This is a genomic window from Chondromyces apiculatus DSM 436 (assembly GCF_000601485.1).
In the GTDB taxonomy this organism is placed as follows: Bacteria; Myxococcota_A; Polyangia; order Polyangiales; family Polyangiaceae; genus Chondromyces; species Chondromyces apiculatus.
Genome location: NZ_ASRX01000079.1, coordinates 1 through 57,671, shown reverse-complemented (window position 1 = coordinate 57,671; position 57,671 = coordinate 1). Strand labels below are relative to the sequence as shown.

The following is a 57,671-nucleotide window of genomic DNA, read 5'->3' as shown; positions in this document are numbered from 1 at the left end:
CACCTCCGCGTCATCGAACAGCTTCCGTGACCACCAGGCGAGGCGCGCGTCGCTCTGCGCGGGGGTGAGCTTGCCGAGCGAGGCGTCCACCAGCGTCGGCACCGTGATCCGCGCCGTGTCGACCAGGCCGAGGAGGGTGTTGCGGACTCCCATGGCGCTACTGCTTGAACCTCTCGCTACAGCGTTCGAGACAGGCCTCTTCCTTGCACTCCGCCGCGCACTCCTGCCAGTTGCTGGGGTCCCAGTTGGGCGCGCCGGCCTCGTCGGAGGGGCGTGGCTTGCTCGACAGGCCCACGCACTCGCTCGCGGGGCTGCAGATCTGGCCGTCCTGGCAGTCGGTGTCGTAGCGGCACCGGACGCAGCGCAGGTCGAAGCAGATCGGGGCCGCCTCGTTCGCTGCGCAGTCGCTGTCGCTCCGGCACACGGGGAACCGGTGCCCTCCGTCACACCCCCCCAGCACGGCGCCCATCCCTGCTGCGCCGAGCACCGCGAGCACCGCCCACACCCCGCCCCACCCGCACGCAAATCGCCAGAGACCTCGCCGGTCGGACCGGCGCCGCGCGTGGTTCACTGCTGCTGCATCACCCGCACCCATCGAGCGGGCGCAGCATACCTCATCCTGTCCCGAGGACGGTCACCACCAGCCGCCGGACGTGCGCCGCCCGCCGGTGCTCCCACAGATAGAGCGCCTGCCAGCGCCCCAGCCCCAGCCGACCCCCCACGATCGGGATCACCTCGCTCGAACGGGTGATGGCGCTACGCAGGTGTCCCGGCATGTCGTCGGGCCCCTCCTCGTCGTGCTCGTAGCCCGACCCCTCGGGCGCGAGCCGGGTCATCCAGCGCTGCAGATCGCGCAGCACCGCCGGATCGGCGTTCTCCTGGATCACCAGGCTCGCGGAGGTGTGCTGCAGAAATACCGTGCAGAGCCCGGTTTTCTTTCCGGCTTCCGCCACGATGCCCGCCACCTCGGCGGTGATGTCGACGAATCCTTGACCGGAGGTGCGGACCTCCAGGGTGCGCTGAAAGACCGTGGAGATGGCGCCCTGTTCGGCTTTGTCGGTGGACGGCACAGCGGAAGCCTAGTGCGGGACTACCTCGCCCCCAAGCGCCTCCACCGCATCCTGCGGAGCGATGTGCGCGACGTTCACGATCAGCCCCGAGCTTGCCCAGTGCGCGAACCAGCCCTGCACCCGCTCCCCGAGCTGCGCCGTCTCCTCCTCGCTCAGCCCGGCCGCGCACAGCTCGCAGGCCGGCAGTAGCGGGACACCGCGCGCGAGCGCGTCGAGCAGCGTGAGCGCGAGGGGGTCGACCTCCATCCAGCGCATGGTGAGATCCCGCCGGAACAGGAGCAGGCACACCGCCTTCAGCGTCACCTCCGGCAGCGCGCTCCCGGCGCGCGCCGCGTCGCGGATCTCGTGCACCGGGTAGGCCAGGCGGAAGCGCCGCAGCAGGGGGTGGAGCACGACGCGCGCCGTGCCCCAGTCTTCCTCGGTCATGACGGCGAGCCGCGCCGGATCGAGCGGCGGCGGCTCGGCGCCGTCGAGCACGTCGATGAACGCATGCTCGTACCGGACCAGCTCGCGGCAGAGCGCCTCCTGCCCCTCGGGGAAGCCGGCGTGGCCCTCCGCGAAGGTGACGATGTCGTCGCCGAGGTCGCGCAGGGTGAAGCTCGCGGGCGGGTGCGCCTGCAGGTAGGCCCTGCAGAACGCCTCGAACGCCGCCGCCCCCAGCAGCGCCCGCAGGCCCGGGTAGTCCTCCTCCAGGGAGCCCAGGTGACGCATCCAGAACTGCCGCCGGTACAGGTCCACCTGCTCGGCGGGCGTGAGCCTGTCGTTCCCCTTCACGTGCTCGGCGCAGCGTGCGGCGAGCCCTGGATCCTCGGCGACAGGCGCCTCTCTCCGGAACGCCTCGCCGAGCATCTCCTGCAGCGCCTCAAGCGGCCCGGGCACGCTCGACCTCGTCGCGGATGGCGCGCGCCTTGTCGGCCTCGGCGAGCAGCGCCTCGAAGGAGGGGATGTCCTCGTCCCACTCGATGAGCGTCGACACCGGCCCGAGGCGCGCGCAGGCCCGGCGGTACAGCTCCCAGACCGGTTCGATCACCGGATCGCTGTGGGTGTCGATGATGTACTTGCCGTAGTTGGTGTGCCCGGCCAGGTGGATCTGGACCACCCTGTGCGCCGGGATGGCGTCCACGTACGTGGCCCCGTCGAAGCCGTGGTTGTAGCCCGAGACGTAGATGTTGTTCACGTCGAGCAGGAGCCCGCAGTCCGCCTCCTCCACCACCCCGGAGAGGAACTCCCACTCCGTCATGGTGCTGGCGGTGTACGTGAGGTAGCTCGACACGTTCTCCAGGAGCAGCGGCACCTCCAGGGTGTCCTGCACCATGCGCGCCCTGCCGGCGACGTGCCGCAGCGCCTCTTCGGTGTAGGGCAGCGGCAGCAGATCGTGCAGGTCGACGCCGTGCGCGCGGGTCCAGCACAGGTGGTCGCTGACCCAGGGCGTTCTGGTGCGCCGCACCAGCTCCTTCAGCCTGCGCAGGTAGTCTCTGTCGAGCGGTTCGCTGCCGCCGATGCACAGCGAGACGCCGTGCTGGATCAGCCGGTAGTCGAGGCCGAGGACCCGGTCGAGGGTCACCATGGGGCGCCCGCCCGGGACCATGTAGTTCTCGCTGATGATCTCGAACCAGTCCACGGCTGGCCGGTTCGTGAGGATGTGCTCGTGGTGCTTGCGGCGCAGTCCCACGCCCACCCCGAGATCGGGGAGGCCCAGCCGCGGCTTCTCGGAGGGAGACATCACGCCGGCCGGAGGAACGGGCCCACCCCGAGGGATGGGGTGGGCCCCTTCGTTCACTTCGCGCCGCTGCAGGAGGCCTTCTCGCCCTCGGCAGCCGGCTCGGCGCCCTCCTTCTTGCCGCCGCAGGAGCCGGCCTTGCAGCCAGACTTCTCGCCGCCTTCCTTGGTGCCGCTGCAGGATGCCTTCTCTGCGCCCTCAGCCGCCGGTGCTTCCGGCGCGGGGGCCGCGGCGTCCGCAGGCGGCGTCGCACCGCCACACCCGGCGAGACCCGCCATCAGACCCGAGATCGCCGTGAACGCCAACGTCTTGCCCATCTTCGTCGCCATCGATACCTCCAAGCAGTGCACTCGTCGCGGAACCACGCGGCCCCCACGGTCGCTCTTGCAGCTTCACGCGGGGCGACCCGAGCCCGTCCCCCCCCGGTGAGGGTTTGGCCGGCATCAGGTGCGCCTGATTCAACCATCAGGAACCGCTTGCTGGCTACCCTGTCGACGTACCTGAGTTCACCGAAGGGAGCAGCCGCACACCCTACGCGCCGCCTCCAGGATGGTTTCACGACAATCGTCGCTGCGGCGCTCGTCGGGGTGCTACCAGGGTGCAGCGCGCCCTCCGCGGGGGGGGCGGACGCGCGGGACCCCCTCGCTTTCAGCGACGGTGCGGACGCTCCTCTCGCCCAGATCGCCGCCGAGATCGAAGCGCTGAACGGCCCTCTCTCCCCGGAAAGCCGGGCGACCTTCCGCGACGTCCTCGCCGACACCCTGGCCAAGGACGCGTACCTCTGCCGCCCCTCGGCGCGTACCGTGCTCCTCGGCGACGCGCCCGAAGGCGAGCGGCACATCGCCGGCGTCATGCCGCACTACGGCATGTTCATGGGCCCGATGAGCTACCTCATCCGCCGCCGCGGCCGCGCCTGGGAAGTGGAGGCCCGCATCGCGGTGACGCTGCCGCGTGACGCCGCCCGCATCGAGCTGCCCGACTGCGGCCTCGCCGAGGAGCCCGGAGGCCGCGCCGAGATCCTCGTCTGCCGCGGCACGCCCTACGCACAGTCGGGGACCACCGAAGCCTGCCCTGGCTCCGGCGAGTTCGCCGCCCGCGCCACTCCCGCTGCCGTCGACGCCTTGCTCGCGCGGTGGTCACGCGAGGCGGAGCAGTACTGGAACCGCGACGCCAGAGCCTTCGGCCTGCCCGTCACCTACGACTTCGCGTTCGTCCTCGCCGACGACGCTCGCGCCCGCGGCTTGCGGGTCGACCTCGACGTCCCGCTCTCGCCCACCTGCGGCCGCACGCCCTACTTCTCCGCCATGCGCAGCGGCTGGTCCCTGCCCGTGGTCGCCCACGAGGTGGGCCACGTCCTCGGCTTGCTCGACGAGTACGAGGCGCTCTCGGGCATCGTCCCCCTCTATCCCAAGACGCCGTTCCCTGGCGCCCACATCAGCCGTATGGGCCTGTCCATGCGCGAGCGCACCCTCGTGCTCCCCCTGCACCACTACCTCGTCCTCCGACGCTACTTCTGCGGCGACCCCGCGACCGTGGACCCCTATGCGCATGCGCTCCGCTGAACGCCTCGGCCCCGCGCTCCTCGCCCTCGCGGCGGCGCTCTCCGGCTGCCAGTGCGGCCCCGAGCCTGGCCCGGCCAGCGACGCCGGGACCGACGCCGGCAGCGCCTCCGATGCAGGGGGCGACGGGAGCGACAGCAACGAACTCGCCGACGCGGCCCTCGTCGAGGAGCCCCTCCCGCCCCCGCCTCCTCCACCCGAGCGCCGCTGTCCCCCCGAGATGGTGCGCGTCGCCCGCAGCTTCTGCGTGGATCGCTACGAGGCGACCCTGGTCGACGTGGACACCGGCGCGGCCCTCTCGCCGTACTACCCACCCTCGCGGCGCCACGCGACCTCCATCGAGAAGCTCTGGCAGACCCAGCGCCTGGAGATGGGCAACGAGGAGGCCCAGGCGATGCCCCTGCCGCCGCTCCCCGCGCACCAGCGCCAGCGCGAGGTCGAGCCGCGCGCCGTCTCCCGCGGCAACGTGGTCCCCCAGGGCTACACGAGCGGCGAGAAGGCTGCCCTCGCCTGCAAGAACGCCGGCAAGCGCCTCTGCGCCATCGAGGAGTGGCGCACCGCCTGCATGGGTGAGCAGGCGCAGCAGTTCCCCTACGGCCCCAAGTTCCAGGGCGGCAAGTGCAACGTCTTCCGCGAGACCCACCCCGCCCTGGTGTTGCACGACGACATGACCCGCGGCCACAGCGACCCCCGCCTGAACCAGGTCCGCCACAAGGGACGCCCCCTGCTCCGCCGCACGGGCGAGACCTCCACCTGCATGAGCACCTGGGAGGGCGACGCCGTGGCCGACATGGTCGGCAACCTCGACGAGTGGGTCGCCGACGACGAGGGCACCTTCGTCGGCGGCTTCTACGCCCGCTCCACGCGCGACGGCTGCATGTCCGCGGTCACCGCCCACACCTTCGACTACTTCGACTACTCCACGGGGATCCGCTGCTGCATGGACCTGCCGGGTGCGGAGGGAAGCGCCCCTCCAGGAGGGTCAGCGCCTGGCACCTGGAGCCCCCTCCCGCCGCCGGGACCTCCGCCGGGATCGTCGCCCGGAGGCACCTCCTCGCCCGTCCTCCCCGGCCCGGGAGGCCCCGGGACCTCGGGCCCGCTCTCTCCCGCTGGCCAGCCGCCCGCTGGAAAGTAGGCCCTCGCGGTAGGGTCCCACGAGGACATCGCGGCCGCCCAACCTGACCGCTCACCCAGGTCCACCAGCCCTCGGTATCCTGGTGACCTGCGTGCGCCCCGGCGACCTGCGCGCGCCCGCCTGGAGCCTCGACATGCGATCTCGTGCCCTCCTCCCCTTGACCCTCGCCTTGCTCTCCGGCGCACCTCACGTCCACGCCGCGCCCCGAGCCAGCGCCGTGTCCGGAGCCAGCGCCGTGTCCGGAGCCAGCGCCGTGTCCGGAGCCAGCGCCGCACCCGCGCGCCTCGCTGCGGCCCTCGCGGCGATCCCGCACCACGCGCCTGTCCGCGGTGGCCTCCCGCTCGCGTTTACCGAGCGCGCCCACGTCGCGTCCCGCCTCACGGCCCGCGGCGGTCTCCTCCCACCTGCCACCCGCGCGCCTGCCACCCGCGCGCCTGCCACCCGCGCGCCTGCCGCCGTGCGCCTCCACGCCCCTCCGACGCCCGCCGATCTCGACGCCCTGCGCGCCGCCGGTGCGCACGTGCACCTGCGCGCCGACGGCTCCCCGCGCGGCCACGGCGACGTGGTCCTCGCCCAGCTCCCCTTCGACGCGATCTCCCGCGTCGCCGCCCTCCCTGCTGTCAGGGAAGTGCGCCTCGACGGCACGCCCGTCCCCGCGCCGCCGCCGCTCGACGTCACGGCCGCCGAGATCCAGGCCGTGGACGCCTGGCGCCCCCGCCCCGAGACGGGCGGCATCACCGGCGAAGGCGTGCTCGTCTGCAACGTCGACACGGGCATCGACGTCTTTCACCCCCTCTTCTTCCGCGCGGACGGCGGCTACCTCGACTGGATCGACATCGACGGCGACGGCCGCTTCACCCCCGGCGTCGACGGCGTCGACCGCGACAGCGATGGCAACCCCGAGATCCTCCGCACCCTGAACAGCCTCGTCACCATGTACTATGACGACGAGCCGATGTTCGGCTCCGACGACCCGGTCTACACCCCGGGCGTCGACTGGCTCTTCGCCGATCTCGACGACAGCGGCGCCCGCGAGTTCGGCCCCGAGGGCGGCTTCACTGAGAACGATCCCAGCTACGGCGAGCCCCTCTACGTCATCGACGACGTGAACCGGAGCGGCGCCCTCGATCCTGGCGAGCGACTCGTGGCGCTGGGTACCTCCAAGATCCGCGCCGTCCTGCTCGACGGCGAGCGCTACGGCCGCGGCGAGAACCTTATCGACGCCCCTCGTACAGGCGAGAGCATCGACCACGGCACCTCCTCCTCCGGCGTCATCGTCGGCGGCGCGATCGGCCTCACCCGCTTCACCGGCATCGCCCCTGACGCCGAGATCATCATGGCCCAGCGCGGCGGCGACGTCGGCGAGATGATGCTCGCCGACGCCTGCATCGAGGAGGGGGCCCGCGTCGTCCTCCACGAGTACGCCTGGTGGATCGGCGAATGGCTCGACGGCTCCGGCGCCTTCGAGAAGCTCGTCGACGCCACCGCGGCGCAGAACGTCGCCCACATCAACCCTGCCGGCAACCTCTCCGGCGGCGACAAGCTCAGCAAACGCCCGCTCCCCCGCGGCGGCTCGGTCACCGCCGCCATCGACGTCTCCGCCGACAACCCCTACGGTCCCTTCAACTACCTCTACACCTCCTGGCTCTGGCGCGAGGCGGCGACCACCTTGAGCTTCACCCTCACCGACCCCACCGGCACCCAGCGGGTGTTCGCCCTCCAGGACGGCGACGACTTCATCTACGAAGACTGGGGCACCGACACCGGCCTCCTCGTGTACGCCGCGCGTGAGGATTCGGAGCGTGGCACCGCCCGCCTCGATCTCTACCTCGTGCCGAGCGGCCCCCTCTCGCCCACGCTCGCCGCGGGCACCTGGCAGGTCGAGGTCACCCACCCTGGCACCGCGGACGGCACCTCCCTCGACCTCATCGGCTTCCTCACCGACGAGCGCTCCGGCTGGGGCCGCGGCATCCACTTCCCCGACCACGTCAGCGAAGATCACCTCATTGGCTACCCTGGCACCGCCGATCACGGCCTCGTCATCGCCGCCTACACGGGCCAGGGCCACTGGGGCGAAGAGCCAGGTGTCCGCGCCTCCTACTCCGGCCGCGGCCACCGCATCGATGGCGAGAAGATCCTCTGGATCAGCGCCCCCGACGACCCCGTCACCAGCGGCTACCGTGAGGGCGAAGAGGCCCGCTACCTCGTCTTCGGCGGCACCTCGGCCGCGAGCCCGCACGTTGCCGGCGCGGCGGCGCTGCTCCTCGCCGCCGATCCCACCCGCACGGGCCTCGACGTGCGCGACGCCATCCGCGCCGGCGCCCTCGTCGACGACATCGTCGGCGAGGTCCCCAGCGACGACTACGGCCACGGCAAGCTGCGCATCTACCGGAGCCTCTTCGGCACGAACCCCAGCGGCGGATACGCTCCCACGCTCTCGCCCATCGCCCGCACCCTCCCTCCCGGCGTCGCGACCACCATCCCCATCGAGGCCTCCGATCCCGACGACCCCCTGGAGACCCTCACCTTCGACGTCGACCGTGACTACGACGGCACCTGGGAGACCGCGCTCCCCGGGCCCGAGCTCCCCATCGACGCCGCCGAGATCGGCCAGCAGACCTTCAAGATCCGCGTGCGCGACAGGGCTGGTCACACCGCCGTCGCCCTCGTGCGCCTCGACATCGCCCCCCTCGACCCGTCCACCTCCGCGCTGGTCGCGGGCGGCGGCTGGGGCTGCGCTCAGAGCAGCGGCGGACGTGACGCCGCATGGCTGCTCGCCGCGCTGGGCGCCTCGTCCACCCTCCTCCGCCGCCGCTTCCGACGCCGCAGTCCGAGCGCCTAGCCTGCCGTCGCGCGGTCCGGCGACGGCACAGGTCCGCTCTGCCAGCGACCGCGGAGGGCGCGCACCTCGGGCGAGCGCACGCTCTCGCGCACGGTGACGCCGAGCGGCTGCACCCCGAGGAAGAACCCCAGGCACAGGAGCGCGCCGATCTTGCTGACGGTCCCGAACACCGGCGGCCACAGCGCGACCGCCGTGCATGCGGCGCACACCACCACCGTGGCCAGCGCGAACGCCGCGCAGCGCAGCATCCGCGAGCGCGCCCAGGCCTGGGGATCGAGGGTCGACAGGAGCCGCGGCGCGGAAGGCTCCTCGCCCCCGAGCCACACCGTCGCCCCCTCGCGGATCTGTGCCTCCACGGTCCGCGAGTAACCCCGCGCCTTCCGCGCGTGCGGGTAGGCCTCGGCGAAGCGCTCCTCCGACGGGCATGCCGCGGCAGCCGCCTGCTCCTCTGCCGACAGCCACACCTGCCCGTCGATGGCTGGCGCCACCGTGACTTCCCGACCGCCGTCCTCCAGCGCCACGGCCCCGCCGTAGATCTCTCCGCCGTAGGACTTGTCGTGGAACACGATCTCCTCGCGCCCGCCCCCCTCGGCGCCCGCGCGTCCCACCTGCTCCACCCGGTGACCTGCGAGCGCCCCCGAGCGCCCTTTGCCGCGCACCACCCGCCCCCGGCGAAAAGGCCCGAGCGCCCGTGTCTTCCGCGCGATCGCGCCGAGATCCTTCAGCGCGGCCGCCGCCACGAGCAGGGTGTTCACCCACAGGATCGCCAGCGCGATCCACCCCATGATCTCCCGGGTCAGCATCCGCTCAGGCGCTCACCGCCTCGGCCTCGGCGCGCCGCACTGCGCGCGGCGCGAGTTCCGCGCGGACCACCGCCTGCTCGGAGGCCGCCACGTCCCGCTTCTCGGGCCGGTTCCACCGCAAGAGGAACGTCTTCAGCAGGTAGAGCACCATGCTGCGCTCATCGAGTGACCCATCGATCCGCGGCACCACCTCGCGCCGGTGCGCCTCGGCCAGCGTCGACCAGTGCATCCCCGCTCGGTTGTGGTGGATGGTGTGGTAGCCGTTGTTGCACATGATCCAGTTGAACGCGCGCCCCACGAAGTTGCGCGAGTGGTTCCACTCGCTCGTCGTGTCGCACCCGTCGTGCTGGATCAGGTTGATGCGCAGGATCCCCCGCGCCCCCCAGAGCTGAGGGATGACGATGAAGAACAGCGTCGTCCACACGTCGACCAGCATCAGCGCCCCGGTCAGCCCAAACGCGACCACCGACTCCATCTGGTACTGACGGCGGAACTCCCCGCGCCCGAACAGGCTCCCCCACCGCTTCACCCCGTCGAAGGTGTTCGGCCCCGCCACGTTGGGGAAGTGCAGCAGGTTGAGCAGGTGCCACCGGAAGCTCACGTGCTCCGGCGCTGCCCAGTCGGGCTGACCATCGTCGTCGAAGTGGTGGTGCACCAGGTTGTGCGATGGGATGTTCGCCGACGCCGGATAGAGCGCCCCGAAGCTCAGCACGCACCGCCAGAGCATGTTGAGGCGCCGGCTGTGGAAGATGCCCTGGTGCAGGTGGTTGTGGATCACCACCGTGTTGAGGAAGCTGAAGTAGCAGGCCGCCCCCAGGAACAGCACGTTCCGGCACCGCTCCTCCACGAACATCGCCGCGAGCAGCCCCAGGTAGACCCCGACGATGCCCACCTGACGCCACTCCGCCGGGTGCTTCACCAGCCAGGTCTCGCGGTGGGTCTTCCCGGCAGTGGTCGGGCGTTCGCCCTCTCGCGCGGAGTTTGTCGAAGGCATACGGGCCGTGGTCGCCACGCCCGCTGGTTAACACCAGTCCGCCCGCCGAACAATCTGCGCCGGTGGACGCCTTCGTGCTCCAGGCTGCCATTCCTGGAAACTCCTCTTTGGTGCCTTCAAGCTGCGAATATTGCTACGCAATACGTAGAAGATCTTGCGCACATGGAGGAAAGAAAGCTGCCTCCCTGCTCTGCCATGGACGAGCTACCCCGCCTGAGATAATCAGGAGCCTCCTGATGTAATGCACATCGACGATACAGCGTGGGCGTCCTGGGGGGGGAGACGTTGCACCTGGTCGGGGTTCGAAGGTCAATCCGAGCGGGGACTGGCCGAGAGCTTCGACAGTGAGAAGAGGCGGCGCCGACGAGGTACCGCCTTGTGAAGCGACGAGGAGGCACTTCCGTGACCGCCATTGTCTCGACCCTGAAGTCTCTTCCTTTCACCCAGCTCCGGCGCAACCGCTACTTCTACCTCTGGTACGACGGCTTCTACGCCGCCGTCTGCGCGACGCTGCTCCTCGCGATGTACTTCAGCGGCCACCAGCCGCTCATCCCGGTGTGGGACCACCGCTACTGGCTCCTGCTCCCCCTCGCGTGTCACGCGCAGATCCTGTGCAGCGTGTACATCCACAACGCGACGCACAACAACTTCCCCCGCTCGGTGAACCGCCTCGTCGGTGAGCTGTGCGGCGTCGTGGTGCTCACCCGCTTCGCCTCCTGGGAAGTGATCCACCAGCGCCACCACCGCTACTCCGACGACGTGGAGAAGGACCCACACCCCGTGGGCCCGAGCTACTGGCGCTTCCTCATCGACACCATCGTCAACGTCGAGCGCCAGCTCCAGAAGATCTACTTCGACCTCTACGGCGAATCGCCCGAGACCCGCCGCTACGAGAAGAACCGCGCCTACGTCAGCTACGCGACGAACATCTTGCTCATCGCCACCTGGTACGTCTTCCTCGGACCGCTGGCGTTTTTCCTCCTGTTCGTGCCGGCGTCCGTGGTGGGCTTCTTCCACCTGGTGCACTTCAACTGGTCGACGCACAACGCCTTCTCGAAGGACGGCGACTTCAAGCCGGTGAACCTGAACCACGGCTACTACCGCATCGGCAACTGGCTCTGGCACGGCATCTACATGCACGCGAACCACCACAAGCGCGCCGGCATGTTCAACCCCGCCAAGATGACCCCGAGCCTCCCCATCACGCCTCCTCCCTCCTCCTGATCGACGCGCGCGGTCCCCGCGCCCTTGCCTCGGTCGCCGCGCGACGAAGCCGCGGCGGTGGTAGCGTCGGCCCGATGCGACGTTTGCCTCGCGCCCTCGCCACCGTCCCCCTCCTCGTCCTCGCGGCTCCTGGCTGCTCGACCACCGTCAAGGAGACCCAGGCGCCGTGCGCATCCCCCGGCCCCATCAGCGTCTCCACGGTCATCACGACCTGCGCGACCATCCTCTTCGGCGAGATCGTGTTCGACCCGCCGCCTGCCTCGCTCGACAAGGCCGTGATCGACGTCAGCGTCTACGAGTACGACCCGTTCCTGGCCGACGGAGACGCCGACCTCCTGGCCACGGACCGGCTCCTCGCCCCCGAATCCTCCCCCCTGCTCTACGCGATCTGCGTCCCCTCCTGGAACGACGGCCTGAAGCACTACCTCTCCCTGCAGGCCGACATGAACGGGAGCGGCACACACGACTGTCCCGACTACGGGAACCGCGACTTCAACGCCATCAAGGAGCGCAACGACGTGGTCTCCGTGGTGCTGATCCCCCTGAGCCGAGCTCCCGGTGAGGACTGCCCGGCGCCGTGAGCCGCGAACGCGGGCCGTACGACGCGGCACTCTGCCGGACCTCGGGCCCGTGGGAAACGGGTGGTGCCTGTTGCTACAAGGACGCGCCGCTCGGCAGGGGCGTGAAGCAGGCGTCAACCGGCGGGGGCGCGGTGCGGCGCTCCAGCGCCAGGGCAGCGAGCCGCAGGCCGGCTGCCTCGTAACGCTTGAGGGCGTGCGTTTTCATGCCCATCGCTTCGAGGCAGAGCCCCTCGCGCTCCGGCCAGGGCAGCGCGCGGTAAATGCGCCGGCTCCGCTCCAGGAGGTCGCGCCTGCCCGTGCCGCGTCCAGTCCGGGAAAGAACCTCCGCCTCGACGAGCACGCTGCCAGTGCGCGCGATGGAGGCGTCGAGCGCCCGCTCGGCCGAGGCGACATCGCCGCCAACCTGGATGATGCGCCAGAGGTCGAGGCCCCGGATGCGCGCCGCGTCGCCCGGGAGGTGACGTTCTTCTGCCGCAGAGAGGGCTTCCTCGAAGAGCGAGGGCAGCTCGTCGACGGTGCCCAGGCGGAGCGCCGCGACGCCGAGGCGATGGACGCAGGGCGGAATCAGCTCGGGTGCACCGCGACGGGCCAGCGTGAGCGCCCCCTCTGCTTCGGCGCGCGCCCTGTCCTCGGCGCCGGAGCGACCGAGGAAGTCATCGGCAAAGAGAAGCGCCGCGTGGATGCGGGACCATGGCGGATCCTCCGGGGCGACCTCGGAGACTTGCGCTGCCAGCGCTTCGAGCTCCGCGTCGAGCTGCTCGCCTCGGCGCCCATCCAGCAATCCTGCCTCGACGGCCGCCCGGATCGCGTCGATCTTCGCGCGGATGCGGTTGCGCTCGTGCTCGTGGCTGGGGGCATGGTGCCACGGCCCGAGAGGTTCCATCAGGCTCGCGATGGCCTCAGCATCTCCGCGTGAGCAACGAATGCGCATCCGGAGCGGATCGACGTCAGAAATGAAGGAGGGGGAGAGCGTCTCCAGGGCCTGTTCGAGCTCGCCGCGCCAGAAGGTGAGGCTTGCCAGGCGGAGCATGAGCATGGAGGTCACGTCCTTGAGATCGTCTGCGGCGCTTGCTATCAGCATCGCGCGGAGGTGCTGCTCCGACTCTGTCCAGTGCCCTTTGCTGAGCAGGATCTCGGCTTCGAGGAGACGTCCACGGAACCTGTTGACTGTGGACGCCCACGGTCGTGAGGCGACCTGAGCAAGCTCGGCGCTGGCTCCCTGGATGTCCTCTCGGTACCAGAGCGTGAAGGCAAGGTTCAAGCGCTGACGCTGCGCCTGGGGCGTGTCGTCTCGGTACTCCACGGCGAGCGCGAGGGCTTCTCTCACGGCGTCGATATCGCTGTTCCGGCCGTCGCGCAGGTCACCCAGGATGGTGCCGTAAATGTCCTCGACGCGATCGCGAACGGGTTCGAGGACGTGGAGCGCATCGCGGAGCCGCCGCGGCTGCTCCTCTGGGGTGAGGAATGTCGCGCTCAGGTGGAGCGACATGGCCAGTACCACCAGGTCCTCGGGCGAGAGATGCTTCTTCGCGCGGAGCAGCGCGATGCCTCGATCGAGAGCGCGCCTTGCCTCTCCCAGATGAGCGAGCTTGAACAGCTCCGTCGCGAGCTGAAGGAGCTGCTCCGCATCTCCCTTCTCCTCCTTGAGGGCTTCCTGAATCTGGCTCACGCGCGCTGGCACGCGCCGGACCACCTCCACCGCGGCTCGCCCATCCACGATCGCGAGCGCATCGCGAAAGGAGTAGCCGTCGGGGGCTTCATGCGCGAACTGCCGGTGGACGTGAGGCCCGTCGAGCCGGAGGACGAACCGACCCCGCTGCTTCCGGAGCTTGTCCCGGTGCAGGTTCAGTGCTGCGATGGCGGCTGCTGCGTCGCTTCCTACATGTAGAACGAGCGTTCCCGCGCGCGTGGCCTCTGGCGAGGCGAACATGCGCATCACCTCCTCACCCGTGGCGAGCGGGACTTCATGCAGCGGTGGAGGACATAGCTCGTGTTCGAGCAGCTTCTTTGCCTCGGGCCACGTGGTCTCGTCCGCCACGAGGATCACGAAGCGCCCACCATGGCGGAGCGCTGCCAAGAGGGCCTGGATCTGCTGTTCGTCCTCTCGCAGGAGCTGGCGTGCTGCCTCGGTCACTTCCTGTCGAGCCACTGCCAGAGCAACGGCGCCACGTCGAACCAGATGGCGTCATGGTTGTATTCGAGCACCACCGAGCGCCGCATATAATCGAGCTGGTCCGGATTGCTCAGAGCGTGCGTCGCATGGATCTCGCGCAGTGCTTCGCGGTCCGCCGGGTAGAGCGTCCGGGCCAGCTTGTTCCTCTCCTCGACCAGCACATCCTCGAAAGTGACGGCGTCCACGGTGTCCTGCCCGTAGAGGTACGACGCCTGGATGGCGGCGGTCCTCAGCAGGTAGAAGAACTCGCGCAGGACCCCTCCGGAGTAGACCGCCGCCTCGTCGACGACACCGGGCTCGAAAAGCTGCGGCTCGACGCGCGCGGCGAGCACGCGGCGCAGCAGATCGATGCCGTGGGGGTCGGCGGCGCCCAGGGGGTCCTTGGCTGCCTCCTTCTTCAGCACCTGCACCGGGCGCAGGTGGATCACCTTGCGACCCAGCGGTGTGCTGGAGCCGCCGAAGGTGATCGAGGGAGGGACGGTCACGAGGAGGGGTACTTGAGGGGCGAGGAATGCGCCCAGGTTGGTGTCGAACATCTCGCGGAGCTGCGCCTCGTGCTGCACCTTCTCGAGATCATCCACGGCGACGAGCACCCGGGCGGGAAGGCCCGCATGCCCCAGGGCAGTGCGGAGGTCATCGACGAGGGCGTCGATGAGATCCACGAGCACGCTTCCCTGCGTCTCGGCGAAGTTGCGGAACTCCTTGCGCCTCGCCTCGTCGACGTTCAGCTCCTGCCGCAGCTTCACAAAGAACAGATCGAATTCGAGCCCGAACTTTCCGCTCCTGGCCACCTGCGCGTCGGGCCCGTAGAGGGCCGTGTTCATGCGCTGCAACAGGTCCAGCCACCTGTCCTTCTTGTCGAAAGCCGTGAGTGCTTCCGTGCTGCTGGCACGGCGGTACAGCTCGCTGGCGATGAGAAACAGGAGGTGATGGGAGGTAAGGCTCGGAAGGGCCGTAGGCTCGACGGCGAACTGGACGACGTAGAACCGTTTCTGGATCTCGGGATCGGCGAGTAGCCGCTTCAGCTCGGTGCTCTTGCCGCTGCCCAGGTGCCCCGACAGGAGGTAGCGATCGCTGTCCCGGGAGTTGAGGAGCTGCGCGCGCAGCTCCGCGAGAGGCGCCAGTTTGCGTCCGCTGTGCGCCAGCACCTCCGGCCGAACATACCAGGGACTGTCAGGCTCGATCGGCTCCGGCTGGAGGACGTCGATGGCTTCGTTCAGCGATGCGGCGAGACCCACGGGAGCGACACTTTACGCTCCGCCGTGAGGTGGGTCCACGTGGCTCGGGGGCGCAGTGCTGGGCTCAATGGCTGATTTGCTGACGCACTCTCGCGCGCTCACTCGTAAGCTTCGGACGGCTTCGGCGGGGCAGGCCCCGGCGACGTTTCCGGCTTCCTCGGCGCCTTCTTCTTCGCGCTGGCGTCTGCCCCGGTGCCCGCATCGGTGGGGCTGCCCGCGTCGGTCGCGGGAGTTGCCGCGTCCGCGCCAGCGTCACCTGCGCCAGCGTCACCTGCACCAGCGTCACCCGCGCCGGCGTCCGCGCCAGCCGTCGGCGTCGCGGCGTCGGTCCCGGCGTTGGCGGCGGCTGCCGTGTCGGCTCCGGCGGCGGGAGGCACCACGGGAGGCGCGGCAGCAGGCGCTGCGCTACCGGCGGTGAGGCCAGGGTCGGTCCAGCAGTCGGTCTTCGGCGGGGGCGGGAAGGTCAGCTTGCGCGAGGAAGCGTCGCCGCGGCGGATGGTGAGCTTCTCCGTCTTGTAGACGGTGGCGTTGCCGCACTCGAAGCTCGGGGCTTCGCCCTTCGGGTCGCCAGCCTTGACGGCGGCCTGGGGGGCGGGCTCGTTCTCGCACTGGGCCCAGGTGACCTCGACCTCGTCGTTGGCGTCAGGGACGAGGACCATGCTGGGAGGGGCGCTGTCCTGGCGGCGGCCGTCGAGGATGGTCTTGCCCACGAGGTCGCCGCCGTCGGTCACGGTCACCTGCACGGGGTGCCGGAGGCTGCCGCGCATGCGCGTCTTCGCAGCGCCCATGTCGTAGTCGACGCAGACGGGCTCGCCCTCGATGGGGGAAGGGGTGGGGGGGCCGCCGCAGCCGGTGACGCCGAGGAGGGCGAACAGTGCGGTCGGCAGGAAGAATGAAGGGGGGAAGGCTGCGCGGCTCGTCACAGGGGGCAAACAGTTGAGCCCCGAGCAGCTTGAGTCAAGCGATCTTGGTCTTGCCGAGCTTCAGGATGCGGTCGAAATGCTCCTTGGAGACCGGGACCACGCTGAGGCGCGAGCGCTTGAGGAGCGCGATCTCGGCGAAGGCCGGGTCGTCGCGGATGGTGTCCAGGGAGACCTGGACCTTGAGGGGGGCGACGGGCTCCACGTCGACGGCGCTCCAGTCCTCGTCGGGGGCGCTGGGGTCGGGGTAGGCCTCGCGCTTGATGCGGGCGACGCCGGCGACCGATTTGCCGTCGTTCGAGTGGTAGAAGAGGGCCAGGTCGCCGATCTTCATTTCCCGGAGGTTGTTGCGGGCCTCGTAGTTGCGCACGCCGTCCCACCGGGTCTGGCCGTCCTTGACCAGCTGGGCGAAGGAGTACTTGTATGGCTCGCTCTTCATCAGCCAGTAGCGGCGGGTGGCCATCGCGGCGGCCACCCTAGCACCGGCCGGTCAAGAGCTGACCGGCAAAGCGTCGCGAGCGCCCCGCGGCCAGGGAGGCCGACCGAGGAATCCTCTCGGATGTCGAGGGAGGCCGACCGACGACGTGGGGCGCGCAGCAGCGTTGCCGGTCAGCTCTTCAGTCGGTGATCACGATCCGGGTACCGTCGGGTACGAGGCGCGCCACTTCGTCGATCTCGTCGTCGTCGAGGGCGATGCACCCCAGGGTCCAGTCGGAGAGCTTGTGGTCGCCGGCCAGCTCCGGGCTGCCCACGCCGTGGATGCCGATCCCGAAGCCGATGCCGCGACCCTTCGGGATCTCGCCGCGGCGCTTGCTCTCGGCGTACCGGACGCGGTCCTCGTCGTTGGGGTAGCTGACCGTGAGGAACTGGTGGAAGAGACCCTTGATGCGGCCCTGGACCCGGTAAGTGCCCACGGGGGTGCGCTTGTCTCCCTGGTAAAGCTTGGGTCCCGCGCCGCCAGGGCCGATCGCGACCTTGTACGACTTCACGACCTGGGTGTCCGCGAGGAGCTGCAGGGTGTGGTCGCTCTTGTCGATGCGGATCTCGGTGATCTTGGGGCGGCGGGGAGCGGGCTTGCTTTTGGTGCCGGCGGTGCCGGCAGCGAGCGCCCCGAGGGCCGGGAGGGTGAGGGAAGTGGCGAGCAGGAGGGCGGCGGCGAGGGCTCGGCGAGAGGTCAGCATGCACGGACATCGCGTCCGGTCGTCCGGGTGTGACGCCGACCTGGCAGTTCGATAGATTTTCGATCGCCTGTCACACTCCGGGCACGTCGGCCGATGACAGGGGGATGAGCACCACGATGGCCGTCGAACCCTCCGTCGGAGGACGCAAGAAGCTGGGCATGGCGCCGGACGCGTCGGGCGCGTCGAGCGCGTCGGGCGCGTCGAGCGCGTCGGGCGCGTCGGGCGCGTCGGATGGTTCGCCCGAGCGGCAGGGCGGGGGGGATGCGGAGCCGCTGGCGAACCCGGCGCTGCGGCGGGCGCTCCAGGAGTTCGTGCGGCGGCGGGTGGCGGCGACGGACGTGGACGATGTGGTGCAGACGGTGCTCTGCGAGGCGCTGGCGGCGGAGGGGCGGCCGCAGGATCCAGAGGAGCTGCGCCGCTGGGTGATGGGCATCGCGCGCCACAAGGTGGTGGATCAGCACCGGCGGGGGATGCGCGAGCAGGTGGTGGAGGCTCCGGAGGTGGCGGCGCCGCCGTCGGCGATCGAGGCGCGGGCGCTGGCGAGCTGGGCGGAGCGTCAGGCGGAGGCGACGCGGGAGGGGAAGCAGACCCTGGCGTGGATGGCGCGGGAGGGCGAGGGGGAGAAGCTTGAGACGATCGCGGCCGAGGAGCGGGTGCCGCCGGCGCGGGTGCGGCAGCGGGTCTCGCGGATGCGGAAGTGGATGCGGGAGCGGTGGATGGCCGAGCTGGCGGCGGTGGCAGCGCTCGCGGTGGTGGCGATCCTGATCGCGCGCGCGCTGCGCGACGAGGTTCCCGAGGTGGCGCCCCTGCAGGATCCGACCATCGCGCCGGAGCCGCCGAGGACGCCGGAGCTGCTGGAGCTGCCGGTTGCGCCCGAGCCGCGCGATCGGGCGCGGTTGCTCAGGGCGGCGGCGCTGGAGGCGTGCGGCCGGGAGGCCTGGGACGAGTGCGTCGCGGGGCTCGATGAAGCTGCGGCGCTGGATCCAGTGGGCGACGGCGCGCCGGAGGTGGCAGAGGCGCGCGCGAGGGCGGAGGAGGCGCGCAAGAAGACGCTGGAGGACGGGAAGACGCTGGATCGGACGCTGGATCAGAAGCTCGATCAGACAACGGAGAAGTCGGCGCCGCAGCCCAAACCGCGGGCGCCGATCGCGCCGAGCCCGAAGCTCGCGCCGAGCCCGAAGCCCGAGGCGAAGGCACCCGTGGTGGGGCCATCGTCCAGGAGCGCGACGCCGCAGGCGCGAGACGAGGATCTGCTCAAGAAGAAGAAGGTCGAGGAGGAGGCGCGCAGGAAGAAGGACGCCGGGAAGCCGCTCAAGAAGCCGGTGCGCTCCTCCGGGAAGCAGGCGGTCCCGATACCCGAGGGGGTCGACTGAAGCGCTGATCCGGAGAGGCTGATCTGGGGGGGCGGATCCGGAGGGGGGAGCTGCGGTCAGGGGTTCTTGCCGCTGGTCTGATCGAGGAGGCGTCGGAGCGCGTCCTCGGCGCGGCGGTGGCGCTGCTCTGGGGCGAGGCCGGAAGGGGGGCGGCCCGGGACGGTGCGGAGCGCGGCGATGTCGGCGCAGAGCGCGGCGCGATCGCCAGGGGGGAAGGTCTGGCAGAGGAGGTCGTAGCTGGCGGTGCTCGCGGTGCTCGCGGGCGCGGTGGTGCCCTGGAGGGCGACGGTCGCGGCGACCTGGGTGAGGAGGAGGGCGATGGTGGCGGCCTGGGGGCTGACGCGCATCCACTGCTCCACGAAGTCGGGCTCCGCGGTGAGCCGGGTGAGCAGATCCCAGCGCTTGGTCTGCATGGCGAGGTCGGCGATGGTGAGCACGATGCGCAGGTTGCGGTTGAGATCGGGCAGGAGGCGGGTCTCGGCGTGGAGGGTGAGGAGGTCGTCGACGGCGGCGTCGTTGAGGCTGGCGGAGGTGCAGTTCACGGCGACGCTGAGGGCGTCGGCGCGGAGGGAGGGGCCGAGGGCCGGGGCGCGGCCGAAGGCGCGGGCGGCGCTGATGAGGACAGGGTTGCAGTGGCCCTCCTGGCGCTGGCGGGTGAGGAGCACGGCGGCGTCGTAGAGCAAGCCGTCTGCGCGGAGCGCCTCCACGGCCTGGGTGAAGGCGTCGGGGTCGTAGGTGCCCCCCTCGGCTGAGGTGAGGAAGGTATCGAGCTTGTGGAGGGTGCCGCAGCGGCCAGCGCTGCCGGCGCGGTGAAGGTGGGGGAGCTTCTTGAGGGCGTCGGCGGCGCGCAGGGAGAGGGCGAGCGGGTAGGCGTCGCAGGTCGGCTCCTCGTAGGCGCCGAACTCCACCTTCTTGCGGGTGCAGGGGAGGGGATCGGCGAGGGTGTCGAGGGAGCGGCGGGTGCGCGCGAGCAAGGGCTCGATGCCCGCGACCGGAGACAGGCCGAAGGCGGGGGTGGTGAGGATCTCGGTGATGGCGTCGTCGCTGGCGTCCTGGGGGAGCAGGGAGCGGACCACGGTCCAGAGATCGCCGGCGAGCAGGGGCTGGCCCGCCTCGGCGGCGAGCTGGGCGTCGACGGCGAGGGTGGCGAGGGCGTCCTTGCCCCAGGTGGTGAGGTCCTGGCGGCTGAGGGTGCTCTGGCCTAGGCGCAGGCCGAAGGTGAGGGCGTTGATGGCGCGGCGCGCGGCGCGGGCGCCCTGGTCGCGATCGCCGTCGAGGTAGTGGTACGCGGCGGCGAGCGAGGCGACCTGGATGTAGTACCGCGCCGTCGCGTCAGTGCCGCCGTCGCCGCCGTCGGGCGCGAGCGCGACGATCATCGCGCCCGAGGGCTCGGCGGGGGTGCGCACGCCCAGGCCGAGCTGGAAGCTGCTGGGGCTCTGGAGGACGCCGCCGCCGTAGGAGATGTTGAAGTTCAGGGTGAAGAGGCGCGTCGTGGTCTTCTCCTCGTAGCGGTAGGTCATCATGGGCACGGGCAGGCCCTGCGCCTCGGCCTGGGTGAGGACCTGTTCGAGGGCGGCGCGCGCCTCGGTCTTGCGGCCTCTGGCGAAGTCGCGGGCGGCAGCCATGACGGAGAGGAGGGGCTCCGGGTCGGCGCGGGTGCAGGTGTCGTCGGTCGCGGCGCGCATGCCCGCGGCGTAGGCTGCCGGATCGGGACTCTGGCCGGTCTTGGATTTGGAGACCTCGGCGAGGTAGCGCAGCGTCCAGGCGGTGCGGGAGCCGCTCTGCTCGGCCTGCTGGAGGGCGGGCTCGAAGGGGCGGTTGGTCAGGGCGGAGCTAAAGAGGGTGCTGAGGAGCCAGAAGTCGGCCTGGTCCTTTTTTCCCTGGGCGGCGAAGGCCCTGGCGTACCCGAGGAGCAGTTCGCGGAGATCGACCGCGCGGCCCTCGGAGGGGAGGGCCGCGAGCGCGTCGAGGAGGGCCACGCCGGCGGAGGCGTCGGCGGTGTCGTCGCGGAAGATGCGGTAGACGGCGGTGAGGGTCTGGCGCATGCGCCCGCCGTTCTCCTGGGTGAACTGCTCGGCGCTCTGGGCCTCGAAGAGCCTGCGGGTGAGGGTGTAGGCGCTGGAGAGGGCGTCGGCGAGGTCGCGCTCTTCCCAGCCCTTCATACCGGCCTCGATGGCCGCTTCGGCCTCGGCCCTGGGGAGGGTGAAGCGCGCGGTGGGGCCGTTCTTCTGGCCGAGGATGCCGGCGCCGCCTCGGGGCGCGGGGGTCATCAGGTCCATGCCGTCGGAGAGCACGGTGACGAGCATGCGCGCCCGGACCACCCACGCGCCGTCGCCCTCCTTGTAGCGGGGGGCGAGGAAGATGCGCCGCCGCACGTCGCCGAGCTTGGCGAGGGCCCTGCGCACGGCGGGGCTCGCGCCGTCCTCGTCGGCGGTGCAGGTGTCGGGCGTCGCCGCGGGCTTGTGGGCGAGCCTGGTGGAGGCGACGGCGATGAGGCCGTCGGCGAGGGTGGTGAGATCCTCCAGCAGGCCCGCGGGGGCTGGCTCGTCGGCGAGCCCGGCGAGCGCGCGACGCAGGGCTTCACGTGCCTTCCGGCGCTCGGCGGGGAAGCGGGCGACGTCGGTGAGGTCGGGGTCGAGCTTCTTCTCGACGCCGAGGGCGATGTAGCGGCCGAGACTCGTGGCGAGCTGACCCAGGCCGGGGTAGGGGAGGGCAGAGGCGTCGGTGAGGGTGCGCGCGAGCTGCTCGCTGGAGAAGGAGAGGTCCAGGCCCTGGTCCGTGAACAGGCGGTAGACGGCGTCGGCGGCGTAGAGGCCCGCCACCTCCCAGCCGGTTTGCTGGAGGAGATCGCCGCGCAGCTTGGCGGTGAAGGCGCCCTGCAAGGCGAGGTAGTGCGGGCCTTGCACCGCGGGCGGGTAGGAGGTGCCGGCGACGAGGCCCGTGAAGAGGCTGGACCAGACCTCGCGCGCGCTGGTCGCGGCGGCGAGGGAGCGCTGCATGCTGGTGCGGCTCAGGTCGACGACCGCCTCGTGCAGGGGGTCGTCTCTGAACACCCCTGGCGCGTAGGCGAGGGTGATCTGGGAGAGGGCACGGAAACGCGTCGGTTCGGCGGCCGCGAGCGTCTTGAGCGCGGCGATGTGGGCGAGGCCGAGCTCGGTGACGCGGCGGTAGAGGGGTGTGCCGGAGAGGCTGAGGCCCTGGGAGTCACCGCGCTGGGTGAGGAGGCTGGGCGCGTGGGACCACATGGTCCGCGCGGACTCGGTGGCGCGCACCATGGCCTCGTAGCGGGGCAACCAGGCCTTGATGGGGAGCTTGCCCGGAGGCGACGTCTCCTTCGCGTTCGCCGAGGCCTTGCCGGTCGCGGAGAGCGGGGCGAGGGCCCCGGCGAGCCGCCACGCGAACACGAGATCGCGCGCGTCCTCCATGGGAGGAACGAGGGGCTCTGCGCAGCCGCGCGGCTGGGCGAGGAGGTTGGTGAGGGCGTCGCGCCGGTCGGCAGGGATGCCGCGGAGGATGGAGGCGCTGCGCGCGCGCCACGCGGCGTAGCCGTCCTGAGCGAGCTGGACGCGCAGGAGGTCACCGTAAGCGGTGTCGGTGGGCGTGGGCTCTGGCTCGGGCGGGTTCGGGGCCGGGGTCTGCGCGGTGGATTCCAGGGAGACGCCGGCGTGCGCGAAGAGATGCAGCGCGTAGCGGCCGCGGAGGACCGGCTCGCTCAGCGGATCGCGCGAGGCGATGGCTGCGGTGAGGTCGTCGGCGGCGCGCGCGGCCTCCACGTAGCGGAAGGCGCCGGCGGCGTCGAAGGCGCGCCGAAGGTGGGCGGCGATGGCGGCGTCGCTCTGGAGGTGGGCGAGCGAGGCCTCTCCCTTCGCGACCGGGCGGAGACCTGCCAGGAAGGGGGCGAGGGGATCGCGGGGGAAGAGCTGGTGCACCTCCTGGCCGCGGACGTGGACGAGGAGATCGCGGCCGGCCGCTCCGCCGAGGGCGAGCAGCAGGACGTCGGCGTCGATCGCTTCGGGTGCGGGGAGCTTGGGCGTGTCGAGCCAGGCGATGGAGGCGGCGGAGGGGCGCTTCAGGCCCGCGGGTGCGGGGCCATCGATGATCACCGCGGCGCCGCCCTGCGGGGCGCCACCTTGCGAAGCGCTGCGCTTCGGGGTCGCTTCCGTCGGTGCCGCGGAGGTGAGCGCGCGGTGCAGGCGAACCCACGGATCGTCGCGGTCGCGGGCGGCGCGGGCGGTGAGGTAGCCGCTCAGGAGATCCGGGGTGGACCTGCCCTCGGTGTGGGCGGCCGCGAGCGCGCGTTCGCACCCCGCGAGGTCGGCCGGGTCGCAGTGGGTGAGGTGCACCTTCGCGTCAGGTGCCGGTCCCGCGGCGCCGCATCCGGGGGCGCCGAGGCCGAGCCCGAGCGTGGCCACGAGGGCCATGGCGCGCAGGGCTCCCGAGAGCCGGTGAATCCGCATGGCCGCAGTACACTACACGAACAGACCGTCTGGCCGTGCCGCTAACCACTGCGCGCGATGCCCCCCACGTGATAGCTGGTGGGCATGCGGGCGCCATCCGGAGACGTCGAGCGCGGGCCGCGGGCGCGGCAGATGGCGTTCTCGGGGTCGACGCCTCGCACGCCGGGCAGGTCGGGCAGGTCGGGCAGGTCGGGCACGTTGGGCACGTTGCGCGCCTGGCTTGCGGCGCTCCTCGCGTCGGCCGTGGCGCTCCCCCTGGGCGCGGCCGTCGGCGGCTGCGGGAACCGCGACGAGGGGGCGTACTTCGGCGCCACCGAGCGGGTCGGCAAGGCGGAGACTTCCTTCTACATCAACGGCGCTGCCGAGCCGGAGTACCTCGATCCCGGCAAGTCGAACGACACGGCCTCGGGGGCGCTCATCAACCAGATGTTCGAGGGGCTCACGACGCCCGCGGCTGGAGATCTCCATCCGGCCCAAGGGGTGGCCTCTCGTTACGAGAAGAGCGACGACAACCGGATCTTTCGCTTCCACCTGCGGCCCGAGGCGCGCTGGTCGGACGGCAAGCCGGTGACGGCGCACGACTTCGCGTACGCCTGGAAGCGCGCGCTGCGCCCGGCGACCGCCTCGGTGGCCGCGACGAACCTCCACGTGCTCAAGAACGGGGAGCTGTTCAACACGGGGACGCTCAAGGCCACGCGCGAGGAGGTCAGGGTTCGTGAGCGGCCCGGGCAGGAGGCCGCGGTGGTGGCCACGCTCCCGAAGGGGAGCTTCGTGGTCGTCGTGGAAGCGGCGCCAGCGCAGGGTCCCTCGGAGCGGTGGGTGAAGATCGCGGCGCTGCCGAGCCTGCCCACGTACACGCCGGGTCAGCAGCCGTCCGCACCCGCGGCACCCGCCGCGCCCGCCGCGCCCGCCGCATCCGCCGCGCCCGCCGCATCCGCTGCGCCCCGACCTCTGGGGTTCGTGCCCGAGGCGCTCCTGGTCGAGGACGACGCGGCCGTCGGGGTGCGCGCCGGATCGGACGCGGTGCTCGAGGTGGAGCTGGAGAGGCCGACGCCGTACTTCCCCGAGCTGACCAGCGTGGCGACCTTCCTGCCCGTGCGCCGCGACGTGGTGGAGCCGTTCGAGAAGCGGGGCGAGCCGGAGCTGTGGTTCCGGCCCGAGAACATCGTGGTCAACGGGCCCTACGTGCTCGATACGTGGAAGTTCCGCTACGAGATCACGCTGCGCAAGAACCCCCACTACTGGGACCGGGAGCGGCTGAAGATCGACCACGTGACCTGGATGTGCGTGGAGCAGGCCCACACGGTGATGAACCTCTACAAGGTGGGGGATCTCGATTACCTGGGCGACAGCACCTCGCCGCCGAGCGAGTACCTGGACTCGCTCTCGGGCATGAAGGACTTCCGGCGGTCCAGGGTGATGATGACGTACTGGTACGAGTTCAACGTCCGCAAGCCGCCCGTGAACGACGTGCGCGTGCGCCGTGCGCTCAACATGGCGGTCGACAAGCAGCAGATCATCGACAAGATCCTGCGCGGCGATCAGCTCGTCGCCACGCATTACGTGCCTGACTACACGGGCTCCGGGTACGCGGAGCAGGCCGAGGAGGACCGGGCGCGCGGCGTGGATGCGTTCGCCGCCGCCGATCTCCAGTTCGACCCGGCGCGCGCGCGGGCGCTGCTCACGGAGGCGGGCTACCCCGTGGAGAAGGACGGCGAAGGCTACAAGGCCCGGGGCTTCCCGGCGCTGGAGCTGCTCTACAACACCCACGAGGGGCACAAGCAGATCGCCATCGCCGCGCAGGACATGCTGAAGCGCCACCTCGGGGTCACCATCTCGCTCCGCAACGAGGAGTGGAAGGTGATGCTGAAGAACGTGCGCGATGGGCACTACCAGATGGTGCGCTTCGGGTGGAACGGCGAGTACAACCACCCGCATACCTGGCTCGGGACCTTCCTCTCGAACAGCCCCCAGAACCGCACCGGCTGGTCCGACCCGGAGTTCGACGAGCTGATCCGGGTGGCCGCGGCGACGAGCGACGTGGGCGAGAGCATCCGCCTCTACCGCAAGGCAGAGGCGCGCATGCTGGAGGGCATGCCCAAGATGCCCGTGTACTTCGGGACGCGCTCGACGCTGGTCAAGCCGTGGGTGAAGGGGTTCCTGCCGAACGCGCGCGGCCTGCAGCTCATGCGGTGGCTGTGGGTCGACCCGGAGTGGCGCGCCCACCCCGAGCAAAACGAGGTCGCCGCTCCAGCGCTCGATTTCGCGGCCCCCGGGCGGCTCTTGCCGGGGGTGGAGGCGCCGCCGTGATCCGGTTCGTCCTCAAGCGGCTGCTCTCCATCCTCCCCACGCTGCTCATCGTCGCCACGGTGGCGTTCGTGATGATGCGCTTCGTGCCCGGCGGCCCGTTCGACCAGGAGCGCGCGGTGCCGGCAGAGGTGGAGCGCGCCCTGCGCGCGAAGTACCACCTCGACGATCCGCTGGCGAAGCAGTACGGCGACTGGCTCTGGGCGCTGGTGTCGCGCGGGGATCTGGGGCCCGCGTTCAAGTACCCGAACCGCACGGTGAACGAGATCATCGCGCTCAGCCTGCCCATCTCCATGCAGCTCGGCGTGCTGGCGATGATCTTCGCGCTGCTCGTGGGGGTGCCGCTCGGGATCGTGGGCGCCGTGCGTCAGAACACCTGGAAGGACACCGCGGCCATGGCCACGGCGATGGTGGGGGTGAGCATCCCGCGCTTCGTCCTGGCGCCCCTGATGATCCTGATCTTCTCGCTGACCCTGTTCTGGTTCCCGGTGGCGCGCTGGGAGACGTGGCGCCACATGGTGCTGCCCGTGGTGTGCGCGGGGCTGCCCATGGCGGCTTATCTCGCGCGGCTCACCCGGGGCGGCATGCTGGAGGTGATCCGCTCGGACTTCGTGCGCACCGCGCGGGCCAAGGGGCTGTCGGAGCGGCGGGTGATCCTCAGGCACGCGCTCCGGGGCGGGATGCTGCCGGTGGTGAGCTACCTCGGGCCGGGGTTCAGCCACCTGCTGGTGGGCTCGCTGGTGGTGGAGAAGATCTTCAACATCCCCGGGATGGGCCGCTACTTCGTCGAGGCCGCAATGAACCGCGACTACAACCTCGTGCTCGGGGTGATGCTCGTCTACGGGGTGCTGCTCATGGTGTTCAACGCCCTCGTCGACGTGGCCTACGCCTTCATCGACCCGCGGGTGGAGCTCGGCTGAGCCATGGCAGAGGTGAGCCAGGCAGGCGCGGATGCGGGTGCGGGTGCGGGGCAGGGTGCGGGTGCGGGGCAGGGCAAGGTGCGCCTCGATGCGATCGAGCGCGGCTCCAGCCTGTGGCGGGATGCGTGGCGGAGGCTCAGGAAGAACCGCGCCTCCGTGGTGAGCGGGGTGATCCTCGTCGTCCTCGTCCTCGCCTGCATCGTGGTGCCCGAGGTGTCGTCGTGGCGGTACGACCTGGCCGACCTCAAGCTGGGCGCCACGCCACCCTCGGCCGCGCACTGGATGGGCACCGACTACTTCGGCCGGGACCTGATGGCGCGGGTCTTCTTCGGCGGCCGGGTGTCGTTCACGGTGGGGGTGATCGCCACGCTGGTGAGCTTCACCATCGGCGTGAGCTGGGGCGGCATCGCCGGCTACTTCGGGGGGAAGGTCGACGCGGTGATGATGCGCATCGTCGACGCGCTCTACACCTTCCCGTTCCTGGTGCTGGTCATCCTGCTCATGGTGTTCTTCGCGAACGATCGCTCGGTGCTCCACGCGGCATTCCAGCTCGTGCTCTCGGTCGCCGTGGAGAACCCCAAGGACCCCGCGTACTTCCCCATCTTCCAGATCGCCGTGGTCTTCGCGGCGCTCGGCGCGATCTCCTGGCTGACCATGGCGCGCATCGTGCGCGGTCAGGTGATCGCGCTGCGGGGGCAGCCCTTCGTGGAAGCGGCGCGCTCCATCGGGGTCGGGCACCGGGCGATCATCTTCGGGCACCTGATCCCGAACGCGCTCGGTCCGATCATCGTGTACACGACCCTGACCATCCCCGAGGTGATGATGACGGAGGCCTTCCTGAGCTTCCTCGGCCTCGGCACCCAGGAGCCGCTGTCGAGCTGGGGACTGCTCGCGTCCTCGGGGGCGGAGACCATGGATCTCTATCCCTGGCTGATCCTGTTCCCGGGCGGGATGCTGGCGGTGACCCTCCTCTGCTTCAACTTCCTCGGCGACGGGCTGCGCGACGCCCTCGACCCGCGGATCCGGAAGGACTGAGGCGCCGTGCTCTTCGAGGTGAAGGATCTCCACACCCAGTTCTCGACCGAGGAAGGCGTGGTGCGCGCCGTCGACGGGATCTCCTTCTCGGTGGACCGGGGAGAGGTGCTGGGGATCGTGGGCGAGAGCGGCTCCGGTAAGAGCGTGACCAGCCTGTCCATCCTGAAGCTCATCCCGGACCCGCCCGGGCGCATCACAGGGGGGCAGATCCTGCTGGAGACCGAGGCCGGGAAGACCGAGGACCTGGTGCGCGCGAGCGAGGCGCGGATGGAGCAGATCCGGGGCGACCGGATCGCGATGATCTTCCAGGACCCGATGACCTCGCTGAACCCGTACCTGCGCATCGGCGCGCAGCTCGCGGAGGTGCTGGTGCTCCACAAGCGGATGCGGCGCGCAGAGGCGCGGGCGCGGAGCATCGCGCTGCTGAAGGAGGTGGGCATCCCCGCGGCAACGTCGCGCATCGACGACTACCCGCACCAGCTCTCGGGAGGGATGCGGCAGCGGGTGATGATCGCCATGGCGCTGCTCTGCGATCCCGATCTGCTCATCGCCGACGAGCCAACCACGGCGCTCGACGTGACCATCCAGGCGCAGATCCTGGACCTCATCCAGGAGCGCCGCGAGGCGCAGGGGGTGGCCGTGATCCTGATCACCCACGATCTCGGGGTGGTCGCCCGCATGGCCGACCGGGTGGCGGTGATGTACGCCGGCCGGATCGTGGAGGAGGCGAGCGCAGAAGCGATCTTCCACGCGCCGAGGCATCCGTACACCATCGGCTTGAAGCGCTCCGTGCCGCGGCTCGACGTGGCGCGCGGGCAGCGGCTGTCGCCGATCCCGGGCATGCCGCCGTCGCTCGCGCGGGTGCCGCCGGGGTGCCCGTTCCATCCGCGCTGCGAGCACGTGATGGCGGTGTGCCGGGAGAAGGTGCCCGAGACGCGGGAGGTGTCGCGGGAGGCGTCGGCGGGAGAGCCAGGGGAGGGGAAGTCTGCAGCCGGAGACGCAGCCGCCGGGGCCACGAAGGCGACGCGGCGCGCGCTGCACGTGGTGCGGTGTCACCTGGGCGATCCGGCGCTCGATACGTACCACGGACACCCGACGTCGCCGGCACCTGAGGCGCAGCAGGTGGATCAGCCGGGCGGAGGCGCGTCATGAGCGAGGCCGCGGTGAAGGCCGAGCGCGCCGGAGGGACGCCGCTGCTCGAGGTGCGAGACCTGCGGGTGCACTTCCCCGTGCGGCGGGGGCTGCTGCAGCGGCAGGTGGGCGCCGTGCGCGCCGTGGACGGGGTGTCATTCGAGGTGCGGCGCGGATCGACGCTGGGCCTGGTGGGCGAGTCAGGGTGCGGGAAGTCGACAACGGGGCGCGCCATCCTGCGGCTGGTGGAAGCGACGTCGGGGAGCGTCCGGCTGGACGGGGTGGAGCTGACGACGCTCGGTGCGGGGGCGCTCCGGCGGGCGCGCCGGGAGATGCAGATGATCTTCCAGGACCCCTACGCGAGCCTCAACCCGCGGATGACGGTGCTCGACATCATCGCCGAGCCGCTGCGGACCCACCGGGTGGTGCGGTCGCGGGACGAGGCTGCCACCGAGGTGGCGCGGCTCATGGAGATGGTAGGCCTGGCCCCGGCCTACATGCGCCGCTACCCGCACGAGTTCTCCGGGGGGCAGCGGCAGAGGGTGGGCATCGCGCGGGCAATCGCGCTCCGGCCGAAGCTCGTGGTGGCCGACGAGCCCGTGAGCGCGCTCGACGTGAGCATCCAGGCGCAGATCCTGAACCTGCTCGAAGATCTGCAGCGAGACCTGGGGCTGACCTACCTGTTCGTGGCGCACGATCTGGCGGCCGTGCGGCACCTGTCCGACGAGATCGCGGTGATGTACCTGGGCCGCATCGTGGAGCGTTCCGAGACGGAGGCGCTGTTCGCGCAGCCGCTGCACCCCTACACGCAAGCGCTCCTCTCGGCGATCCCGGTCCCCGATCCCGTGGTGGAGCGGCAGCGCCGCAGGCTGGTGCTCGTGGGCGAGGTGCCGAGCCCCCTCGATCCCCCTGCCGGGTGCCACTTCCACACGCGGTGCCCCTACCGGATGGACCGCTGCCTCACGGAGCCACCACAACTGCTGGAGCGAGCACCAGGGCGCTGGGTAGCCTGCCACCTCGACGCGGTACTGCGTACCCTGGATCAGGGACCTTCGGTCCCTACGCTCCCGATGGTCGCTACCCCCGTGACTTCGCTCGAACCCTGAGCCGAGGACCCGGGACGAACTTGGGAAACGGAGTGCTAGCCAGAGCCGCCAGCGCCGCCAGCGCCGCCAGAGCCGCCAGCGCCGCCAGAGCCGCCAGCTCCACCAGCACCGCCAGCTCCACCAGCGCCGCCAGAGCCACCAGCGCCGCCGGAGCCGCCAGCACCACCAGCGCCTCCTGCTCCCGATGTGCACGAGACGGCAGTCCGCACCGTGCGCGTGGCCACGACCACCTCGCCGGCAGCATTGCGCAGCGGCTCGCCGTCGTCCCGCAGCGCCGAGACTTCCAGGGTCAGATCGGTGTACCGGTTGGCCAGCTTCCGGATCAGCACATCCATGAACCGCACGGCGCTGCGGTTGTTCTCCACGCCGTTGACCCGCAGCACGAGATGGCCGCACTGCTGTACAGTCCCGCAGTCGCCAGGGGGCCGTAGCCGCATGCCGCTGGTGAACAGCTCGACCGAGATGGCGGCGTTCGGGTCGGTGCCGATGGCCACGCACGCGCCCTCGGCCGGGTAGTTGAAGGTCAGGCCCGGGTCACCGCTGGGCTCCCCCGTGGACGAGGAGGTCCCCTCGTCCTTGCAGCCGCTGGTGGCGGCGAGCGCGAGCCAGAGCGCGGTGATGAGGGCTGTGCGCGAGGTAAGGCTCATGGCTCGGGCTGGTCTATCCGCTGGGGAGGCCCCCGGCAATCCCTGGGCGCAGGGGCAGCGGTAAGTTTTTCCGCGCTCGCCGTGGGATCGATCAGAACACGCGGGACTTTCCGACACCCGTCCGGCCTCGGCGTGGGCTCGGCGCAGGTCACGGGGTGCCGTTTCCCGGCGCTCGTCTCTGGTCCCCGGCGTGGCGATCTGCGAAGAGTCTGGGGAGCGATCTGCGGGCGCGCAGGGACCGAGAGGCCCCTGACCCGGGATACGCAGGACCAGGGTGCAGGAATCATGGCGACTTCGAGGCAGGAGACGATCCAGACCGTGCTGTCGAGCGGGCTCGAACCGGTGCACCTCGACGTGGAGAACGAGAGCCGGATGCACAGCGTCGCGCCCGGCTCGGAGACGCATTTCAAGGTGCTCGTCGTCAGCGCCGCCTTCCAGGGGATGAACGCGGTCCAGCGGCACCGGCGGGTCAACGAGCTGCTCCGCGAGGAGTTCACGCGCGGCCTCCATGCCCTCAGCTTGCGGGCGCTGACCCCCGACGAGTGGGCGCAGCAGCCCGGCGCAAACTTCCGCTCTCCACCGTGCCTCGGCGGCTCCAAGGCTGGCTGAGGGCGCCATGGAGCTCGTCCTCGCGCTGGTCACCGACCTCCACTTCGGCCCGGAGGCCTCCTTCGGGGGCAAGCTCCGCAAGCTCACGGCCGCGGCGCCCTCGCTGGCGCGCGCCTTCGTCTCCCGCATGAACGACGTGGTCCGCCCCGATCTCGTGGTGAACCTCGGGGACGACATCGAGGACGAGGGGCTGGAGGAGGACCGCGCCCGCTACACCTCGTGCGTCGACACCCTGCGGGGCGCCAGGGCCGAGCTGTTCCACGTCGCGGGGAACCACGACCTCGTCTACATGCGGCCCCCGGATCTGCTCGCGGCGTGGCGGCGCCCGGAGATCACCAGCCTCAATTACAGCTTCGAGCTTGGCGGGTTTCGTTTCGTGGTGCTGCACACCCGCGAGAAGAAAGACGTGGAGGTGACCGTGGGGGAGGCGCAGATCCGGTGGCTCGCGGCCGAGCTCGCGGCGAGCCGCGCGCCCACGGTGATCCTCATGCACCACAGCGCAGCCGAGCAGGATCTCCGGGGAAACCGCTGGTTCGAGGGCAGCCCGCACATCTGCCTGGTCAAGGAGCGCCGCGAGCTGCGCGCGCTCTTCCGCCAGCACGACGTGCGCGCGGTGTTCAACGGTCACCTGCACTGGAATCATCTCGACGTCATCGAGGGCATCCCGTACGTGACGCTGCAGAGCCTCATCGAGAACGTGGACGAGGACGCCCCGGGGCGCCCGGCAGCAGCGCACGCCGTGGTGCGGCTCACGCCCGCGCGGGTGGTGGTCGAGATCGAGGGAGCCGAGCGCTCGCGCTACCAGATCGACCGCGCGTCCTGACCGGTACCCTGCGGCACGCAGGGCGCTGGCGGGGTGGGATAGGGGTGGGGACCAGAGGGGACCAGAGGGGACCAGAGGGCCCGGGCGGGGCTTCAGGCGAGTTGCTCGGGCGGCGGGAGCGCGTGCTCGACGAAGTACTTGAGGATGTCGCGCGGGGTGATGATGCCCACGAGCCGCCCCTCGCGCACCACCGGCACGTGGTGGATGTTGCCCTGACGCAGCACGTTCATCACCTCGTCCGTGGGGGTGAATTCGTCCACCACGAGCGCAGGCTTTCCCATCACGTCCCCGACGGTGGCCTCTTCCTGGTCGCCCCGCAGCAGCGATCCGAGCAGATCGGTCTCGCTCAGGAAACCCAGCACCCGGTGGTCGGCGTCGACCACGGGGGCACCGCTCAGGCCGTTCTTGGCGAACTGCCTGGCGACCTCGGAGACGAGGGTGTCCGGGGCGAGGGCAAAGACGTTCTCGGTCATCAGGTGGCGCGCGTGGCCCTTCATCGCGGTTCCGTCGTAGGAAGGGGCGCCGCCGGTGTCAATCAGGCGTGCCCTGCAGACCCTGGGGAGCGCCTGATGCGTGAGACGCCCTGGCCGGCAGCAACGGGGGTCCAGACAGCGAGGGCGGCGCAGGCGGCGAGAATGCCCCGCGCGAGCCTGACTCCCGCCTGACTCCTACCTCCCCCCCACTGCTGCCCCGGTCACGTACCGCGTATGTGCGCCACGCCCACGGAGCCCTGAATCTCGCTGGATCTTCTGCTCCGATCGAATACGTGCGCTGCGGCGGTGCTGTCATGCGTTATCCCGGACGCGCTTCCCACAGGACCCGACCATCGGATGCGTGGTCCGTCGTTCAGAGCCCCTGATAGCAGGCGGGTAGATTGAAATTGTGCGCTCCCTTTGAGGTTTGCTGAGTGAAGTACACACAGTGGCACCGTGCACGCAGGGAGCACGACTTAATCGACAAACAAGCCAAGTTGATGGTGGCACCGAGGCTCGGTTCAAATGTACTCTTAGGCATCATGAGGAAGATTTCCGGGTTTGTTCTCTCTATCGCGACGTTCGCGCTTCTCCTCCAAACGTCCTGTGTCACTGCTGTCGACGGTCAAGAGGATCAAGACGTGGAGCAGGTCGGGGAGGCAGACCAGGAGGTAATCGTCGACAATGCGCTGACGGCGAATGCGCTGACGGCGAATGCGCTGACGGCGAATGCGCTGACGGCAAACGCGTTGACGGCGAACGCGCTGACGGCAAACGCGCTGACGGCGAACGCGCTGACGTCGAACGCGCTGAAGGATCCCAAGGCGCGGCAGCTCCTGAAATACATCGTGAGCTGCGCCCTCGACGAGGACGCCCATATCAACGTCACCGTCAACGGCCAGGTGTACGGCTTCGACGGGGAGCTCGGGCTCGCGAAGAAATGGGGAAAGCCCAACGGCAAGTGCGACTCGGAGTGCCGCACCTGGGTCTCCGGCTGCGTGCTCTCGCGGGTCGACTACCTGGGCGAGCCGGTGGATATCTCCATTCGTGGCAAGCACGACGCCCTGCAATCGTCATGGGCCGAGCGGGTCCACTTCAACAAGCGCGAAGCCACGTACTACGGCAACATCTTCGCGAAGCCGCAGCAGCTCTATGCCTGCCTGTCGCCCGGCAAGCACCAGATCCCGCGCGTCTGCGGGCCGAACATCAACAACTGCTTCCTCGACGTCGTGGGCCACTGCGACGACCTCTGCAAGTCCCCCAGCGCGGACGGAAGCTTCCCCAAGTGCGAGGATGACCAGTGCCATGGCGACAAGCACGAGGGGAGTGTTACAGTGTTCTTGGAGTAAGCATGGAACCCGGCACCCTCATCGCAGGCCGCTTCGCGATCGAACGGCAGGCGGCCGCGGGGGGCATGGGTACGGTGTTTCGGGCCGGCGACCTGCTCGACGGATCGACGGTCGCCCTCAAGATCCTCCGCGGCCAGGATGCGCTCGACGTCGACAGGTTCGAGCGCGAGGCGCGGATTCTCTCCGAGCTGGACCACCCGAGCATCGTTCACTTCGTCGCCCATGGCACCACCACCGCGGGTGAGCGCTACCTGGCCATGGAATGGCTCGAAGGCGAGGATCTCGCCGCGCGCCTCGCCCGTCGCGCCGTCACGCCTCTGGAGAGTCTGTCCTTGCTGCGCAAGGCCGCGGAGGCGCTCGGCTACGCGCACAACAACGGGATCGTTCATCGCGACATCAAGCCGTCCAACCTGTTCCTCGTCGCCGGAGACGTCCGCCGCCTGAAGATCGTCGACTTCGGCATCGCGCGTCCGGACGGCGACACGCAGCGGCTCACGTACACGGGTGGCATTCTCGGGACCCCTGGCTATATCGCCCCAGAGCAACTGGAGGGCCAGCCGGCGCGTGAGCCCCCGGCGGACGTGTTCTCGCTCGGGTGTGTGCTCTACGAGTGCATCGCCGGCAGGCCGGCCTTCGAGGGCGCACACCTGATGGCCGCGCTGGCGAAGCTGCTCTTCCAGGAGCCGCCCCGGGTGCGCGAGCTGCGCCCGGACATCCCCGAGCCGCTGGAGCGGTTGATCGAGCGGATGATGGCCAAGACGCCCGCCGACAGGCCGCGCGACGGGAACGAGGTTTGCGCCGCGCTCGACGCGATCGAGGGGGCCCTCGCGGCGTGGGCCATGCCCAACGATCGCGGGACGCTGGCCTCCGCGCCGCTCCCGCCGGCGTCGGGGCGCGTGCCGGACAGCCTGACCATCCGCGAGGCGCGCCTCGTCAGCCTGGTGCTGGCCGGCGACCCGGACGCCGGGAGCGCGCGCGGCATCGATCCCGGCGCGCTCGACGCCGCCGACGTGCGCGAGGCCGTGAGCTCCTGCGGCGCGCACCTCGTGGAGCTGGTCCGCGGCTCGCTCGTCGCCGTGGTGTCCGGCCCGGGCAGCGCCGTCGATCGCGCCGAGCGCGCCGTGCAGTGTGCGCTGATCTTGCGTGAGCGCTTCCGGCACATCCCCGTCTGCGTCGTCACCGGCCGGGGCGTCTCCTCGGCGAAGCTCATCGAGGGCGACGTCATCGACCGTGGCGTGCGCGCGCTGCGCTCGACGCTCGGGGGCGCGGTGCGCGTCGACGACGTGACCGCGGGCATGCTCGGCGCGCGGTTCGAGGTGAGCAGCGAGAGCGGAGGCCTCTACATCTCGGGCGAAGGCAGCTCCGACGAAGGGCTTCCTCTCCTCCTCGGCAGGCCGAGCCCCTGGGTGGGCCGCAGCCGCGAGCTCGCCGCGCTGGAGGGGGTCTTCTCCGGGTGCGTGCAGGAATCGCTCGCGAGCGCGGTGCTGGTCACCGGCCCTGCGGGCGCCGGCAAATCCCGCCTGCGTCAGGAGTTCGTCACCCGCTCCCGGCGCATCAGCGATCCGCTGGAGATCCTGATCGGGCGCGCCAGCTCCGTCGCCGCCGGCTCTCCGTTCGGCATCGTCGCCGACGCCATCCGCAGGGCCGCGGGCATCCGGGACGGGGAGTCCCTGGAGCTGCGGCGGCGCAAGCTCAAGGCGCGCCTCGGACGGCACCTGGAAGGCCAGCCCCTCGCCACGGTCACCGCCTTCCTCGGTGAGGTGGTCGGCACGCCCTTCCCGGAGGGCGAGGCGCGCGGCCTCCGCGCTGCCCGCGAGAACGCCATGCTCATGAGCGACGCCACGCGCGCCGCCTGGGAAGACTGGCTCGCGGCCGAGTGCGCGTCGCAGCCGGTGCTCATGGTGCTCGAAGACCTGCACTGGGGCGACGCCGCCACGGTGCGCCTCATCGACGCCACCCTGCGCAACCTGCACGATCTGCCGCTGATGCTGCTCGTGCTGGCCCGTCCCGAGATTCACCAGCAGTTCCCGTCGCTCTGGGTCGACCGCGAGGTGCAGGTCATCAAGCTCGGCCCGCTCCCCGCGCGCGCCAGCGAGAAGCTCGTGCGCGGCGTGCTGGGCGAACAGACCGCCCCCGAGGTCGTCGCCCGCCTCGTCGACCGCGCCGACGGCAACCCCTTCTACCTCGAAGAGCTCATCCGCGCGGTGGCTGCCGGCAAGGAGGATGGCCTGCCCGACTCGGTGCTCGGGACCGTGGAGGCGCGCCTCGACGCCGAAGGGACGGAGGCGAAGCGGGCGCTCCGCGCGGCGAGCGTCTTCGGGGATCGCTTCTCGAAGCAGGGGGTCGCCGCCCTGCTCGGCGGTGACAACAAGAACCGCGAGGTGGAATCGGTGCTCCAGGCGCTCGCGGCCCGCGAGCTGATTGCGTCGATCAATACCCCTGGCCCGGTCGCCAACGAATACGTCTTTCGCCACGCCATCGTCCGCGAGGCCGCCTATGCCATGCTCACCGACAATGACCGGGAGCTCGGCCACCGGCTCGCGGGTGAATGGCTGGAGCGCACGGGCTACACGGACGCCATGACCATGGCGGAGCACTTCCGTCGGGGTGGCGTGCCGGAGCGCTCCGTGCGCTGGTACAAGCGCGCCGCCGAGCAGGCGCTGGAGGCCAACGATCTCGGGGCCACCCTGGAGCGCGCGAACCGGGCCATCGAGTGCGGCGCCGAGGGGCACGAGCTCGGCAGCATCCGGCTCATCGAGGCCGAGGCCAACCTCTGGCGCGGCGAGCTGGCCATCGCCGAGCAGCGGGCCAACGAGGCCACCGATCTCCTGCCGCCCCTCTCCGCCGCGTGGTTCCGGGCCGGCATGCAGGCTGCCAACGCCGCGGGCCGCCTGGGGGCCACCGAGCGTGTCGCCCGCTGGGCCTCCATCGCCAGCGTGGTGACGGGCGGAGACAACGCCCGCCGCGCCCAGATGGTCTGCCTGAGCAACTGCGCCACCTACCTCACCTTCGGCGGCCGCTACGCCGAGGCCGACGCCCTCATCACCCGGCTCCACCAGGCCACGGCCGAGCAAGGCCACCTCGACCCCGAGGTGGCGGCGGAGCTGCACCAGATGCGCGCCTTCCGCGCCTCGGCCGCCGGGGACCCGGGCGCTTGCCTCCGCGAGTTCCAGGCGTCCCTCGCCGCCTTCGACCTGGCCGGCGACCAGCGCAACGCCTGCAACATCCGCTCGAACCTCGGCTTCATCTACACGGAGCTCGGCGACTTCGAGCACGCCGAGGAGACCTTCCGCTCCGCGCTGACCACCGCCTCGCGCATGGGCCTCGACGATCTGGAGACGGCGGTCCTCCACAACCTCGGCAAGGCGCTCGCCTACCGCGGCAACCTCGAAGAAGCGCGCCTGCTCGAACAGCGCGCCGTCGACGCCTTCCAGCAGCAGGGCGCCGCCCGCCTCGAAGGCGCCTCGCGCGTCTACCTCGCCGAGATCGCGCTCCTCTCCGGGGATCTCACCGCCGCCGAGCGCGAGGCCCGCGCCGCCGCCGACACCCTCAAGGTAGCCCCCGCCCTGCGCGCCTCGGCCGTCGCCCTCCTCTCCCGCGCCCTCCTCGCGCAGGGCCGCGCTGACGAGGCGCTCACCTTCGCGCGCGAGGCGCACGCCGAGCTGCAGACCCTCGGCTCCCTCGAAGAGGGCGAGGCCATGGTTCGCCTCGCCTACGCCGAGGCCCTGGACGCGAACGGCGAGGCTGTCAACGCCGCCGAGGTCCTCGCCGCCGCGCGCGAGCACCTCCTCTCCCGCGCCGCGAAGATCAGCGATCTCCGCTGGCGCGACCGCTTCCTCTCCCAGGTCCCCGACAACGCCAGGACCCTCTCCCTCGCCAGCGCCCGCATCGCGCCGTTTTGAGGCATTGAACCCGTGCTGCCGCGCGGACGCGTGGTTGACACCTCCGGCTTGAGGTACAACGCGCCGGATATGCCTGGCTTGCGCGAGCAGCTTCGCTCCGCCCTTCGCTCCGACTCGGCCCTCTGGCGACGGGCCCTCCTTGCGGGCGTCCATCACGGCCCCGACTTCTGGGTGCGCTACAGCCCCCCGGCCATCGGCGCCCTCTTCGCCGCCCTCCTCCCCGACAAGCGCCGCCTCGTCGAGCGCAACCTCCAGCGCATCCTCGGCCCTCGCCCCCCTGCCACCGCCCTCCGCGACGCCACGGCCGTCTTCTCGACCTACGCCTCCTGCCTCACCGAGGCGCTCCTCCTCGCCAGCGGCCGCGGCTACACCCTCCAGAGCCGCGCTTTCGGCGCCGAGCACTACCACGCCGCGGCTGCCCCTCGCCGTGGCGTCATCCTCGCCACCGCCCACACCGGCGGCTGGGACCTCGCCGGCCAGATCCTCCGCGACCTCCACCCGGCCGACGTCGTCGTCGTCATGCAGCGCGAGCGCGACCCTGCGGCCCGCGCCCTCCAGGACGAAGCCCGGGCCCGCGCGGGCATCACCGTCGTCCATGCCGGTGACGACCCTCTCGACGCCCTCCCCCTGCTCGCCCACCTCCGCCGCGGCGCTGTCGTCGCCCTCCAGATCGACCGCGCCCCGCCCCTCATTCGCGCCCGCGAGGTCTCCCTCTTCGGCGCCCCCTTTCGCTGCCCGGAAGGACCGCTCACCCTCGCAGCCCTGAGCGGTGCCCCGATCTTCCCCGTCTTCACCCGCCGCCTCGGCTTCCTCCACTACGAAGCCGTCGCGTCACCGCCGATCTGGCTCCCGCGCCGCCCCACCGAAGCCCAGCGAGACGCCGCCGCCACCACCATGGTCGCGGCCATGGAGACCTTCCTCCGCGACAACCCCACCCAGTGGTTCCACTTCGTGGAGGATGGCTTCGCCCACGACAGCGCCGTCGACGATGCGCCCACCCGACGCCCCTGACCCACGCACGCGGCCGGGGAACATCGCCCGCCTCCAGAGGCGACGGGCGTCAGGCCCGAAGCGGCACAGCGCTGTGGAAGGCTCGGGTGGATCGCGGGGTGGTGGGGCCCCGACGAGCTTTGCTCGGCGGGGCGGCGGGGGCGCGTGCCCCTGCCGTGGGACTCAAAGGACGCAGTACCGGGACTTCCAGCGGAAGACGGAGTGGATGGCCCAGGGCCTGTAGCGCACCCTCCGGGCGCCCCGGTGGTCGGTCACGGTCAGATCCACCTCGGTCGACAGCCCGTCCTCGGGCTTCGGCAGCTTGCGCACCTGCAGCACCAGCAGCCCATCGTGCAGGCCTGCCCGCACCGCGGCCGAACCCTTCACCACGCCCCGGATCACATCGTTTCCGGAGGCCAGGCTGGCCACGTCGAACCCCACGTCGAACAGCTTCCGCTGCTCGCGCACCCGCCGCAGGCAAGGCCCGAAGGCGCCCGAGGGCAGATCGATCTCCACCTCGCCCTCGCGCTTCAGCACCAGCGTGTCGAGTTCCGCGGCCCCTTCTTCCCCGAGTGCCCCTGCCACGGCCTCCCGGAAGGTGCTCTCGGGCACGGGCGCCTCGTGGCCGAGACCTGCCAGCAGATCGTCGAGTGACCGTGCCCCTCGGGAGGCGCGCCGCAGCCGGTAATCGAGCAGCGCCGCGTAGCGTGACCCCAGCCGGTAGGGCTCTCGCCCTTGCCGCCGCGCCCCCAGCGCCTCCTCCTCGATCCGGTTCAGATCCGCCGCGAACTCCGCCGCGCTGATCATCCCCGCATCGAACAGCAGCCGCCGCGCATAGTGCACCGTGAACCCCTCCACGAACCACGCCGCGGGCTCGCCTTCCGCGTTCACCACTGCAAGCTCGCCCCCCAGGTAGCGGTGCGCGATCTCGTGTGTCAGCGCGATCCGCATCCCCCCGTCGAACGACCGCGTCCCGTCGAACCACACCCCCAGCGACCCCCCGAGGAAGGCCCCGTCGTGATCGCGCCCGAGCCCTGGCTCGCCCACCAGGAAGATCGACAGCGGCTCTGCCCCCTCCTCGGCGTTGCCCTCGTCTGGCGCGCGTCCCCCCTCGGGCGCGCCGCCCACGGCCTGCGTGCCTTTCCGGTGGAGCCGCGCCTCCGTCACCGTCCGCGCCCTGCCGGCCCAGCTCAGGATCTCCCGGGGCGCCAGCGAGGGCGCGCCGAGCGTGTAGATCCGCTGATCCCCCGCGCGCGCGCTGTTCAGCGACCCGGCCACGTAGAAGGACCGCGCCAGCGCCTCGCTCCGCGCCTCCACCACCGCGTCGCCTTCCCCGAGCGAGCTTGCCGCCAGCGCCTTCGGCCCCAGCGCGGCCAGGTTCCAGCGCAGCCGGAGCGGCATCGTCTCCTCCAGCCGCGGCAGCAGCAGGAACCCGTAGCCCACCCCCGTCACCCGGTCCGACTCCACCCGCAGCCCCAGGTGCGACTCCGAGGGCCGCGCCGTGAACCGCACCAGCAGCTCGCCCACCGGCGTCCGGTCCAGCGTGTACACCCGCTCCCGCGACCCCTCCTTCGGCGGATCCAGCGACAGCTCCCCCCGCGCGTCCCGCACGTCGATCGCATCGATCGCGTCGGCCCCGTGCGTATCGGCCCAGGACCGGCTCGCGTACAGCTCCTTCACCTTCGCGGCGGCCTCCTGGCCCACCCGCAGCTCGACCAGCAGATCCTTCCGCTCCGGCCGCGGCGTCAGCTCCAGCGTCAGCCCTGGCGCCGCCTCGCGCGCGCTGGCCGTCTCCCGCCCGTCAGCGGCCTCCCCGGCGTGCTCGCCGCTGCTTCGGCATCCCGCGCACCCCGTGCATCCCGCGCTCCCGGCGCTCCCCGTGGCGACCACCACCGCCATCCCGAGCGGCGCCCAGCGCCTCCACCGCTCCTGCTGGGCACCCGCCGCCACCCCCCGTGCGTGGCCCGGCCTGCCCCTGCTGTCAACCGCGTCGGCCTGCCCTGTGCCATCATGCCGGCCATGGAAAGCAGCACCCTCGCCACCCAGCTCCAGGCGCTCCTCGACGCTGGCGGCGGCGAGCCCATGGAGGGTGGCCGTTACCTGCCGCTCGTCACCGTCGAATCCGGCGCGCGCGTCGGCCTCGACGCCACCGCCACCTGGATCCTCGTGCCCGACAACGGCGATCCCCCGCGCCGCTACGCCCCCGAGCAGGCCCACACCTTCTACGAGGTCGTCGAGACCAAGCGCCAGGAGTTCGACGACACGCTCGAAGAGACCGCCGCCGCCGCCGGCCTCCCTGCCGAGGAGATCCTCTTCTCCTTCCCCGCCGTCCCCATCGTCCGCGCCGTGCTCGCGCGCGACTTCCCCTACCTCACCCGCCTCGCCCTGGTCTGGATCCGCACCACCGAGCTGCGCGAGCTTCGCGCCGAGATCCTCACCATCTCGCGCAACACCGACCTCCCCATCGCCATCCGCGACCTCGCCACCCACCTCATCGTCCCCGTTTGATTCCCACGGCAGGGGCTCGCGCCCCCGCCCCCCGCCGAGCAAAGCTCGTCGGGGCCCCCCACTCCGCGATCCACCCGCGGTTTCCAGAGCGCGCTGCCGCTCCGGGCCTGACGCCCGTCGCCTCGGGAAACGGACAATGCCTGTGGCCGCATGGAGAAGGGCTCACGCCCTGTCGGTGCTCCAGGCGATCAGGATTCACCCCTCGCGGCGGATGCGCTCTACCTGGTGGCCGGAGGGGGTGTCGAAGGTGAAGGGGAGGGGAGGGCCCCGTGCTCCGGAGCGTGGCTCCGAGGGGCCCTTTGCGGGGGCTCAGTCTGCGGGGTTCAGACCGTGGCGAACGACTCCGTCGAGATCTCGAGCGCCGAGCTGTCCTCGCGCCCCAGGATCTCCGCGCTCAGCCGCACGTGGGGCAGCACGTTGAGCGCGTAGTACAGCGCCGTGTGCTTTTTGCCCTCGTAGAACGCCCGCTCGGACGCGGACTCGTCGCCGGCCGGCAGCTTCTCCTGCGCGTCGAGCGCGATCTTCGCCGCGTCGAGCAGGAGCCACGCCACGGCCGTCTCGCTCATCATCTCCAGGAAGCGGTTCGCCGAGAGCGGCACCATCGGCATCTTGCCCATCTGGAACCACCCGAGGAGCCGCATCGCCGTCCCGGCCACCGCCTCCTGCGCCTCGCCCAGCTCCTTCACGGCCTTGCCGAGCACCGGGTGCTTCTCGTTCGCCTTCACGAACGCCGCCACGTCGCCGAGGAAGCCCTGCAGGTTCGCCCCGCCGCGCTGCCCGAGCTTCCGGCCCACGAGGTCCATCGCCTGGATGTGGTTCGTCCCCTCGTAGATGGAGAACACCTTCGCGTCGCGGCAGTACTGCTCGACCGGGTAGTCCTTGATGTAGCCGGCGCCCCCGTAGGTCTGGATCGCCGTCTCGCACACCCGGAAGCCCTGGTCCGACCCGTAGGCCTTCACGAGGGGCACGAGCAGGTCCACCTGCCCCTGGTGGTAGAGCGCCTGCTCGTCGTCCTTGCCCTGCAGCACCCGCGTCATGTCGAAGTGCCGGGTCAGCTTGATGATCAGCGCCCGGATGCCTTCCACCCGGCTCTTCATGTCGAGCAGCATCCGCCGCACGTCCGGGTGCTCCACGATGGCCACGCGCGGCGCCGTCGCGTCCTTCCAGTTGTTGATCGACGGCCCCTGCTTGCGGTCCCGCGCGTACTCCAGCGCGTTCAGGTAGGCCGCCGACGCCACCGCCACGCCTTGCAGGCCGACGGAGATGCGCGCCCCGTTCATCATCCGGAACATCTGGGACATGCCCTGGTTCTCGACGGTGCCCACCAGCTCGCCGACGCACCCGTCGTTCTCGCCGAAGTTCAGCACGCAGGTCGCCGAGCCGTTGATCCCCATCTTGTGCTCGATGGCGCCCACGGTGACGTCGTTCGCCTCGCCGAGCGACCCGTCCGCGTTGGTGCGCACCTTGGGCACGATGAACAGGCTCAGCCCCTTGGTACCGGCGGGCGCGTTGTCCACGCGGGCCAGGACGAGGTGCACGATGTTCTCGGCGCAGTCGTGGTCCCCGCCGGAGATGAAGATCTTCGTCCCGCGGATGGCGTACTTGCCGTCGGGCAGCTTCTTCGCCGTGGTCCGCGACGAGCCCACGTCCGAGCCCGCCTGCGGCTCGGTCAGGCACATCGTCCCGCCCCACTTGCCGCCGTACATGGTGCGCAGGTAGTGCTCCTTCTGCGCGTCGGTGCCGAAGAGCTGGATCACCTCCGCGGCGCCGAACGCGAGCCCCGGGTACATGATGAACGCCGAGTTCGCGCCCGACATGAACTCCTGGATCGTGATGTGCAGCGTGAAGGGGCCGCCCTGCCCGCCGTATTCCGGCTCGGCCGACACCGCCATCCACCCCGCCTCGTAGAGCTTGTTCCAGGCCTCCTTGAAGCCGGGCGGCGTGTACACCTGCCCACCTTCGAGGCGACACCCCGTCCGGTCGCCCACCGCGTTCAGCGGCCCGAGCACCTCGCACGAGAACTTGTACGCCTCGTCGACGACCATCTGCACTTCGTCCGGCCCCCAGGCCTCGAACGGCCCCTGGCCGAGGATCTGATCGAGCTTGAACTGCTCGAACAGGAGGAAGCGCACCTCGCGGAGATCAGCCTTGTATCGGTTCTGTTGCAAGTTCGGGGCGTTGGACATGGGGCCTCCAGCCGCGTCGGGGCGGACCGCCGGAATCACCGCGGCGGCATAACACGCGGGTTCAGTAGTATCGCCTAGCATGCTGCTGCGGCGCGTCAATCACTTGCTGTGCGAAAGTATCAACTGCGAACTTCTTCGGTGCCCTGGCTGCCCTGGCCTGCTGCTTCGGCGGCCTCGAGCACGCTCCGCAGCTTGGCCACGATGAGGTCCAGGGCCACGCGGTTGTTCCCGCCCTCGGGGATGATCAGGTCGGCCCAGCGCTTCGAGGGCTCCACGAACTGCAGGTGCATGGGCCGCACCGTCCGGTAGTACTGCTCGCGGATCGACTCGAAGCTGCGCCCGCGCTGCTCCATGTCGCGCCGGATGCGCCGGAACACCCGGATGTCCGCGTCGGTATCGACGAAGATCTTCATGTCGAGCCGCTCGCGCACCCGGGGGTCGACCAGCACCAGGATCCCCTCGACCACCACCACCGGTGCTGGCTCCACGCGCTTCGTCTCCGTGTGCCGCCGGTGCGCCTTGAAGTCGTAGATCGGCATGTCGATCGCCCTCCCTTTGCGGAGTGCGTCCACGTGCTCCAGGAGCAGCTCGATCTCCAGCGCGTCCGGGTGATCGTAATTCACCTGCGCCCGCTCCTCGGGGCTCAGGTCCTCCCGGTCCCGGTAGTACGCATCGAACTCGACCATCGACACGCCCGAGCCGGGCAACGTCGCGGCGATCGTCCTGGCAACAGTCGTCTTTCCCGAGCCTGTCCCCCCGGCGATCCCGACCACCAGCGCGCTCATGGAAGCGGCTCCTTAGCAGACCCATCGCCTGCGCGGGTGATGGATTCGACGCAGCGCCCGTCCTGGTGCGTTGTGACCCCGCCCTCCAGCTCCCTCCGGTCATTCCTTTGAACCACAATCTGCCGAGGAAACGCGGGTAGCGACCAACGGGAGCGTAGGGGCCGACAGGCCCCTGAGTTAGGGTACGCAGTACCTTGGCGAACCCCAACTACATCACCCCAGTCGGCGCCCGCCGCCTCTCCGAGGAGCTTGGGCGCCTTCGCTCCGTCGACCGCCCCCGCACCGTCCAGGAGGTCGCCGACGCGGCCGCCCAGGGGGACCGCTCCGAGAACGCCGAGTACATCTACGGCAAGCGCAAGCTGCGCGAGATTGACCGCCGCATGCGCTATCTCACGAAGCGCCTGGAGTCTGCGATGCTCGTCGATCCTGGCCAGCACCGCGGCGACAAGGTCTTCTTTGGCGCCACCATCGACGTCGAGGACGAGACGGGCGTGCGCCGCACCTACCAGATCGTCGGCGAGGACGAGACGGACAGCAAGACCGGCAAGATAAGCTGGCGCTCTCCCGTGGGCCGCGCCTTGCTCGGCAAGACCAAGGGTGACGTGGTGGTGGTCACCCGCCCCGTCGGCGACATGGAGATCGAGATCCTCGCCGTCCGTTACCTGCCCCAGCCGCTCCCCCCGAGGCCCCACGAGCTGAAGCCCCCGCCGCTCCCCGAGCCTGATCCCGAAGACGCAGACCGCGACGCCGACGACGCCGACGACGCCGACGACGCCGACGACGCCGACGACACCGAAGACACCGAAGACCGCCACCACGCCGAGGAAGACGCACGATGAGACTTCTCCACACCATGCTCCGCGTGGGCGATCTCGATCGCTCCATCACCTTCTACCGCGACGTCCTCGGCATGGAGCTCATCTCCCGCAAGGACTACCCCGAGGGCAAGTTCACCCTCTGCTTCCTCGGCTACGGCAGGAACCCCGAGCAGGCCGAGATCGAGCTGACCCACAACTGGGGTGTCGACAAGTACGAGCTGGGCACTGCTTACGGCCACATCGCCCTTGGCGTCGACGACATCTACGGCGCCTGCGACCGCATCCGTCAGGCTGGCGGCAAGATCACCCGCGAGCCTGGCCCCATGAAGCATGGCACCACGGTCATCGCCTTCGTCGAGGATCCCGACGGCTACAAGGTGGAGCTGATCGACGAAAAGAGCCGCTCCGAGCGCAAGTGAGCTGAGTCGCCACGAGGGAACTCACGTCCCCTCGCCCCGCCGGGAGTGACTCCCGACGGGGCTCCGCTCCCCGCGACCCGCTCTTGATGGCCAGCGCGCTGTGCCCCTGGGCAGGGCGTCGCGCCGCGGTGAGACGCCCTCCCGAGATCAGCCGCCGAGGCGGAGCTGACCCTGGGTCGCGTCGGCGTCCTTCTCGGCCTCGGTCTTGCCGGCGGACGAGGGCCTGTCGGCGAGGGCCTTGTCGGCCTTCTCAACCTTCTCGCCCTTGTCGGCCTTGTCGGCCTTCCTGGCTCCCTTGTCAGCCTTGTCGGCCTTCTTCTCGCCCTCGGCCTTGTCTGCCGCGGGGGGCGCCACGGCTGCGCGCTCGCCCTTCTCGCCTTCCACGTTCTTCTCGGACTCCCCCTCGGGCGCGACGCCCTCGGCGCCCTCAGCGCTCGCGTCGCCTGCGCCCTCAGCGCTCGCGTCGCCTGCGCCCTCAGCGCTCGCGTCGCCGGCACCTTCAGCGCTCGCGTCACCGGCGCCCTCGGCGCCCTTCGGCTTGCGCCCCCGCGGCTTCTGCAGGAGCGACGGCGCCAGCTCCCCGTCACCGCCCTCGTGCCACCGCAGGTACGCCGCCGCGCGCCGGCACTCCTCGTACGACTTCGCCACCAGGCTGATCGCCCTCGACCGCCGCTCTGCCGCGTCGGTGATCTTCGGCGCCACCGCGTCCTTGCCGCCCTGGCCCCCCATCATCACCAGGCGCACCCCGAGATCGCGGGCCCTGTCGAGTTCCGCCTCTTCCACCGCCGTCTTCGCCTTCACCTTGTCCCACCCCGCCCGGAACACCTCCACGAGCGCCGACAGATCGGCCCCCACCTCGGACTGACCGAGGCCCTTGCGGATCTCACCCACCCGCTTCGCGTCGAGCAGGTTCCGGTAGGCGAGCGCCTCGGCGGCCACGAGGAGCCCCTCGCGCAGCGCGTGCGCCTCCTCCGAGAGCTTCTTGGGATCCACCTCGGCGCCCGGCGTCGTGTAGAGCAGGTCCGCGTACCAGGCGGCGAGCGCGTAATCCTCGAGCTGATCGAGCGCCTCGATCGGGTGGTTCGGCAGGTTCCGGACGATCTCCTCCCGCATCCCCCGCAGGTGCGGCAGCGCCGAGAGCACCGCGTTCACCGCGCGCGGCACCTCCACGTACACCGTGACGAGATCCTCGGGCGTGAGCGCGAGCAACTTCTCCTCCACGCGGCCGTACGCGGCGAACGCAGCGGCGGGAGAGATGGTGGAAGAAGGGGCGGACTGAGCTTTTGCAGGTCGAGCCATAGGGGGGGTCTCCGAAGGGCGCGCAGGGTGCCAGACGGTGCTCAGGTGTTCAAGGGGCCGTGCCGCCTGCGCCGACGGATCCGCGTACCCAGGCAGGCTGCGTTGCCTTTGCGATCCAGCCCGCCACCTTGCTCACGCCACAGGCCTCCGCGCGCGCACCTCGCGGTCGTCGGCTTGTCCACGGACGCCTCCCGGGGGTAGATCGCCGCGCCCGGCCCACGTCCGTGGCGAGGAGGACCCATGACCGTCTCTGCGATCTTCAATCCCGCGCGCTGGCGCGAGGTCGAGGGCTTTGCGTTCGAGGACATCACCTACCACCGCGCCCTCGACCAGGGCACGGTCCGCGTCGCCTTCAACCGCCCCGAGGTGCGCAACGCCTTCCGCCCCCGCACCGTCGACGAGCTGTACACCGCCCTCGATCACGCCCGCACCACCGCGGACATCGGCTGCGTCCTCATCACCGGCAACGGCCCCTCCCCGAAGGACGGCGGCTGGGCCTTCTGCTCCGGCGGCGACCAGCGCATCCGCGGCAAGGACGGGTACAAGTACGAGCGCGCTGACGACCCCGCCTCCGGCGCGAGCGACGCCGCCACGAAGCCCGGCACGAGCGCTGACGCCACCGCCTCCAGCACCCGCGCGGACACCAGCGCGGAGCCCGCCGACCCTGCCCAGGCCCACCGCGACTCGGTCGCCGCCGCCCGCGCCCGCATCGACGCCGGCCGCCTCGGCCGCCTGCACATCCTCGAAGTGCAGCGCCTGATCCGCTTCATGCCCAAGGTCGTCATCGCCGTCGTCCCTGGCTGGGCCGCGGGCGGAGGCCACAGCCTGCACGTCGTCTGCGACCTCACCCTCGCCAGCCGCGAGCATGCCCGCTTCAAGCAGACCGACCCTGACGTCGCCAGCTTCGACAGCGGCTACGGCTCCGCGCTCCTCGCCCGCCAGGTCGGCCAGAAGAAGGCCCGCGAGATCTTCTTCCTCGGCTTCGACTACACCGCCGACCAGGCCGCGGCCATGGGCGCCATCAACGCCTCCGTCCCCCACGCCGAGCTGGAAGAAGAAGCCCTCCGCTGGGCCGGCATCATCAACGGCAAGAGCCCGACGGCCATGCGCATGCTCAAGTACGGCTTCAACCTCCCCGACGACGGCCTGCTCGGCCAGCAGCTCTTCGCTGGCGAAGCCACCCGCCTCGCCTACGGCACCGACGAAGCCCAGGAGGGCCGCGACGCCTTTCTGGAGAAGCGCCGTCCGGATTTCGAGAAATTCCCCTGGCACTACTGAGGCGCGACGAGGGGACGCGCGTCCCCTCGCCCCGCCGGGACGCGAGCGCCTCAGCCCCGGTCGGTCAGCTCCATCACCCGCTGCTCCAGCCGCCGCCCCTTGCTGATCGCGCTGATGCGCGCCTGGTGGTGGTAGAGCACCCCGCAGGCCCGGCGGATCATCTCCTCCGCGTCGGCCACGGCCCGGTCGAAGGTCACCGTCATCTCCCGGGTGTTGAAGTCGACGGCCACCGCCTTCACCCCCTCGATCGCGCGCACCGCGTCCTCCGGCACCGGCCCCTGCGCCAGCTCGATGCGCAGCTCCGACGTCGACGCCGTGAGCTCGGCCATCGCCCCGTGCGTGATCAGGCTCCCCCGATCGAGGATCGCCGCGTAGTCGCAGATCTCCTCCAGCTCCTGGAGGTTGTGGCTGCTGATCACCAGCGTGCACCGCCCCTTGCGCGCTCCGATGATCCGCCGCACCCCGTACGCGACCCGCGGATCCAGCCCCGCCGTCGGCTCGTCGAGCAGCACCACCCGCGGCTCCCCCAGGAACGCCTGCGCCAGCCCCACCCGCTTCGCCATCCCGTGCGACAGCGTCCCGCAGCGCACCTTCCACCAGTCCAACCCCTCCACCTCCGCCAGCGTCGCCCGCGCCGACGCCGTGGCCTTCGCGCGGGTCATCCCCTGGAGCTGCGCGAGGAACACCAGGTACTCGCCCACCAGCTCCGCGGGCGGCAGCAGCGCGTCCTGCGGCAGCACCCCCACCTTCCCCCGCAGCGCGTCCACGTCGCGGGGCGCCCGATCGAGCAGCGAAAGCTCCCCCGCGCTCGGCGCCAGGTAGCCGGCCATCATCGAGAAGGTGGTGGTCTTGCCCGCCCCGTTCGGCCCGATCAGCCCGAACACGCTCCCGCTCGGCACCTCGAACGAGACGTTCTTCACCGCCGTCACCGCGCCGAACTGCTTCGTCACCCCCCGCAGCGCGATCGCCGCTTCGTGAACGTCTCGCGCGTCGCGCGCGTCGCTCGCGTGCGGGTCCGCGATGGTGTCTTCTGCCCCCTGTCCCTCGCGACCCATCAGACGTCCCTCCGGCTGGTGATCGCCGACGCGAGCGCCACGCAGACCCCGCCCCACAGCACGAACAGCCCGATCCCCCGGGCCACGACCAGCGGATCCGGCGAGATCAGCAGATCCTCGTACGTCCCCGGGAACGCCCAGGTGAGCATCTTTGTCGCCTCGATGAGCCCCAGGATGAAGTTGGTGATCGAGAGCGCGACCATCATCCCGAGCCCCGTGAACAGCGCCAGCGTCGGCGTCCGGAAGAACGAGCTCACGAGCGTCGTCAGCCCCACGTATGCCACCCCCTGCGCCACGCAGAAGAGCCAGAGGCGCCCCCCCCACGACAGCACGTCCCCGGCCGGCGCCTCCGACCGCGCGATCATCGCGATCCACACCGTGGCGTGGAGGATGAGCGCCATCGACGCCACCACCACCCAGGTCCCTGCCGCCTTGCCCACCACGATCGAGGTGCGGTGCGCCCGCCCCGCCACGTACCGCAAGCTCCGGTGCTGCACCTCCCCCGCGATCTGATCGAACCCGATGAGCAGGATCAGGAGCGGCAGGAAGAACAGCGTCCCCTTGAGCAGGAACAGGAGCACCGTCGGGCAATCGACGAGGTAATCGGCGATCTCCTCGCTGTACGCCCGGGCCAGCATCATCCTGCGCATGGGCCGCGTCGGATCCTCGGGCCCGTTCAGCGTCAGCGAAGCCCCCCCGGCGTCCGTCTGGAGCTTCCGGAAGAAGAGCTGAATCATGGTGGGGATGGCGCCCCCCGTGAGGAAGAGGAGCGACATCGCCACTCCCTTCTTGCTCCGGAGGTTGCGTCGCACCTCCCGCAGAGCCACGAGCCCGATCTCGCGAAGCGCGAACATGGCCCCCTCCCTACGCCAGGCGAGGGCGAGCAGAAAGGCCGAAAGCAGGAAAGCAGAGGCCGGACTCAGAACGTGAAGTGGGGCCGACCGGGCGACGCGACGCCCACGCCTCAGAACGTGAAGTGGGCGCCGACCGGGGTGATGACCCCCCGCGTGCTCTCGGTCTCCACGGCGACGCCGGTGGGAAGGATGCGCACCCTGGCGCGCGGCGGCGGCGCTGGTGACCCGGGCGCGACGTCGATTTCCAGGGTGCCCTCCTTGTCGTGGGCGAACCACACCCAGCAGAGCACCCCGAGCGTCAGCGCCACCGTGCCGATCGCGATCCCGGAGACCGACGCGGCGACGCCTTCCGTGCTCGATCCTGCCTTGACGCCGACGCTCCCGGTGTCGCCGTCCGCCACGTTCACGCTCCCCTCCACGTTCGTCGTGATGTTCTTGGACCCCGTGGCCAGGGCCGCGATGCTGATGCCGAGGAAGCCTCCCCCCATGAGGCTGAAGATCGCCCCCGTGGGCGCCGCGACGTACTTCCCCACGCTCCCGAGGCCATGCGTGCGGTCGACGCTGATGTTCACCACCTCGTCCTGGTTGGCGGGCAGGTACGCCGGGACGATGTACGTGGTGTTCGTGTACTCCGCCATATCGTAGCGATCGAGGCGCACCGTGAGGTCGCTCGAAGGCCGCACCCAGTACCTGCAGGGCAGCCTGCACACCACGCTGTCATCCGCGCGCCGGAGCGACCAGGTCTCGCCGCTGCGCGCCTCGAACTGCACGAGCGTCGCCCCCTCCGTGGGCGCGTTGTCCGCCCCGCGCGCCATCGGCGCAGCCGCGTGCGACGCTCCACACCCCGCGGCCCCCAGGCCGACGAGGACCGCGAGGATCGTGAGACAGGACGTGCTGAGGCAAGCGTCGGCGAGACGCGGCAGAGAGTTGCTCGCTCGGGTCATGGGATCCATCCAGTCTGCATGCCGCCCCGCGCGTCGCAGATCGGGCGGCCAGATCGTACTGCGGGTGGCGATGGTATCACGCAGCGCACGCAGCGCATGAAGCGCGGCTCGGGTCAGCACGCCGGAGACACGCTGACCTCCCGCGCCGAGCAAGCAACGAGCGCACCTGCACCCTACCGCGCCGACCGCGGCCCCGACCGCCACCCCGTCGACGCACCTCATCACGACCCGCGTGCCCTGTCCGCCGAGGCGATCCAGCCCGATGCCCGCGCGTGGCCCTCGCCCACTCGGGGCATGGGAAACATCCAGTCTGATGGCCGGGTGGTGGCGTGCCGCAGCGCGCGTGCCGTGGTTTGCGGGCGAAGACGCGCGCGCCGTGGTTCGCGTGGAGGAGACCGATGGTAACATGCCGTCCATGGAGCGCGGCTCGGGGCAGCGTGCAGGCGACACGCCGGCCTCTCGCGGAGAGCGGGGGGCCGGGGCGCGTGCACCCGGACATCACGCCCTGCACGCGCTCCTCGTCGGGATCGTGCTCGGCACGGGGTGCAGCGCCCTCACCGGCCTCGACGCCTTCGAGGTGACCTCCACCGCCGGACCCGGGAGCGGCGGCGACCCTGGCACCGGCGCCGCCTCCGGGACGGGCGGCGCGGGCCAGGGCGGCGCTGGCGGCAGCGGCGCAGGCAGCGTCGGCGAATGCACCCCGGGCGAGGTGATGGACTGCGCCTACTCCGGCCCTCCCGGCACCCTCGGCGTGGGCGCCTGCAAGGCCCCCCTGCGCACCTGCGTCGGCGACGGCAGCGACGGCAGCGACGGCAGCAACGGTACCTGGAGCGCCTGCGAAGGCGCCGAAGTCCTCCCTGCCCCCGAGGAGGACGGGTCGAGCCCCCTCGTCGACGACGACTGCGGCGGCACCATGCTCGTCGACGACGCCCTGCTGGTCCGCTACCTGGTCAACGAAGCCGCCTCCGGCCAGACCCCTGGCGCGCTGGAGGACGCCGCCCCCGACCCGCTGCCGCTCGCCATCAGCTACGCCAGCACGGCCGAGTTTGTGGAGAGCAACCCCGGCCGGCGCGGCCTCCGCTGGCTCACCGAGAAGAGCACCGCCCTCGCCTGGGCCAGCCTCAACACCCCCGACAACAAGATCCGCGGGTCCCTCGACGACGCGCAACAGCTCACCCTGGAAGCGGTCGTCGACATCGCGAACACCGAGGAGTTCAACCGCATCCTCAGCATCGGCCGCCTCGTCGGGAGCGAAGGCGTCGACGCCCTCGCGCTGGTGTTCGACGACGTCGGCCGCATCCAGCTCCGCATGAACGACATCTTCGTCGGCAAGGACCCCCAGGTGCTCAAGGACATCGGCCGCGTGGTGCTGCACGTCGTCCTCGACACCACGCTCCCCGTCGGGGCCAACCGCCGGAGGTTCTACCGCAACGGCACCCTCTCCACGAGCGGCAACGGCAACCCCCTCGGCGGCATCCCGGCCCAGAACGCACGGGTGAGCGTGGCGACGAGCACCTACCTCGCGCTCGGGAACCGCTTCCAGGGCATGCACTCGCCCGCGGGGACCATCCACTACGCCGCGATCTACACCCGGGTGCTCACCGCAGGAGAGATCAAGAGCAACGCCCTGGTGCTGCTGGCGAACGACGACGCGCCGTGAGGTCGGGGGCGACGGACGAACGACGATGCGCCGTGAGGTCGGGGGCGACGGACGAACGACGATGCGCCGTGAGGACAGGGGTGATGACGGAGCGCCGGCGGTGAGCGGTGGAGAGCGGCGGGCGCCACGCAGAAGCCTGCGCTGAAGGAGGCCGTGGACGCGCTGCCCGCCGCGAGGGCCGGACAGCTCGTCATCACCAGCCCGGAGCGCATGCACATCACCCTGGAGGACGGGACCAGCATCGCCCTGTTCGGTCCGCAGGCATTCTCGGTGGCGAGCCACGGCGCCCGGCTCGTGTGCGCCGACGGTGGCCACGTGCCCGACGGCGATCAGCGCTGCCCGACCTGCGGCGACGCCGTGTGGCCCTCGCCGAGATACCCCCGCCTCCTCTGTGCCCTCTGCCTGCACGAGGCCACCGACGAAGGAGGACGCGCGCTCTGGTTCGACAACGGCGGGGCGGGCGGCGGCTTGCGGGTGAGATACCGGGACACGGCGCAGGAGCGGCGAGAGACCCTCTGCTGGGTGCGCGGGGTGCCGTGCAAGGCGGCAGAGGGGTACGTCGGCGGGGTGGTGATCGAGCCGGTGCGGTAGGGCCGCGGAGCAGCGGAGCGGCAGCGAGGGGCGCTCCTTATTGGTAGATTAACTCGGATGAGTATCTTGGTAGATTAACTCGGATGAGTATCTTGGTAGATTAACTCATGTGAGTCACCCTGGCCGAAAGCTCCCTGGCAAGTTTGCCACCGTGGAGGAGTTGCTCGCGCTGCCGGAGGAAGAACGGTACGAAATCCTCGACGGAGAGCTGGTTCGCAAGGAGGCTGCCTCGGGGCGTCACGGGGGTGTGCAGTGGAATGTGGGCGTATCTCTGGGAGGCCCTTTCGGAAGGCGGTCTTCCGGAGGGCCGCCCAACAAGCCAGGTGGATGGTGGTTCGCCACCGAGACGCTCATCCAGTTCGGTCCCGGGCAAGTGTACCGGCCCGATGCGGCCGGGTGGCGACGGGAGCGGCTCGCTGCGCTGCCCGCCGAGGTGCCCATCACCACCTGCCCCGACTGGGTCTGCGAGGTGCTTTCACCCTCCAATGCTTCAACCGACACGGTGAAGAAGATGTGGGGGTATCACCGGGCCGAGGTCGCCCACTACTGGCTGCTGGACCCGCGCGACGAGACGCTGAAGGTGTATCGCTGGACGGCGGAGGGCTACCTGCTGCGGCTCAGCGCCTCGCGGGAAGAGCGGGTGCGTGCCGAGCCCTTCGAGGCGATCGAGATCGCGGTGGGCACGCTGTTCGGCGTCGACGAGGGCTGAGCCGACCGCGGCGCCTGGCGCTGCCGTCGCCCGGCGGGAGAGGGCGGACGACGTTCGAGGCCCCAGCCAGCACCTCCGTGGAAAGGGTGCGGTCGCTTCACGGAGCCACTGGCGCGTGCATGAGAGGGCTGTTGCTGGTCCGCTTGGGAACGCTGTCTTCCCACCGATAGGGTGTGGTCGGTTTCCAGGGCGGCCGTGGGCGCGGGGGGAAGGGGTGCGGTCGGTTCCTGGAGCGGGCACGGGCTCGGGTGGAAGGGGTGCGGTCGGTTCCCGGGACGGCCGTGGGCGCGGGGGGAAGGGGTGTGGTCGGTTTCCGGAGCGGCCGTGGGCGCGGGGGGAAGGGGTGCCGTCGGTTTCCGGAACGGCCGTGGGCGCGGGGGGAAAGGGTGCCGTCGGTTTCCTGGGCGACCACGGAATTGCGTGGAAGGGGTGCGGTCGGTTTCGGGGGCGACCACGGAATTGCGTGGAAGGGGTGCGGTCGATCGCCTCCCGCCCTTGTTCCGCCGCGGGCAAGGGGGCGGGGGCGCCTCCCGCACCTTGTCCACGGCGGGAGAGGGGTGGGCAGCCACCTCCCGCACCTTGTCCACGGCGAAACCAGTGCGGGAGGCGTCGACCGACGGACCTTTTTCCGAGGGAATCGACCTTCCGCGGGGAACCTCCCGCACCTGTTCCACGGCCGGAGAGGGTGGGTCGGTCGCCCCCCGCACGTGTTCCGCCGCGGCCAAGGGTGGGGGGGGACCTCCCGTACCCCTTCCACGGCGGGAGGAGGCACCGTGGCTCACCCCCCGCACCTCTTCCACCGCGGGAACAGGTGGCCGGCGAAAACCTCCCCACCTTCTCCCGCGGCGGACATGGCTGTGTCGGCAACCGACAGCACCCCTTCCACGCCTCCGAGCGCTGGCACTCCGTTCCGTGAGCCTCCTGACCGGCCGACCACCCCACCCTGGGAGGAGCTTCGGCCCGCTGCCCCCTCCGAGGTACCCGCGCTACCCTGCCGCGCAGGATGGGGCCTCCTCCTGAAAAGCCGCAGCGCCCCGCCACCTACGCCGACCTCGAAGCCGTGCCGGAGCACCTGGTCGCCGAGATCATCCCCGGCGTGCTCCACACGTTCCCGCGGCCAGCGGGACGGCACACCAAGGCGGCGTCCTACCTCGGCGCGGACCTGATCACCTCCTTCAGCCGAGGGCGCGCCGGGCCGGGCGGCTGGCACATCCTGGGCGAGCCGGAGCTGCACCTCGGCGAGGACGTGCTCATCCCGGACATCGCCGGCTGGCGCCGCGAACGCATGCCCGAGGTCCCGGACGCCCCCTTCTTCACCCTCCCACCAGACGGGGTGTGCGAAGTGCTCAGCCCCTCCACCGCGACGCACGACAGGTTCCGGAAGATGCCGGTGTACGCCAAGGCTTCCCTTCGAGGCTGTCGCGCTGGAACTGTCGGCGTTCTGGATCCCGTCCACTGGCGGGGAATGAAAGAAGACGGCCAAGCAGGGGACCAGTAGGAGAGGGCCAGCAGGACCGTCCCTGAAGGCCTTCTGGAGCGGGCGCGGAAGGTGCTGGTGGCACGGCAGGACACCCACCTCGACAGCCTTGCCGAGCGGCTGCGAGAGCCGCGGGTGCGGGCGATCGTGGCGCCGATGATCGCAGGAAGCTCGCCCGGATCGAGGCGGGGTGGTGGAGCGGGAGTACGCGATCGGAAGCGGACGGCTGGATCTGTGCCTGCGCTACGGCGGGGAAGCGGGGGAGGACGGTGGGAGGGCGGGACGTGGTGGTGATCCGGGCGTGCGCTTCCGGAACCTGTCCAGCGCCGAAGCCACGACTATCCCAGCTCGTGTGAACGTACGGCGCTGCATCGTTGGGATGCGTTCTGGTTTCTCGCTTTTGCAGGACGAATTGATGAGGCGCCTCCCGACCATCCACAACGATTTTGCGTGGTAGGCTCACCGCGTTGCCGCCGGTGGGAGCATGGTTGCAAGCATTCACCACGGCGGCTGCACGGAGGGTCGAGATGCTCCAGAAGTCGTCTGTTCTCGTTGGTTTCGCGCTCCTCTGGGGTCTCTCAGGGTGCTATGCGGAGCTGTGCGAGGACACGCTTACCTGCGCCCCGCATTGCCTGAGGAAGAGGTGCCCTCCTGCGACCCCGCGGTCGGAGGCATCAGGGCCGACTGCCCCGGCATCTTCGTGAGCAGCAGCCTCGGTGACGACGGCCATGCAGGCACCCGCGACGCCCCGCTGCGGACGATGGCGGTGGCCATCCAGGTCGCGCGATCCGGGCCACAGCGCCTCTACGCCTGCGCCGAGACCTTCGCCGAGGCCGTCTCGCTCCCTGCAGGGCTGGAGGTCTGGGGTGGGCTCGACTGCACCCGAAGCTGGGCGTACGTGGGGGAGGACGCGAAGACCGCGATCGTCCCCGTGCCGGGCCTGATCCCGTTGCGGGTGGTGGCTGGGTCGGGCAGGGCGACGATCGCGGACGTGCGCGCGGAGGCCGCATCCGCGGTGCAGGCGGGTGGCTCCTCCATCGCAGTCCTCGTCGAGACGAGCGCCGCGGCCGACATCCTTCGCAGCGACCTGCGCGCAGGCGACGGAGCCCACGGCGTCAAAGGCAACTCAGGAGGGAGCGTCTCGGCGTCCGCCGGAGCTCCAGGCGCTCCCGGAGCCCCTGCGTGCAGCGCCACGACGGTGTCAGGCGGCGCAGGCGCGCTCTCGGTGTGTCATGGCTACACCTCCGCCGGAGGTACGGGCGGCATCGGCGGGGTGGACGTGGGGGGCCCAGGGACGAGAGGAACGCCGGAGCCTTACATGAATCCGGCGGGGGACGGGCTTGGGGGCGCGGGCTGGAGCACCGGGATGTCGTGCGGGCACGGCATGTTTGGCGCCGATGGGGATCCAGGGGCGCACGGCCAGGGCGCGGTCCACACGTGGGGCATCTCGGAGCTGGGCTGGAGCGGTCCCGCTGGGGAGGACGGCAGCGCAGGGCGACCCGGCCAGGGAGGCGGCGGAGGCGGTGGTGCACGCGCAGGGGCACCCTTCTGCGGCGCTGCGCTGGGCGGGGCGAGCGGGGGAGGCGGCGGCGCAGGCGGCTGCGGGGGCGCGGGTGGCAAGGCCGGAGGCGCCGGGGGGGCCAGCCTCGGCGTGCTCACGCTCGGAGGCGACGTCACCCTCCGCGCGACCTCGATCAGCACAGGCCGCGGCGGCGACGGCGGGGATGGCGGACCTGGCCAGGAAGGGGGGCCAGGGGGAATCGGCGGTGTGGCGGGGGCGCGCGTCAACGGATCACCGCTTGGATGCGGGGGTGGCAGCGGTGGGGCGGGGGGAAAGGGTGGCCATGGTGGCGGCGGTGCAGGAGGGCCGTCGCTCGGGATCCTGTTCCCGTTCGGCGCGAGTCCGCTGCAGGACGCGGCCATCCGCACCGGCGAGGCGGGGAAGGGTGGGCTGGGGGGTGAGCCGAGCGTGCCTGGAAGCGCCGGGGAGGATGGGGTCCGGGCTGATACGCTGGGGGTTCCGCCGCGGTAGCAAGGGCTGCGGAGGCAATGCGGGAGCGGTGGCGGTCGCCGCAGAGGTCATCGAGGGGTGAGTTTCGGGGGCCGCGCCGGTAGTGCTGCGTTACGTGTCGGGCATGCGACCCGCGGGGCTACGGACTGTTGCTGCCTACCTGGCGAGCACCGCTTGCTTCCCCAGGGTCGTCTGGGTCGTGGATGTCGTCATCCTCCCTCAGAACAGCCGCATTGCTCGCCTGTCGCCGCACCGCGGCGGGCGCCGCGCTGACGTGGAGACGAGCCAGGGAAGTGCGATGCGCGGTCATGGCCGCGTGAGGTCCGGGGTAGGAGGAACGATGAAGCGTGTCGAGCGAAGGCGCGATGTACATGCACCGTGGATTGGCGTGATGGTCCTGATGGGTGCGAGTTGCAATGCCATCAACGGGCTAGGAGATTTCGAGAGAGTCGACCGGAACGCGCCCACGGGCGGTGGAGGTTTGGGTGGTGCCGCGCAGGGAGGCGGAGGAGGAA

The 57,671-nt window shown here is 70.8% G+C and carries 49 protein-coding genes (1 of these 49 running past the window's edge); 25 read left to right on the top strand and 24 right to left on the bottom strand.

Translation table 11 applies throughout. From position 1 onward, the window contains the following. The 6 genes from CAP_RS35860 to CAP_RS35835 form a co-directional block, all read right to left on the bottom strand. Positions 1-153, bottom strand: the 5' end (the start) of a protein-coding gene (locus CAP_RS35860) for a lysophospholipid acyltransferase family protein (RefSeq protein WP_044249224.1). Its footprint begins 579 nt before the window's first position; the window shows 153 of its 732 coding nt (coding positions 1-153); its start codon is at positions 151-153; the stop codon falls past the left edge of the window. Between the two features lie 4 nt (positions 154-157). Further along, positions 158-505, bottom strand: coding sequence for a hypothetical protein (locus CAP_RS35855; RefSeq protein WP_044249222.1), 348 nt, complete (start codon positions 503-505; stop codon positions 158-160). 109 nt (positions 506-614) lie between these two features. Continuing rightward, a complete protein-coding gene (locus CAP_RS35850) occupies positions 615-1,037 on the bottom strand; it encodes a secondary thiamine-phosphate synthase enzyme YjbQ (protein ID WP_044249266.1) in 423 nt (140 codons plus the stop codon). Positions 1,038-1,079: 42 nt separating this feature from the next. Next, positions 1,080-1,949: an HvfC/BufC N-terminal domain-containing protein gene (locus CAP_RS35845; protein ID WP_231511897.1), complete on the bottom strand. Its 870-nt coding sequence runs from the start codon at positions 1,947-1,949 to the stop codon at positions 1,080-1,082. Further along, the gene (gene bufB, locus CAP_RS35840; RefSeq protein WP_044249263.1) at positions 1,933-2,793 is read right to left on the bottom strand and encodes an MNIO family bufferin maturase; all 861 of its coding nucleotides are present in this window, start codon (positions 2,791-2,793) and stop codon (positions 1,933-1,935) included. The genes CAP_RS35845 and bufB overlap by 17 nt, the downstream gene beginning before the upstream one ends. Positions 2,794-2,846: 53 nt before the next feature. Continuing rightward, positions 2,847-3,119 carry a hypothetical protein gene (locus CAP_RS35835; RefSeq protein ID WP_044249221.1) on the bottom strand — a complete coding sequence of 91 codons (273 nt, stop codon included), beginning with the start codon at positions 3,117-3,119 and terminating at the stop codon, positions 2,847-2,849. 147 nt (positions 3,120-3,266) lie between these two features. On the opposite strand from CAP_RS35835, the gene CAP_RS35830 reads away from it, so the two are divergent. From CAP_RS35830 to CAP_RS35820, 3 genes are all read left to right on the top strand, one after another. Continuing rightward, on the top strand, positions 3,267-4,352 hold the full coding sequence (locus CAP_RS35830; protein WP_231511896.1) for a hypothetical protein: 1,086 nt from the start codon (positions 3,267-3,269) through the stop codon (positions 4,350-4,352). Beyond that, the gene (locus tag CAP_RS35825) at positions 4,339-5,484 is read left to right on the top strand and encodes an SUMF1/EgtB/PvdO family nonheme iron enzyme (protein ID WP_156041452.1); all 1,146 of its coding nucleotides are present in this window, start codon (positions 4,339-4,341) and stop codon (positions 5,482-5,484) included. The genes CAP_RS35830 and CAP_RS35825 overlap by 14 nt, the downstream gene beginning before the upstream one ends. A gap of 133 nt (positions 5,485-5,617) precedes the next feature. Next, entirely contained in the window at positions 5,618-8,326 is a 2,709-nt protein-coding gene (locus CAP_RS35820; RefSeq protein ID WP_156041451.1) for a S8 family serine peptidase, read from the top strand. Here CAP_RS35820 and CAP_RS35815 read toward each other — a convergent pair. Both CAP_RS35815 and CAP_RS35810 read right to left on the bottom strand, forming a co-directional pair. After that, positions 8,323-9,129, bottom strand: a complete 807-nt coding sequence (locus CAP_RS35815; RefSeq protein WP_044249215.1) for a hypothetical protein — start codon at positions 9,127-9,129, stop codon at positions 8,323-8,325. The genes CAP_RS35820 and CAP_RS35815 overlap by 4 nt on opposite strands. Positions 9,130-9,133: 4 nt before the next feature. After that, a complete protein-coding gene (locus CAP_RS35810) occupies positions 9,134-10,123 on the bottom strand; it encodes a fatty acid desaturase family protein (RefSeq protein WP_231511895.1) in 990 nt (329 codons plus the stop codon). 402 nt (positions 10,124-10,525) lie between these two features. Here CAP_RS35810 and CAP_RS35805 point away from each other — a divergent pair, with 402 nt between their 5' ends. Next, positions 10,526-11,347, top strand: coding sequence for a fatty acid desaturase family protein (locus tag CAP_RS35805; RefSeq protein ID WP_044249213.1), 822 nt, complete (start codon positions 10,526-10,528; stop codon positions 11,345-11,347). Between the two features lie 74 nt (positions 11,348-11,421). Continuing rightward, on the top strand, positions 11,422-11,928 hold the full coding sequence (locus tag CAP_RS35800; protein ID WP_156041450.1) for a hypothetical protein: 507 nt from the start codon (positions 11,422-11,424) through the stop codon (positions 11,926-11,928). Positions 11,929-12,001: 73 nt separating this feature from the next. Here the strand turns inward: CAP_RS35800 and CAP_RS35795 are convergent, their stop codons facing one another. From CAP_RS35795 to CAP_RS35775, 5 genes are all read right to left on the bottom strand, one after another. Continuing rightward, a complete protein-coding gene (locus CAP_RS35795) occupies positions 12,002-14,077 on the bottom strand; it encodes a hypothetical protein (RefSeq protein ID WP_197041500.1) in 2,076 nt (691 codons plus the stop codon). After that, entirely contained in the window at positions 14,059-15,339 is a 1,281-nt protein-coding gene (locus tag CAP_RS35790; protein WP_044249205.1) for a hypothetical protein, read from the bottom strand. The genes CAP_RS35795 and CAP_RS35790 overlap by 19 nt, the downstream gene beginning before the upstream one ends. A gap of 98 nt (positions 15,340-15,437) precedes the next feature. Further along, entirely contained in the window at positions 15,438-16,262 is an 825-nt protein-coding gene (locus CAP_RS35785) for a hypothetical protein (protein ID WP_044249203.1), read from the bottom strand. 34 nt (positions 16,263-16,296) lie between these two features. After that, positions 16,297-16,722, bottom strand: coding sequence for an EVE domain-containing protein (locus CAP_RS35780; protein ID WP_044249201.1), 426 nt, complete (start codon positions 16,720-16,722; stop codon positions 16,297-16,299). A 154-nt stretch (positions 16,723-16,876) separates the two neighbouring features. Beyond that, positions 16,877-17,440 carry a L,D-transpeptidase family protein gene (locus CAP_RS35775; protein ID WP_052376581.1) on the bottom strand — a complete coding sequence of 188 codons (564 nt, stop codon included), beginning with the start codon at positions 17,438-17,440 and terminating at the stop codon, positions 16,877-16,879. Positions 17,441-17,544: 104 nt separating this feature from the next. On the opposite strand from CAP_RS35775, the gene CAP_RS55355 reads away from it, so the two are divergent. Continuing rightward, on the top strand, positions 17,545-18,813 hold the full coding sequence (locus tag CAP_RS55355) for an RNA polymerase sigma factor (RefSeq protein ID WP_063748801.1): 1,269 nt from the start codon (positions 17,545-17,547) through the stop codon (positions 18,811-18,813). A 56-nt stretch (positions 18,814-18,869) separates the two neighbouring features. On the opposite strand, the gene CAP_RS55350 is transcribed toward CAP_RS55355, so the two are convergent. Continuing rightward, entirely contained in the window at positions 18,870-23,270 is a 4,401-nt protein-coding gene (locus tag CAP_RS55350; RefSeq protein WP_156041449.1) for a hypothetical protein, read from the bottom strand. 41 nt (positions 23,271-23,311) lie between these two features. Continuing rightward, positions 23,312-23,476 (bottom strand): hypothetical protein, encoded by a 165-nt coding sequence (locus tag CAP_RS52875; protein ID WP_197041501.1) that lies wholly within the window; start codon positions 23,474-23,476, stop codon positions 23,312-23,314. A gap of 1 nt (position 23,477) precedes the next feature. Here CAP_RS52875 and CAP_RS35760 point away from each other — a divergent pair, with 1 nt between their 5' ends. From CAP_RS35760 to CAP_RS35740, 5 genes are read left to right on the top strand one after another with little or no spacing between them, the layout of a single operon-like run. Then, complete coding sequence (locus CAP_RS35760; protein ID WP_052376580.1) at positions 23,478-25,580, top strand: ABC transporter substrate-binding protein; 2,103 nt, start codon at positions 23,478-23,480, stop codon at positions 25,578-25,580. Further along, positions 25,577-26,497: an ABC transporter permease gene (locus CAP_RS35755; protein ID WP_044249195.1), complete on the top strand. Its 921-nt coding sequence runs from the start codon at positions 25,577-25,579 to the stop codon at positions 26,495-26,497. The genes CAP_RS35760 and CAP_RS35755 overlap by 4 nt, the downstream gene beginning before the upstream one ends. A gap of 3 nt (positions 26,498-26,500) precedes the next feature. Then, the gene (locus tag CAP_RS35750; RefSeq protein ID WP_081865606.1) at positions 26,501-27,532 is read left to right on the top strand and encodes an ABC transporter permease; all 1,032 of its coding nucleotides are present in this window, start codon (positions 26,501-26,503) and stop codon (positions 27,530-27,532) included. A gap of 6 nt (positions 27,533-27,538) precedes the next feature. Continuing rightward, entirely contained in the window at positions 27,539-28,684 is a 1,146-nt protein-coding gene (locus CAP_RS35745) for an ABC transporter ATP-binding protein (protein WP_081865605.1), read from the top strand. After that, positions 28,681-29,769 carry an ABC transporter ATP-binding protein gene (locus CAP_RS35740; protein WP_081865604.1) on the top strand — a complete coding sequence of 363 codons (1,089 nt, stop codon included), beginning with the start codon at positions 28,681-28,683 and terminating at the stop codon, positions 29,767-29,769. Before CAP_RS35745 ends, CAP_RS35740 begins: the two co-directional genes overlap by 4 nt. 35 nt (positions 29,770-29,804) lie before the next feature. Here CAP_RS35740 and CAP_RS52870 read toward each other — a convergent pair whose 3' ends face one another. Further along, the gene (locus CAP_RS52870) at positions 29,805-30,416 is read right to left on the bottom strand and encodes a hypothetical protein (RefSeq protein WP_044249193.1); all 612 of its coding nucleotides are present in this window, start codon (positions 30,414-30,416) and stop codon (positions 29,805-29,807) included. Positions 30,417-30,701: 285 nt separating this feature from the next. On the opposite strand from CAP_RS52870, the gene CAP_RS35730 reads away from it, so the two are divergent. Both CAP_RS35730 and CAP_RS35725 read left to right on the top strand, forming a co-directional pair. Further along, positions 30,702-31,025: a BolA family protein gene (locus CAP_RS35730; RefSeq protein ID WP_044249192.1), complete on the top strand. Its 324-nt coding sequence runs from the start codon at positions 30,702-30,704 to the stop codon at positions 31,023-31,025. A gap of 7 nt (positions 31,026-31,032) precedes the next feature. Then, the gene (locus tag CAP_RS35725; protein ID WP_044249190.1) at positions 31,033-31,848 is read left to right on the top strand and encodes a metallophosphoesterase family protein; all 816 of its coding nucleotides are present in this window, start codon (positions 31,033-31,035) and stop codon (positions 31,846-31,848) included. Positions 31,849-31,940: 92 nt separating this feature from the next. Here the strand turns inward: CAP_RS35725 and CAP_RS35720 are convergent, their stop codons facing one another. After that, positions 31,941-32,345 (bottom strand): CBS domain-containing protein, encoded by a 405-nt coding sequence (locus tag CAP_RS35720; protein ID WP_052376579.1) that lies wholly within the window; start codon positions 32,343-32,345, stop codon positions 31,941-31,943. Between the two features lie 617 nt (positions 32,346-32,962). Here CAP_RS35720 and CAP_RS35715 point away from each other — a divergent pair. From CAP_RS35715 to CAP_RS35705, 3 genes are all read left to right on the top strand, one after another. Further along, positions 32,963-33,670, top strand: coding sequence for a hypothetical protein (locus CAP_RS35715; protein WP_156041448.1), 708 nt, complete (start codon positions 32,963-32,965; stop codon positions 33,668-33,670). 2 nt (positions 33,671-33,672) lie between these two features. Beyond that, a complete protein-coding gene (locus CAP_RS35710) occupies positions 33,673-37,572 on the top strand; it encodes a serine/threonine-protein kinase (RefSeq protein WP_044249186.1) in 3,900 nt (1,299 codons plus the stop codon). A gap of 69 nt (positions 37,573-37,641) precedes the next feature. After that, the gene (locus tag CAP_RS35705) at positions 37,642-38,583 is read left to right on the top strand and encodes a lysophospholipid acyltransferase family protein (protein ID WP_081865603.1); all 942 of its coding nucleotides are present in this window, start codon (positions 37,642-37,644) and stop codon (positions 38,581-38,583) included. Positions 38,584-38,745: 162 nt separating this feature from the next. Here the strand turns inward: CAP_RS35705 and CAP_RS35700 are convergent, their stop codons facing one another. Beyond that, positions 38,746-40,512, bottom strand: a complete 1,767-nt coding sequence (locus CAP_RS35700; RefSeq protein ID WP_156041447.1) for a M61 metallopeptidase family protein — start codon at positions 40,510-40,512, stop codon at positions 38,746-38,748. A 69-nt stretch (positions 40,513-40,581) separates the two neighbouring features. Here CAP_RS35700 and CAP_RS35695 point away from each other — a divergent pair, with 69 nt between their 5' ends. Continuing rightward, the gene (locus CAP_RS35695; RefSeq protein WP_044249242.1) at positions 40,582-41,070 is read left to right on the top strand and encodes a hypothetical protein; all 489 of its coding nucleotides are present in this window, start codon (positions 40,582-40,584) and stop codon (positions 41,068-41,070) included. A gap of 323 nt (positions 41,071-41,393) precedes the next feature. On the opposite strand, the gene CAP_RS35690 is transcribed toward CAP_RS35695, so the two are convergent. Together CAP_RS35690 and udk are read right to left on the bottom strand one after the other, a co-directional pair. Further along, positions 41,394-43,256 (bottom strand): acyl-CoA dehydrogenase, encoded by a 1,863-nt coding sequence (locus tag CAP_RS35690; protein ID WP_044249183.1) that lies wholly within the window; start codon positions 43,254-43,256, stop codon positions 41,394-41,396. A 119-nt stretch (positions 43,257-43,375) separates the two neighbouring features. Beyond that, positions 43,376-44,041, bottom strand: a complete 666-nt coding sequence (gene udk / locus CAP_RS35685; RefSeq protein ID WP_044249180.1) for a uridine kinase — start codon at positions 44,039-44,041, stop codon at positions 43,376-43,378. Positions 44,042-44,235: 194 nt separating this feature from the next. On the opposite strand from udk, the gene greB reads away from it, so the two are divergent. Beyond that, entirely contained in the window at positions 44,236-44,880 is a 645-nt protein-coding gene (gene greB, locus CAP_RS35680; protein ID WP_081865602.1) for a transcription elongation factor GreB, read from the top strand. Beyond that, a complete protein-coding gene (gloA, locus tag CAP_RS35675; RefSeq protein ID WP_044249178.1) occupies positions 44,877-45,278 on the top strand; it encodes a lactoylglutathione lyase in 402 nt (133 codons plus the stop codon). The genes greB and gloA overlap by 4 nt, the downstream gene beginning before the upstream one ends. A gap of 147 nt (positions 45,279-45,425) precedes the next feature. Here gloA and CAP_RS35670 read toward each other — a convergent pair whose 3' ends face one another. Next, positions 45,426-46,577, bottom strand: coding sequence for a hypothetical protein (locus CAP_RS35670; protein WP_197041499.1), 1,152 nt, complete (start codon positions 46,575-46,577; stop codon positions 45,426-45,428). Positions 46,578-46,817: 240 nt separating this feature from the next. Between CAP_RS35670 and CAP_RS35665 the strand changes: the two genes are divergently transcribed. After that, complete coding sequence (locus tag CAP_RS35665) at positions 46,818-47,855, top strand: 1,4-dihydroxy-2-naphthoyl-CoA synthase (protein WP_044249176.1); 1,038 nt, start codon at positions 46,818-46,820, stop codon at positions 47,853-47,855. A gap of 50 nt (positions 47,856-47,905) precedes the next feature. Here CAP_RS35665 and CAP_RS35660 read toward each other — a convergent pair whose 3' ends face one another. From CAP_RS35660 to CAP_RS35650, 3 genes are all read right to left on the bottom strand, one after another. Then, entirely contained in the window at positions 47,906-48,910 is a 1,005-nt protein-coding gene (locus tag CAP_RS35660; protein ID WP_081865601.1) for an ABC transporter ATP-binding protein, read from the bottom strand. Beyond that, positions 48,910-49,764, bottom strand: a complete 855-nt coding sequence (locus CAP_RS35655; protein ID WP_044249175.1) for an ABC transporter permease subunit — start codon at positions 49,762-49,764, stop codon at positions 48,910-48,912. Before CAP_RS35655 ends, CAP_RS35660 begins: the two co-directional genes overlap by 1 nt. A gap of 110 nt (positions 49,765-49,874) precedes the next feature. Continuing rightward, a complete protein-coding gene (locus tag CAP_RS35650) occupies positions 49,875-50,708 on the bottom strand; it encodes a hypothetical protein (RefSeq protein WP_156041446.1) in 834 nt (277 codons plus the stop codon). A 406-nt stretch (positions 50,709-51,114) separates the two neighbouring features. Here CAP_RS35650 and CAP_RS35645 point away from each other — a divergent pair, with 406 nt between their 5' ends. The 5 genes from CAP_RS35645 to CAP_RS55345 all read left to right on the top strand — a co-directional run bounded on the left by CAP_RS35645 (position 51,115) and on the right by CAP_RS55345 (position 57,177). Further along, positions 51,115-52,368 (top strand): LamG-like jellyroll fold domain-containing protein, encoded by a 1,254-nt coding sequence (locus tag CAP_RS35645; RefSeq protein ID WP_156041445.1) that lies wholly within the window; start codon positions 51,115-51,117, stop codon positions 52,366-52,368. Between the two features lie 153 nt (positions 52,369-52,521). After that, positions 52,522-52,959 carry a hypothetical protein gene (locus tag CAP_RS49170; protein WP_052376578.1) on the top strand — a complete coding sequence of 146 codons (438 nt, stop codon included), beginning with the start codon at positions 52,522-52,524 and terminating at the stop codon, positions 52,957-52,959. Positions 52,960-53,068: 109 nt separating this feature from the next. Continuing rightward, positions 53,069-53,668, top strand: coding sequence for a Uma2 family endonuclease (locus CAP_RS35635; protein WP_044249169.1), 600 nt, complete (start codon positions 53,069-53,071; stop codon positions 53,666-53,668). A 1,003-nt stretch (positions 53,669-54,671) separates the two neighbouring features. Beyond that, positions 54,672-55,166, top strand: a complete 495-nt coding sequence (locus CAP_RS35630) for a Uma2 family endonuclease (RefSeq protein ID WP_063748799.1) — start codon at positions 54,672-54,674, stop codon at positions 55,164-55,166. A gap of 679 nt (positions 55,167-55,845) precedes the next feature. Further along, complete coding sequence (locus CAP_RS55345; RefSeq protein WP_269324941.1) at positions 55,846-57,177, top strand: PGRS family protein; 1,332 nt, start codon at positions 55,846-55,848, stop codon at positions 57,175-57,177. Positions 57,178-57,671 lie beyond the last annotated feature (494 nt).

Excerpts from the sequence above, each read along its gene's own strand:
- bufB (WP_044249263.1), bottom strand. The coding sequence starts at position 2,793 with ATGTCTCCCTCCGAGAAGCCGCGGCTGGGCCTCCCCGATCTCGGGGTG.
- CAP_RS35835 (WP_044249221.1), bottom strand. The coding sequence starts at position 3,119 with ATGGCGACGAAGATGGGCAAGACGTTGGCGTTCACGGCGATCTCGGGT.
- CAP_RS35825 (WP_156041452.1), top strand. The coding sequence starts at position 4,339 with ATGCGCTCCGCTGAACGCCTCGGCCCCGCGCTCCTCGCCCTCGCGGCG.
- CAP_RS35820 (WP_156041451.1), top strand. The coding sequence starts at position 5,618 with ATGCGATCTCGTGCCCTCCTCCCCTTGACCCTCGCCTTGCTCTCCGGC.
- CAP_RS35815 (WP_044249215.1), bottom strand. The coding sequence starts at position 9,129 with ATGCTGACCCGGGAGATCATGGGGTGGATCGCGCTGGCGATCCTGTGG.
- CAP_RS35810 (WP_231511895.1), bottom strand. The coding sequence starts at position 10,123 with ATGCCTTCGACAAACTCCGCGCGAGAGGGCGAACGCCCGACCACTGCC.
- CAP_RS35800 (WP_156041450.1), top strand. The coding sequence starts at position 11,422 with ATGCGACGTTTGCCTCGCGCCCTCGCCACCGTCCCCCTCCTCGTCCTC.
- CAP_RS35780 (WP_044249201.1), bottom strand. The coding sequence starts at position 16,722 with ATGGCCACCCGCCGCTACTGGCTGATGAAGAGCGAGCCATACAAGTAC.
- CAP_RS35775 (WP_052376581.1), bottom strand. The coding sequence starts at position 17,440 with ATGCTGACCTCTCGCCGAGCCCTCGCCGCCGCCCTCCTGCTCGCCACT.
- CAP_RS55355 (WP_063748801.1), top strand. The coding sequence starts at position 17,545 with ATGAGCACCACGATGGCCGTCGAACCCTCCGTCGGAGGACGCAAGAAG.
- CAP_RS55350 (WP_156041449.1), bottom strand. The coding sequence starts at position 23,270 with ATGCGGATTCACCGGCTCTCGGGAGCCCTGCGCGCCATGGCCCTCGTG.
- CAP_RS35750 (WP_081865606.1), top strand. The coding sequence starts at position 26,501 with ATGGCAGAGGTGAGCCAGGCAGGCGCGGATGCGGGTGCGGGTGCGGGG.
- CAP_RS35740 (WP_081865604.1), top strand. The coding sequence starts at position 28,681 with ATGAGCGAGGCCGCGGTGAAGGCCGAGCGCGCCGGAGGGACGCCGCTG.
- CAP_RS52870 (WP_044249193.1), bottom strand. The coding sequence starts at position 30,416 with ATGAGCCTTACCTCGCGCACAGCCCTCATCACCGCGCTCTGGCTCGCG.
- CAP_RS35730 (WP_044249192.1), top strand. The coding sequence starts at position 30,702 with ATGGCGACTTCGAGGCAGGAGACGATCCAGACCGTGCTGTCGAGCGGG.
- CAP_RS35725 (WP_044249190.1), top strand. The coding sequence starts at position 31,033 with ATGGAGCTCGTCCTCGCGCTGGTCACCGACCTCCACTTCGGCCCGGAG.
- CAP_RS35720 (WP_052376579.1), bottom strand. The coding sequence starts at position 32,345 with ATGAAGGGCCACGCGCGCCACCTGATGACCGAGAACGTCTTTGCCCTC.
- CAP_RS35710 (WP_044249186.1), top strand. The coding sequence starts at position 33,673 with ATGGAACCCGGCACCCTCATCGCAGGCCGCTTCGCGATCGAACGGCAG.
- CAP_RS35705 (WP_081865603.1), top strand. The coding sequence starts at position 37,642 with ATGCCTGGCTTGCGCGAGCAGCTTCGCTCCGCCCTTCGCTCCGACTCG.
- CAP_RS35695 (WP_044249242.1), top strand. The coding sequence starts at position 40,582 with ATGGAAAGCAGCACCCTCGCCACCCAGCTCCAGGCGCTCCTCGACGCT.
- CAP_RS35690 (WP_044249183.1), bottom strand. The coding sequence starts at position 43,256 with ATGTCCAACGCCCCGAACTTGCAACAGAACCGATACAAGGCTGATCTC.
- udk (WP_044249180.1), bottom strand. The coding sequence starts at position 44,041 with ATGAGCGCGCTGGTGGTCGGGATCGCCGGGGGGACAGGCTCGGGAAAG.
- gloA (WP_044249178.1), top strand. The coding sequence starts at position 44,877 with ATGAGACTTCTCCACACCATGCTCCGCGTGGGCGATCTCGATCGCTCC.
- CAP_RS35670 (WP_197041499.1), bottom strand. The coding sequence starts at position 46,577 with ATGGCTCGACCTGCAAAAGCTCAGTCCGCCCCTTCTTCCACCATCTCT.
- CAP_RS35665 (WP_044249176.1), top strand. The coding sequence starts at position 46,818 with ATGACCGTCTCTGCGATCTTCAATCCCGCGCGCTGGCGCGAGGTCGAG.
- CAP_RS35660 (WP_081865601.1), bottom strand. The coding sequence starts at position 48,910 with ATGGGTCGCGAGGGACAGGGGGCAGAAGACACCATCGCGGACCCGCAC.
- CAP_RS35655 (WP_044249175.1), bottom strand. The coding sequence starts at position 49,764 with ATGTTCGCGCTTCGCGAGATCGGGCTCGTGGCTCTGCGGGAGGTGCGA.
- CAP_RS35650 (WP_156041446.1), bottom strand. The coding sequence starts at position 50,708 with ATGACCCGAGCGAGCAACTCTCTGCCGCGTCTCGCCGACGCTTGCCTC.
- CAP_RS35645 (WP_156041445.1), top strand. The coding sequence starts at position 51,115 with ATGCCGTCCATGGAGCGCGGCTCGGGGCAGCGTGCAGGCGACACGCCG.
- CAP_RS35630 (WP_063748799.1), top strand. The coding sequence starts at position 54,672 with ATGGGGCCTCCTCCTGAAAAGCCGCAGCGCCCCGCCACCTACGCCGAC.